The organism is Leisingera sp. ANG-Vp (assembly GCF_000813725.1).
Lineage (GTDB): Bacteria > Pseudomonadota > Alphaproteobacteria > Rhodobacterales > Rhodobacteraceae > Leisingera.
Genome location: NZ_JWLD01000053.1, coordinates 1 through 41,811, shown reverse-complemented (window position 1 = coordinate 41,811; position 41,811 = coordinate 1). Strand labels below are relative to the sequence as shown.

Sequence of the window (41,811 nt, the reverse complement as noted above, 5' to 3'; positions counted from 1 at the left end):
CCGCTGTCCTTATGGCGGTTCATTTCCCGGATCACGCCCAAATCGGTCTTGGGGCCATCCAGCAGGTCGGACGGTGTCCGGCCGACGGCCTCAATTCCGGCATAGCCGGTGGCACGGGTGAACGCGTCATTGACCCAGAGGATACGCCGCTGCGCATCAGTAAGTATGATGCTGTCTGAGGCGTGTTTGGCGACCAGCGACAGGCGGTGAAGCTCTTCCTGCTGTTTCTGCAGTTCGGCATGCGCCCGTTCGAGGGCCTGCTTGCCTTGTTTAAGTTCGCTGTTGCGTTCGGACAGTTTCTGGTTGGCGCGGATCAGTTCCTCGCGCAGATGGACATCTTCGGACACATTCCAGTTGACGCCTATCATCCAGTCACGTCCCTGAGTGTCTTTGAATGGGCTGGCCAGCGCCCGGATGTGTTTAACGGTTCCGTTGTCCAGCACGATACGGAACTCCGCGGCAAAATTCGTCTTGCCCTGTTCCGCCGCCGTCAGCGCCTGCATGACCCGGTCGCGGTCCTGCGGGTGCAGCCTGGCGCTCCAGTCGTTTCCGGTCAGAGGGCCGTTTTCCTTGGGTGCGTCATAAAGTTCATGCATCCGGCTGTCCCAGCTGACGCTCAGGTTCTCCGTACAGCATTCCCAGATCCCGACCCGCGAGGTCTTGACCGCAATTTCCAGCCGCCGCGAGACCGCTTCCAGCTCCGTTTCCCGCCGGCGCAGTTTGCCGATCGCTATCTGGCGGGCCGCAGACAGCCTGCCGGCCAGGAAGGTCGGGAAGACGATCAGCATCCCGGCACCCAGCAGTGCCAGCCGCAATGGCCACAGATTGCCGGGCTGCTCCTGCCAGCCGCCCTGGGGCCGGGCGGCCAGTTGCCAGGCGCCAGCCGGCAGGTTGATGTCCAGCAGCACCTGATCGCCGGCCAGCGTGCCGGCAGCACCGAAAAACTGCCGCCCCGCCGCGCCGGTGCCGTCCTGGCCGGTCAGAGCAAGTTCAAGCCCATTGCTGCTGCCTTCCAGGCCGGTGGCGGCATAGAGTGTCTTGGTCTCGACAACCGCGGACAGGATGCCCCAAAAACGCCGCTCAGTCCCGGCCCCGGTGAAGATTGGCAGCCGGTAGATGAACCCCGACCCGCCCTGCACCAGCTTTACCGGGCCGGCCAGCACCATTTCGCCGCTGTCGCGCACCCGGTAGGCCGCTTCGCGCTGTGCGTCATTTTTATTGTAGTCCAGCCCGAGGGCCGATTCATTTCCGGCAATGGGGTGGATCAGTGAAATCACCAGGCCCGGAGCTGCAGCAATGTGGCGAATGGCAGTTTGGCCTTCGAGCACCTGTCCTGCCAGCCTGCTGAACTGGTCTTGCTGCATATCAGGCTCGATGGCCAGCACCGCTGCAAGCCCGCGCAGGCGCTGGTAGTCGCCGTTCAATTGCCCTTCCAGGCGGGACTTGATCAGCCCGGCTTTGCGCTGGACCTCGGCACGTTCTGATTGGTGGTGGATAGTTGCGTTCTGCCGTTCGGCAAAGTAGCCCGCAGCGCAAACAACGGCCAGAGCAAGCAGCGCGGGCAGATGCGTCCGGTTGCCGAGCGCCCGCAGCCAGGTTCCGGGTAGTTTGAACACGGCCATCTAGTCACCTTTGCCTTTGCGTGAAACACCGCCGGGAGGCTGGGGGCACGGCATGCCAAGCCCCGTGTTCTGTCCTAAAACCTCTTTAAAGTCCGATTGGCGGGAATTCTCAACTCTTTCCCTCACTGGCCCTGCCTGGCGGGCGGGGGGCTGGCAGGACTAGAAGTCCTGCCATTTCGCCAATGCGGCGGACCCGTCTGAGGCTGGAAGGGCGGCGGGTTCATCCGCCTCCAGATCATCCCAGCCGGACCCGTGCGCGGAAGGCAGCTCCGGTTCGGCCGCCTGAGGCGGTGCAGCCATCTCCTCCCCGACGTTGAACTGAGCAACCAGTCCCGCCAGTTTGGAGGCGTCACCATTCAGCAGCTGGCCCGCAGCAGTCATCTGTTCCACCATAGCGGCGTTTTGCTGGGTTACCTGATCCAGCTGCATGACGCCGGTGTTGATCTCTCCAATGCCGGTGGACTGCTCGGCGGCGCCTTCGGCAATACCCGAGACCAGCCCTGAAATATGGGTGACCTGCGTGACGATGCTGTTCAGCGCTTCGCCGGCCTTGCCGACCAGATCGACACCTTTCTCCACCTGCTCGCCGGAGTTGGAGATCAGGGTTTTGATTTCCATCGCCGCATCCGAGGAGCGCTGCGCCAGCGCCCGCACTTCCGAGGCCACCACTGCAAAGCCGCGGCCTGCTTCCCCCGCGCGGGCAGCCTCGACCCCGGCGTTGAGCGCCAGCAGGTTGGTTTGGAAGGCGATGTCGTCGATCACGGTGATGATCTGCGAGATATGTGCCGAGGATTGCTCGATCTCGGTCATTGCGGCGACGGCGTTCTGAACAACTTCACCGCTGGTTTTTGCCTCGTCGCGGGCTTCGTTCATGGCGTTTTCCACCCCGCGCGCGCCATCGGCTGCTGCCTTGACGCTGGCGGTCATCTGATCCAGCGCCGCTGCGGTCTGCTCCAGCGTTGCCGCCTGGCTTTCGGTGCGCTGCGACAGGTCGTCCGAGGCCTGGCTGATCTCATGGGTGCCGCTGCGGATACTGGTGGTGGCTTCCACCACCTCGCGCACGGTTGCGTTCAGCGTATCGACCGTCTGATTGAAGTCGAGGCGCAGGCCTTTGTAGGCTTCGGGGAACGGAGTTTCGATTGTGCTCGAGAAATCGCCCTTCGCCAGATGCGTGAGCCCGTTGCGCAGCTCGTTCACAACCAGATCCTGTTCCCGCTGTGCTTCGGCCCGCTCTTCTTCGGCAATCTGCGCGTTTTGCAGGTCGGTTTTGAAGCCTTCAAGAATGCCCGCGATATTGCCGAATTCATCTCCGGTGCCGTTGCCGGCAACCGGATGATTGTAGTCCTTGGCGGCGATATGCTCGACGCTGTCGGACAGGGCTGAAACTTTGCGGGCAATGCTGCGGGCTGCGATCCAGGACAGCAGCGCCACGGCCAGGGCCACGCCAACAGCCTGCAGCATGGCAGCGTTGGACAGGCTGTTTTGTGCGGCCAGCGCTTCGGCGCTGTCCACTTCCAGAACGATGCCCCAGGTCCGGTCTTCCAGGCCGATGCCTGCGGCCATTGCTTCAACCGGCTGGCCGGAGAGGCCGGGAGTGCCGGAAAAACTGCTTTCGCCGCCGGAGATGGCCGCTGCGATCTGCTGCAAGTCCGGCAGCTGCGACAGGATCTGATGGCCGCCTTCGCGATCGGAAGCGGTCAGGGCAATGCCATCGCCGCGCACCAAATAAGCCTGACCGGTTTCGCCAAGCAAAGAAGAATGCGAAAGGATGCCGGCAATGTCGCCGACCGGTACCCGCAGCACCAAAGCGCCCATGATCGCGCCGCGCTTGAAGATCGGTGAGGAAATAAACATGGCGGCGGCACCGCCATCGGCCTCATAGGCCGCCATCTGCGACAGGAACACATTGCCCTGTTCCAGCTCAAGCGCCGTTTGGAAAGCCTGGCCCAGGCCGCTGTCTTTATAAGGGCCGTCGAGGTAATTCAGAGCAAAATCTTCATTCTTGTGGACTGAATAGACCATGTTGCCCTGCACATCCAAAAGATAGGCGTCCAGGAAACCCTGTTCCTCCAGGAATGTGACAAAGCCGGTGTGGTTCATCTTGTGACGTATCGACCAGGCGGATTTGTCTTTGGCATCCAGCAGCTTGTACCGCTCGCCTGCAGGATTCGGGTTGCCGTCGGCATAAGTCGCGCGCAAGTAACCCGCGGGATCGTCGCCCAGCGAGTAGAAGCCGTTGGAAAAATCGCGCAAGGCCGTCTCAACCGCTTTGCTGGCGACCAAGGTGCGGGTTTGCGAACGCAGGGTTCCGACCCAGTTCTCCAGTGCCTCCTTACGCTCTTCCAGCAATGTGGCATAAGCCGCTTCGCGATTGGCTTTCAGCGCCTGCCCGGCCTCCCAGGCAAAGAAAAAGCCGGAAGCAAGGGTGAGAAGAATTGTCGGAGCAGCGATGGAGAGGGGCAGTTTGCGGCCTAATCGCATGTTGCCCCAGAATTTAAACAGTCGAGTCATTGCAGCGTAGTTCCCATCAACATTTCAGTCTGCCGGTCAGCCTGCGATGGCCATCGGCGGTGCCAGCTGGGTGGCGCTAGATGGGAGACGACAGTCAGGCGGATTCATTTCAGCCGCGTTAAAATATGCTCCAGAACCCCGGATTTGCGTCATTTGCCGGGCTGTAAGCCGCATTTAGGCCGGTTCATTTTTGTTTGTGGCGTTGCGGCGGAGGGGCGAATCATCCGGCTCCGCTATGATTCTCCTGTCCGGAGCGGCAGCGGGCGGGCCGCAGTGCCCGGAGCGGGACCGCAGTGGGGCAGCGCTCCCGCCGCGCGGGCAGACGCTCTGCTGCTGCAGCGAGGCGGCTGTCCGCCTGGGACGGCAATTTTCCCTTATTTTCCTGCAACTCTTGCCCTCAAAGGACGCAGGCACGGGCAGAAAGCGCGTCAAACAGCAGTGCTAGTCAGCTGCAGGTCTTTGAAATCGTTTGTTTTTTGGAAGATGGTGCTGCTGGAGAGAATTGAACTCTCGACCTCTCCCTTACCAAGGGAGTGCTCTACCTCTGAGCTACAGCAGCGCCGGTGAGGGGGCTTTTAGGCATAAACGCGGAGGGGCGCAAGAGCATTCTGGACGGTTTTTTCGCACTAAGTTACAGAAGTCTTATGGCAGAGAAGAAAACACCGAAAAACGACGGCTCAGCGGCCTCCCGCGAAGACCGGCTGAAGGCGGCGCTCAAGGCTAACATGGCCCGGCGCAAGGCACAGGCCAAGGCGCGGGCGGATAAGCAGGACCAGGATACGGGCAAAAGCGGAGAGTAACGGCAGATGGATTCGATTCTGGTAACTGGCAATGGCCCGCTGAACGGGCAGATTCCGATCGCAGGGGCCAAAAACGCCTGCCTCACCCTGATGCCGGCGACGCTTTTGAGCGAAGAACCGCTGACGCTGACCAATGCGCCGCGGCTGAGCGACATCAAAACCATGACGCTGCTGCTGCAGTCGCTGGGCGCCGAGGTTTCCAGCCTGCAGGACGGCCAGGTGCTCGCAATGTCGAGCCATGACCTGACCAGCCACGTCGCCGACTATGATATCGTGCGCAAGATGCGTGCCTCCAACCTGGTGCTGGGCCCGATGCTGGCGCGGCTGGGGCAGGCGGTGGTCTCGCTGCCCGGCGGCTGCGCCATCGGCGCCCGTCCGATGGACCTGCATATTCATGGGCTCGAGGCGCTGGGCGCCGAGATCGAGCTGAAAGACGGCTACCTGCACGCCAAGGCGCCGAACGGCCTCAAAGGGGCAGTGATCGAGCTGAGCTTTGCTTCCGTTGGCGCCACCGAGAACATCATGATGGCTGCAACGCTGGCCAAGGGCACCACGGTCATCAAAAACGCTGCCCGCGAGCCGGAGATCGTCGACCTGGCCGATTGCCTGCGCAAGATGGGTGCGCAGATCGAGGGCGACGGCTCCCCCGACATCACCATTCAGGGCGTCGACCGTCTGCATGGCGCGACCCACCAGGTGGTGACCGACCGGATCGAGCTTGGCACCTACATGCTGGCGCCGGCGATCTGCGGCGGCGAAGTGGAGCTGCTGGGCGGCCGGATCTCGCTGGTGGGATCCTTCTGCGAGAAACTGGATGCTGCAGGCATTCAGGTGACGGAGACGGATAAGGGGCTGAAGGTTGCCCGCAAGAACGGCCGTGTCTCGGCAGTGGATGTGGTGACCGAACCCTTCCCGGGGTTCCCGACGGACCTGCAAGCGCAGATGATGGCACTGATGTGCACCGCCGAGGGCACGTCGGTTCTGGAGGAGAAGATCTTCGAGAACCGCTTCATGCATGCGCCGGAACTGGTGCGCATGGGAGCGCAGATCGAGGTGCATGGCGGCACGGCGACGGTGACCGGCGTGGAAAAACTCAAGGGCGCGCCTGTGATGGCCACCGACCTGCGGGCCTCGGTCTCGCTGATTCTGGCGGGTCTTGCAGCTGAGGGCGAAACCACGGTCAGCCGGGTCTACCACCTGGACCGCGGCTATGAGCATGTGGTGCGCAAACTCTCCGGCGTCGGCGCCAAAATCGAACGGATCAAGGAACAGTGATGGCGGATGCAAGCTTTGACGACGGCCGTGAGGTTCCGCTGAACCTGGGCGCCATGGAGGAGGAGGACCTCAAGGTCGTCTCCTCGCTGCTGCAGGACGCGGTGTTTCCGGTCACCGAAATGAGCTGGCGCGCTTCCGAGCGCCGCTTTGCCCTTTTGCTCAACCGGTTCCGCTGGGAAGACCGCGACGCTGCAGAACGCCGCGGCCGGGCCTATGAGCGGGTGCAGTCGCTTCTGGTGGTGAACAATGTGCTGGGGGTTTCCTCCCAAGGGGTGGACCGCAAGGACAAGGATCTGATTCTTTCGCTGCTCTCGGTCAGTTTCGAGCCCGGTGAAGACGGCACCGGCCATGTGCTGCTGACCCTGGCAGGCGACGGGGCCCTGCGTTTGTCGGTCGAAGCGCTGGAAGTTTCCCTGCGCGATGTCACCCGCCCCTATCGCGCCCCATCTGGCCAGGCGCCGGACCACGGGGACTGACCGGTGCAGAACAAGCGCGGCATTTCGCAGGCCTTCGCGCCTGTTGCAGTGCCGCAGCTGCAGATCCGCCCGGCCACCGTCTTTGACGTTTTTGACATGAGCCGCATCCTGACGGCCTCGATCCGGGAGCTCTGCCATGCCGACCACCTGGGCGATGCCGCACGGATCGCAGATTGGACGGCGGATAAGTCCCCGGATCAGATCCGGAAATGGGTCGGCGGCCCCGGCCGCTACTGGCTGGCAATCCAAAACGGGGCAGCAGCCGGTGTGTGCGGCATAGCGCCTGATGGGGCCATTTCTCTCCTCTATACCTGCCCGCCGGCTGCCGGATTGGGGGCAGGCTCGGCAATGCTGAGCCATCTGGAAACGCAGCTGCAGGAAGCTGGCTGCCGCGAGGGGCGGCTGAATGCCACCCGCACGGCGCTTGAATTCTATCGCGCAAGAGGATGGCGTCCTCTGGACGAGCCCGAGGCCTGCTGCGGCGTGTCCTGTATCCCGATGCGCAAAGGCTTCGGCTGAAGCCGGACTGCTGCTTCTTTCTGGTTTCAAATACGCCCGGGGTGAATTGGCCGCAGGCCAAGAGGGGCGGCGCCCCTCGCTTGCGTCCATTTGCACCGCCTGGCGCCATAATTCTTGAGGCTCCGCCCCCATGCCGCTATGCGGGGGCCAAAGGAGATCCCGATGCCGCAGTTTCTGAACACCGCCGATTCCGATTTCGAGCAGTCCTTCACCGCGCTCCTGGGCGCCAAGCGCGAGGACAGCCCGGATGTGGATGCCATTGTCGCCGGGATCATCGATGATGTGCGCAGCCGTGGAGATGCGGCACTGGTGGAGCTGACCGCAAAATTCGACCGGCTGGAGCTGCAGCCCTCGGGGCTGCGTTTCACTGATGCCGAGGTGGATGCAGCCATCGCGGCGGTCTCTGCCGAAGAACGCGAAGCGCTGGAACTGGCAGCGGAGCGCATCCGCGCCTATCACGCGCGCCAGATGCCGGAGAATGCGCAATGGACAGACGAGAGCGGTGCGACCCTGGGCTGGCGCTGGTCGGCCGTCTCTGCGGCAGGGCTCTATGTGCCGGGCGGGCTGGCCTCTTATCCGTCGTCAGTGCTGATGAACGCCATTCCAGCCAAGGTGGCAGGTGTGGAGCGGCTGGCGATCACCGTGCCTGCGCCGGACGGGCAGATCAATCCGCTGGTGCTGCTGGCGGCAAGGCTGTCGGGTGTTGATGAGATTTACCGGGTCGGCGGCGCACAGGCCGTGGCGGCGCTGGCCTATGGCACCGAGAGCATTGCCCCGGTGGACAAGATCACCGGTCCGGGCAACGCCTTTGTCGCGGCAGCCAAGCGCCGGGTCTTCGGAAAGGTCGGCATCGACATGATTGCCGGGCCTTCGGAAATCCTGGTGATTGCGGACAAGGACAACAATCCGGACTGGATCGCGCTGGACCTGATGAGCCAGGCCGAGCACGACGAAAGCGCCCAGTCGATTCTGATCACCGATGATGAGGCTTTTGGCCAGGCGGTGGCCGAAGCTGTGGAAAAACGCCTGCAAACGCTGGAGCGCCGCGCCATTGCCGGCGCCTCCTGGCGCGATTTCGGCGCAGTGATCACTGTGCGCGATCTGGATGAGGCGGCCGTGCTGTCCAACCGGGTGGCCCCTGAGCATCTGGAGCTTTGCGTCGCGGATCCTGTGGCTTTGAGCGGGAAAACGGTCCATGCCGGCGCCATCTTCCTGGGCCAGTACACGCCCGAGGCCATTGGCGACTATGTCGGCGGCCCCAACCACGTGCTGCCAACGGCCCGTTCAGCCCGGTTTTCCTCTGGTCTCTCGGTGATGGATTTCCTCAAACGCACCACGCTGAGCCAGATGACGCCGGACTCGCTGCGGGCCATTGGCCCGGCGGCAGAGGTGCTGGCAAACAGCGAAAGCCTGGAAGCGCACGGGCTGTCGGTCACAGCCCGGCTGGACGCGCTGAACGGGTGAGGCAGAAAGGGGCGCTGCCCCTCTGCGCGTGCCGCGCATTCACCCCGGGGTATTTCGGACTAGAAAGAAGCAGCAGGCCGTTCAGTAATGAGCGGTGTAGCCGCCATCAACGGCCAGCACTTGCCCGGTGATGTAAGAGGCTGCAGGCGAGGCCAGGAAGAGGATGGCGGGAGCCAGTTCTTCCGGCTCGCCCCAGCGGCCGAGGCAGGTTGCGTTTTGCAGCTTTTCCGCAATGGCCGGGTCTGCCGCCGCAGCCATGTTCGGGGCGGTCTTGAAGAAGCCCGGCGCAATCGCATTCACGGTGATACCCTTGGGGCCAAGCTCGGCCGCCAGCGCCTTGGTCATGCCGTTGATACCCGCCTTGGCGGTGGTATAGGCGGCGTCGCCGGACTGGGCGATGAGGCCGGCAATAGACGAGATGTTGATGATCCGCCCGCTGCCCTTGGCCTCCATCTGCGCTGCAGCCAATTGCGACAGGCGGAAGGGGGCGACCAGATCGACCTCCCACAGGGATTGCAGATCGGAACGGCTGAACTCGGGCAGGGTGCGGCGGTCGCGCTGGCCGACGTTATTGACCAGGATATCGAGCCCGCCTGCCGCGGCAAGGCCTGCAAAGGCGGAAAGGGCGGCCTCCTCATCCGCCACGTCCAAGACCAGCGGGCGGGCAGTTCCGGGCAGCCGCGCCAGAGCTTGCTCCACCCGGTCCTGGCTGCGCCCGTTGACCCAGACTTCGGCTCCGGCTTCCGCCAGCAGGCGGGCTGCGGCAAAACCCAAACCATCGGTTGACCCGGTCACCAGCGCGCGCCGGCCTTTGAGCGAAAACTGTTCAAGTGCTGTCATCATCCCGTCTCCTGCTGCAGGCAGGCTGAGGGCGCCGGTGCGGCCTGTCAACCACTGCCGCAAACGGCCTGTGCTTTGACGCCTCCTGCTGCATTGCCCCAGGCGCAGCGGTGCGATACTCATGGCCGGACGCCCTTGCGCATTTCAGAGACAAAGACCCATGAGCCGCATCAGCCAGATTGAATTGGACGACCGCAACCTGCCGCCGCCGACGCCGGAAATCGAGCAGGAGCGCAAGGTGGCGATCTACGATCTGATCGAAGAAAACAGCTTTACGCTGCCGTCCCGCGACGGGCGCGAGCTGCCTGCAGGCCCGTACCATCTGGGACTGGCGATCCGCGACAAGCGGCTGGTCTTCGACATCAACACCGAAGGCGGTGAGAAGGCGGCGGAGTTCCATCTGTCGCTGTCGCCGTTCCGGCAGGTGGTGAAGGACTATTATCAGATCTGCGAGAGCTACTTCAGCGCAGTGAAGACCATGCCGCCCAGCCAGATCGAGACCATCGATATGGCGCGGCGCGGCATCCACAACGAGGGCAGCCGGGTGCTGCAGGAACGGCTGGAGGGCAAGGCCGAGGTCGACACCGACACCGCCCGCCGCCTGTTCACCCTCATCTGCGTCTTGCATTTCGGGGGCTGACGCGTGGAGGAGCTGCCGCAGTCCGTTCTGTTCTGTTGCGACCACAATTCGGTCCGCTCTCCGATGGCCGAGGGCATTATGAAAAAATTCTATGGCACCGGCACCTACGTGCAGTCCGCCGGTGTCAAGAACGACATGGAAATCGACGGCTTTTCGATCTCGGTCTGCCAGGAAATCGGGGTGGAGCTGTCGCGCCACCGCTCGCGCTCGTTTGACGAGATGGAGCGCTGGGGCGATGACCTGTCGTCCTTTGACCTGGTGGTGGCCCTGTCGCCCGCCAGCCAGCGCCGGGCGCTGGAACTCACCCGTTTTTTCCACCTCGATGTCGAATATTGGCCGATTATGGACCCTACCGGGCTCGGCGAGACACGCGATGCCAAGCTAGACAGCTACAGGCAAAGCCGTGACCAAATCATCCAGCACCTGATCAAGCGCTGGGGCGAACCGACGGAGAGATCATGACCGAGACCATTCAGCGTTATTTCGCAGCCTTCAATGCAGGCGACACCGATGCCATGCTGGACTGCCTGGACGAGCAGATTGCCCACCACGTGAACGAGGGGCAGATCCGCGTGGGCAAAGAGAAATTTGCCGATTTCTGCGCCCATATGAGCCGCTGCTACAAGGAAGAGCTGACCGATATGGTGATTTTCTCGGCAGAGAACGGCACCCGTGCCGCGGCCGAGTTCATCGTGAACGGCACCTACCTGCAGACCGACGAAGGCCTGCCGGACGCCAAGGGCCAGACCTACCGCCTGCCGGGCGGGTCGTTCTTTGAGCTGAAGGACGGCAAGATTTCCCGCGTGACCACCTATTACAACCTGGCGGATTGGATCGCCCAGGTCTCCAAGTAATGGCAATCCGGGTTGAGGCCATGACCGGCGCGGCGCTGGAAGCCGCGCTGGACGATGTGGCGCGCCTGCGCATCGCGGTGTTCCGGGCCTGGCCGTATCTCTATGATGGCGACCTAGGGTATGAGCGGGAATACCTGCAAAGCTACCGCGACAGCGAACGCGCTGTTGTTGTCGGCGCTTTTGATGGAGACAGGCTGGTTGGCGCCTCCACAGGAGCGCCGCTGGCCGAACACGCCGATGACTTTGCGGCAGCGTTTAAAGACACCGGGGTTGACCTGGGCGAGGTGTTTTATTGCGCCGAGTCCGTGCTGCTGCCGGAATACCGCGGCCATGGCGTCGGCCACGGCTTTTTTGATGCCCGCGAAGCCCACGCCCGCAAGCACGGGTTTGCAAAAACCGCCTTCTGCGGTGTGCAGCGCCCGGCGGACCATCCGCTGCGCCCGGACAGCTACGCGCCGCTGGATCCGTTCTGGCGCAAGCGCGGCTATGAACCGCTGGAAGGCGCCATTGCGCAATTCTCCTGGAAAGATGTGGATCAGGCTGAAGAGACGCAGAAGCCGCTGCAATTCTGGATCCGCGATCTGTAAGGCAAACAGGCGCTCAAGCGAGCGCCTGTTTTTATGAGCGTCACACGCCTTCGGGGCGGGCGGTCTGCAGCTCTTCCAGCGCGATTTTCTGCTGGGTGTCGTAGAGCTTCACGGAATCCCGGGCATCGTCAAAGGTGCGCTTGGCCGCGGTCACTGCCCGGCCGGCAGCAACATATTCTTTCTTGTTGTAATCTTCCTGTTTGAACTGCTTGTAGTTCTCGGCCAGTTCCTTGAACAGCTTGGGCAGGGCGCCTTTCACGTTCTTTGCGTGCGCGTCGATCTTGAATGACTTGGTCAGGTCGCGGATGCCCTTGTCGGCCTGCGCCTCGATTTTGGACTGGTCCGAGCCTTCCTTGTTGTAAGCGGTCTTCCAGGCTTTCTGGATTGCTTCCAGCTTGTCCAAGGCGGCGTTCACATCCTTGGAGATATCGAGGCAGGCAGCCTCGATCTTCCTGGCGCGCACCTCGGCTGCCTTGATCTCCTTGAGGATCAGCTTGCGGGTGGCTTCATGCTCTTTCTTGAGCTTGGCCAGATGCTTGTCGGTCTCTTCGTTTTCTTTTTCGACCTTCAGCTGCTGCGCCATCTGCTTCTGTTTGATCTTGTCCGCATTGCGGGCCAGTTCGGCGGCGGCATTCTCGCGTTTCTCGATCAGCTTGCCATAGGCGAGGCACAGATCCTTGCTGTGCGACTGCAGCTTGCCGCATTTTCCGCGCGCTTTCAGCATCGCATTGGCGAGCATACTGAAGGCCTGGACGATCTCCGGCATCTTGTCCAGATCCGCCTTGGCCGGGTCGCCGGACGCGGGCACGCCCATCTTCTCAAGCAGATCCATGTATTTGCCCACGCCGCTGCCCTTGCAGGCGCCGGCCCGGTATTCACGCCAGAATTTGGTCCGGAAGCCTTTCTTGGGAAGGTCGGCAATAACGCCTTTCAGGTTCTTGTCGTCAAGTTTGGTCGCCAAGGGAGTGGTCCTTATTGAAAAATGAATTGAGTGGATGCGCTCGAGAATGGCTATAGAACCGGTCTTTACCAAGATGAAACGCGGCGAGCCGGGGATTCCGTTGCAAAATTGCGATGCGGCGTTCCTAGGAGATGGCCAGGCGGCTGAAGCCCTGCAGCGGGCGCAGGTCGGCAGCCGTCTTGCGCCAGGGCGCGTTGCAGGGCAAAGCTGCATTGCGAGCTGATTAGGAGAGATGAGCCCATGAAAATCGCCACTGCCGCTTATCCACTCGATTGGCTCGACAGCTGGGCCCAGTATGAAGACAAGCTTGCTGCCTGGGTGGCCGAGGCTGCTGGCAACGGCGCGGACCTGCTGGTGTTCCCGGAATACGGCGCGATGGAGCTTTCGACTTTGGATGGCGCCAAGGTGGCCGGCGATCTGGAGCGGTCGATCCATTCGGTGTCTGAGAAAATGGAGGATGCCGCGGCTTTGCACCTGAAGCTGGCTGCTGAGTACGGCGTGCATATCCTGGGCGCTTCGGCTCCGGTGAACAGCGGGCTGGCACGGCCGGTGAACCGGGCGGAATTCTATACGCCGTCTGGCGGCCGCGATCATCAGGACAAGCAGATCATGACCCGGTTCGAGCGCGAGGAATGGGATATCACCGGAGGCGGGCCGCTCAAGATCTTCGATACAGCGCTGGGCAGAATCGGGGTGCTGATCTGCTATGACAGCGAGTTCCCGTTGCTGGGCCGGGCGCTGGCCGAGGCGGATGTGATTCTCGTCCCTTCCTGCACCGAGGCGCTGGCGGGCTACTGGCGGGTGCGCATCGGCGCCATGAGCCGGGCACTGGAAAACCAGTGCGTCACGGCAATGGCCTCGATCGTGGGCGCCAATGAATGGTCTGAAGCGGTGGACTTGAATACTGGCATGGGTGGCATTTTCGGCCCGCCTGACAAGGGCTTCCCCGGAACGGGCGTGCTCGCCGAAGGGGAATTGAACCAGCCGGGCTGGACCTATGCGGAAGCGGATCTGGACACAATTGCCCATGTTCGGGCCGATGGCGGGGTGCTGAACCGGCTTCATTGGGAGGAGCAAATGCCGCGGGTAAAATCGGTCACAAAAGCCGCGTTATCCTGATTGAGCCCTTGAAATATTGGGAAAATGCCCCCATTTAAGCGCACGTCCCGCAGTTTGCCGGGATAACGTAACTATGGAGACAACATGGCCAAGGAAGATACGCTCGAATTTCCCGGTGTCGTGAAGGAACTCCTGCCTAATGCGACGTTTCGGGTCGAGCTGGAAAACGGCCATGAAATCATCGCACACACGGCAGGCAAGATGCGCAAGAACCGCATCCGTGTTCTGGCTGGCGACCGGGTCCAGGTGGAAATGACACCTTATGACCTGACCAAGGGCCGGATCAACTACCGCTTCAAGTAAGCTGTTGGTCTGACTGAATAAACAAAGCCCGGCACCGCGCCGGGCTTTTGTTTTTGAAGCGGCCTTGCGGCCGTTCCCTGCGGCGGGGATATTTGGGGCAAGAGGAATAGCCTTGGGCTGCTTCCGTATTGCCGGATGAGGCCTTATGCAGGGCGCGAAGAGGTAAGAGGGCCAAGGCATGGCATTCATTCTGGGATCGGGCAGCCCGCGGCGGCTGCAGCTTTTGGCGCAGCTTGGGGTGCATCCCGACACGGTGCGCCCGCCGGAAATCGACGAGACACCGCTGAAAGGCGAGCTGCCGCGGGCCTATTGCGCCCGGGTGACGCGGGAAAAAACGCAGGCAATCCCCGCGGGGGCAGAAGATGTTGTTCTCTGTGCTGACACCACGGTTGCTTTGGGCCGCCGCATTCTTGGCAAGCCGCGCGATGCGGGCGAAGCAGCCGAGTTCCTACTGGCGCTGTCGGGGCGCCGCCACCGGGTCATCACCGCTGTTGCCGTGCGCCGCGGTGAACAAGTCTGGGAGAAGGACGTGGTCAGCCAGGTGAAGATGAAGAACCTCTCGGACGAAGAGCTGAACGCCTACCTTGCCTCGGGCGATTGGGAAGGCAAGGCCGGCGCCTACGCTATTCAGGGCCCAGCCGGAGCGTTCATCCCCTGGATCAGCGGCTCCTTCACCGGGATCGTCGGGCTGCCGCTGTCCGAGACTGCCAATCTTTTGCGCGCCGCCGGGCTGCCGCTGTATCAGGAGGCCGCCGCATGAAGGGCCGCACCATCATTCTCGATCACATCCAGGACCGCGAAGCCGCCGCCTTGATGGTGGATGGCAAGCTTGAGGACTTTCTGATTGAAAGCGACGCGCCCGCTCCCGGCACCGTCTACCGCGCCCGTGCCGACCGGCCGGTGAAAGGGCAGGGGGGCATGTTCCTGACCACGCCTGACGGCCCGGCCTTCCTGCGCCAGGTCAAGGGGCTGGCGCCTGGGCAGATGATTCTGGTGCAAGTCTCCGGTTTTGCCGAACCAGGCAAGGCGATCCCGGTGACCCAGAAGCTTTTGTTCAAGAGCCGCTATGCCATCGTAACGCCGGAAGCGCCGGGGCTGAATATCTCCCGCAGCATCCGCGACGAGGATGAGCGCGACCGCCTGCTAGAGATCGCACATGAGGAAATGGGCGGCTCGGGTTACGGGCTGATCCTGCGGTCGGCCTGCGCCGGAGCGGACAGCGGGGAGATCGCCGAGGATGTCGCTGCCATGGCGGCCTTGGCGGCGCAGGTGATGCAGGATGAGGGCACGGAGTCCGAGGTTCTGGCTGAAGGCGACGGCCCGCATCTGCTGGCCTGGCGCGACTGGGTGGAGCCTGCGGATGTGGAGCGCGAACCCGGCGGGTTTGAACGCTTGGGGGTGCTGGATGCGCTCGACGTGGCGCAGGGCATCCGTGAACCGCTTCCGGGCGGCGGTTTCCTGTTCATCGAGCCGACGCGGGCACTGGTGGCGGTGGACGTCAATACGGGTTCCGACACCTCGCTGGCGGCAGGCGTGAAGACCAATATGGCCTTGGCCAAGATACTGCCGCGCGCCTTGCGCGTCCGCGGCCTGGGCGGCCAGATTGTGCTGGATCTGGCGCCGATGCCGAAGAAGGACCGCCGCGGCTTCGAAACCGCGCTGCGGGCGGCGTTCCGGGCGGACAGCGAAGAGACGGTGCTGGCCGGCTGGACCAATCTCGGGAACTACGAATTGCAGCGCAAGCGCGGCCGTATCCCGCTTCGGGAGGTCTTGAAATGAGCTGCCCGATCTGCGGCGGAGAATCGCAACAGAGCTATCGCCCTTTCTGTTCCAAACGCTGTGCCGATATCGATCTTGGGAAGTGGTTGAACGGTGCGTATGCTGTGCCGAGCCAGGACCCGGAAGACATTGAAAACGCAGTGGAAGAAGTTGAACGCGCGCTGGCGTCGGAAGAAAATCCGCGCCAAACCCGTCATTAGTGATTTTCTTTGAAAAACCCTCTGGACACCGCCGCGCCCAGAGCATAGAAGGCCCCCACCCAAGGCGAACAGCCTTCCCGTGCCCGGGTAGCTCAGGGGTAGAGCAGTGGATTGAAAATCCTCGTGTCGGTGGTTCGATTCCGCCCCCGGGCACCACTTCCTAAGCCTAAGCCTAAGCCTAAGCCTAAGCCTAAGCCGTTGTGCCGCATCAGCTTTTGCAATGTGCTAGGCGAGGCGTAGTACGTTTGGGAATGCATTTCTTTCCGGCATGTCTTCGTGAAAGAGGGCATCGACTGCTTCACCCGGCGTGCCCCAGCAGATTTCAACAGGGAATGATTGCTTCTTGCGCCAACGGAAGCGCTGCCGGGCCGTGTTGCCGAACTTCGAAGGCTGGGTGAATGGCAGCCTTCGCCGGTTGCTGCATGCACAATGTTTTCTGAATTTTCCCATGTTTCGAATGCGGCCAATCTGGATATTGGAGGTCTGACGAATCCGGACAGCCATGCCGTAGAAGCTTGCAGAGAAAAATTGGCGTCCGGGTATGATCCAAGTTTTCAATGGTGCCGTATCCGCTTTATGGTGACAGTAAATTTGGACAGTCCGCCCGGCAGGGAAACACTGCGCGGGATTTCCCCAAGGGGCACAGCAGCAGTGTCAAACGGCAAAGCGTTTTCTCAGCTGACGATCTGGATGCTTGCAGTCCGCGATCAGCGGGACCGGGCCGCCTTTAGTGCGCTGTTCGACCATCTGGCGCCGCGGCTGAAAGGATTTGTGATCCGCTCCGGCGCCAGCTCTGCGCTGGCAGAGGAGATCGTGCAGGACGTCATGCTTACCATCTGGCGCAAGGCGTCCCAGTTTGATCCGCACAGGGCGCAGGCTTCGGCCTGGATTTATCAGATCGCCCGAAACCGCCATATTGATATTGTCCGGAAGGAACACCGCCCGGTTCCGGATGAACTGGGCGAGGATCCCGGGCTGGAACCGGATGCCAGCCAGATCCTGGGGCTGGAGCAGGAAGCCGAACAGCTGAAGCTGGCAATCCAGCAGCTGCAGCCGGATCAGAAAGAGATGATCGAAAAGGCCTATCTCGGCGAGCTGACCCATCAGGAGATCAGCAGCCGGACCGGCCTGCCGCTTGGTACCGTCAAATCGCGAATCCGCCTCGGCCTGGGGCGGTTGCGCAAAGAACTAAAAGGATTGCGCTGAAATGCCTGCAATCACCCATCATATCCCCGATGCAATGATCGCCGCCTATGCAGCCGGTAGTCTTCCGCATGCCTTTGCCATGGTGGTGGCCAGCCACCTGTCCTATTGCCGCGACTGCCAAGCTGCGCTTGGCGCCCATCAAAGCGCCGGCGGCGCCCTGCTGGAAACGGCGCAAAGCGAAGAACTGTCGCCCGGAATGAAGGCCAGCGTTATGGCGATGCTGGATGAGCCCGCAATGCCGGAGCCGGTCTATGACGCCAGAGGGATTTACCCTGGCCCTGTGATGCAGGCCCTGAAGGGCGGCGCCCCGCGCTGGCGGACCCTGGGCATGGGCGTGAAGCAGAACATTCTGTACGAAGGCGACGGCGGTTCGGCCCGGCTGCTGTATATTCCGGCAGGGCAGGCGGTGCCCGATCACAGTCACAACGGCCTGGAGCTGACGCTGGTGCTTCAAGGGAGTTTCAGCGACGAGACGGGCCGGTTCGGCGTCGGGGATGTCGAGATCGGCGATGAGGATCTGGAGCATACGCCGGTGGCAGATGCCGGCGACCCCTGTATTTGCTTGGCGGCCACTGATGCTCCTCTGCGGTTCAACGCGTTGATGCCGCGCCTTCTGCAGCCGCTGTTCAGGATCTGAAACTGACCTTATCTGCCGCGGTAGATCAGCAAGTCGGGCAGCAGGTGCAGCAGTTTGATCATCCAGGAAAACGGGCGCGGGAAATCTGTTCGGAAGCGGTGCGATTTCAGCGCTGCCAGAACCTGCCTTGCCGCCAATTCCGGAGTCATCATCTGCGGCATGGCAAAGCTGTTCTTGTCCGTCAGCCGGGTCTTGATAAACCCCGGGTTGATGATGCGAACCGTTACGCCGGACCCATTCAGATCATGCCGCATGGTTTCTGCCAGGCTGATCAGCGCGGCCTTGCTTGCGCCATAGCCGATGGCGGCGGGCAACCCGCGGTATCCGGCCAGCGACCCGATCAATGCGATTTCTCCTCGGCCTTCTTTGACGAAGTCTGGCAGCACCTGCCCCAGAACCCTGAGGGCGCCGTTGTAGTTCACGTCGCTCATCTTCAGTGCTGCGCCGGTGTCCCAGACCTGGGTGCGCATCGGCTCATAGGCTCCGGCATTGTAGATGACCGCATCCACGGTGCCCGCCAGCTGCGCCGCCTGCGCGACCGAGGCCGTATCCGTTACATCCATTGGCAGCGGCTGTGCCCGGGCCAGCTCGCCGGCCAGCGCTTGCAGCGCGCCTTCTGAGCGGGCTGACAGGATCAGCCGGGCGCCCTCCCGGTCCAGCTGCCGGGCGATCTCGCGCCCCAGCCCGTGGCTTGCGCCGACCAGCCAGACAGTCTTGCCGCGAAAGCTGTTCATGCCTTGCGGCCTGAATAGGTAGAGCTGTCGGAGACGAGCGGTTCAGGCGGCGCGGGCTTCTTGAGAAATGGTGCCCGCTTTACCCAGAGTTTCAGCGCTTGCCAGTAAATCAGCGCCACCACCCGGAGCGCCCCTAAGGGTCTGCGCAGGGCGGCCCCCGCCAGTGAGGCCGTGGAGGCCGGGCGGCGCAGCCCGTTCAGCGTTGCCAGCACGCCTTGGCCGCCGTTCCTGTAGGAAATCCGGATGTTGAAGGCGCTGTCCGTCATCCCGAAATGAAAATGGTAGCTGCCGGCGACCTGCTGAAACGGAGACACATGCATCAGCTTTTCAGCGCCGATCACCTCGTCCTGGCGGATTGGCCGGTAGTCCGGGTGCGCTGCAAAGTAGCAATGGCGGTGGCCGAAGGTGTTGTTCACCTCGGCGATGAAAGCTCTTGGTGTTCCGTCCCTGACAGCGATCCAGAAGCTTACCGGGTTGAAATGAAACCACAGAAAGCTCGGCTGGGTCAGCAGCAGCAGTTGTGCACCTTCAATAGGAAAGCCGCGCTGCCGCAATTGATCGCGGAACCAGCGAACACCGCTGCCTGCCCCGCGCGGGCCGCCGTGGTGGCGGTCGTGGATGGAGAACAGATTGAACCGGTTACGCGATAGCAAGGGCGGCGCACCTTCGGTCAAATCGGTCAGGAAATAGTCCACACCGTACCGGAAGGCGTTTTTCAAACCGCCCCTGCGGGCGTGAAAGGTTTGGGCGGGCACATGCTCAATCATACGGCTTCTACGCGCGCGGGAGCGCTTCGGATCACATAACAGGAAAATATTCCTTCCGCAGTGATCCGGCCCCCAGTGTGCTCCGTAACACCTTCAAACAACAGGAAGGAAAGCTGCTTATGCTGGATCAGACGCAGGGCCCGCGGCGTAAAATCGCGATCATCGGAGGCGGTATCTCCGGCCTGTCCGCAGCCTACTTCCTGGCAGCCAACCATGACATCACACTGTTTGAGGCCGCCCCCCGGCTTGGCGGCCATGCCCGCACGGTTCTGGCAGGCAGGAACGGGGATCAGCCCGTCGATACCGGCTTCATCGTCTTCAACTATGCAACTTACCCCTATCTCACCAGGCTGTTCCGCGAACTGGATGTGCCGGTGATGAAAAGCGAGATGAGTTTTTGCGCCAGCATCGACAATGGCAGGTTGGAATACGGGCTGAACAATCTGCGCATGCTCACAGCGCAGAAGAGCAACCTGATCCGGCCGCAATTCCACAAGATGATCGCCGACATCATCCGGTTCGGCAAACAAGCCGAAGCGGCGGCCGGAGACGACGAGAAAACCATCGGCGAGCTGGTGGATGAACTGGGCCTGGGCAATTGGTTCCGCAACAATTACCTGATGCCGATGTGCGGGGCGATCTGGTCCACGCCGGTCAGCGATGTGGAAGCGTTTCCGGCAAAATCGCTGGTGCAGTTCTTCCGCAATCACGCGCTGCTGGCCGGTATTGGCAAGCACCAGTGGTGGACGGTCCAGGGCGGCAGCATCGAATACGTCCGCCGTTTGGAGGCTGCGCTGATTGCCCGCGGATGCCTGATCCGGACCGGGACGCCCGTCCGCAAGGTTGTCCGCCGCGGATCTGGCGTTGCACTGCACATGAAAGGGCAGGAACCGGGCTCCTTTGACGAGGTGATCTTTGCCTGCCATTCGGATCAGGCGCTTGCCATTCTGGGCACTGATGCAACCCCGGCCGAAGCAGCAGCGCTTGGCGCTATCCGATACCAGCCGAACACGGCGGTGCTGCATTGCGATGAGGGGCAGATGCCCCGGAGGCGCAATTGCTGGTCCAGCTGGGCCTACCGCAGCCAGGACGGCGGCGTCGGGGTGACCTACTGGATGAACCGGCTGCAGAACATTCCCGAGAGCGATCCGCTGTTCGTCACACTGAACCCGTCCCGCCCCATCCCGGCAGGGAAGATCTATGACCGGGTTGAGTTTGCCCATCCGGTCTTTGACCGCGCCGCGCTGCGGGCGCAGCGGCAGATCCGGGCAATGCAGGGGCAGAACCGCACCTGGTTTGCCGGTGCTTATAACCGGCATGGTTTTCATGAAGACGGCATCGCCAGCGCCATGCGGATTGTCCGCATGATGAATTCACTCACCGCATACCCGGCGAAAGGAACAGAACATGGCATTCACAGACAAAGCCCTGCAGTCAGAATTCCTCTCAGCCTGCGCGCGTCTGCGTGAAGGGCGGCTGACGCTGCGGACACCGGATGGTGCGCGCTATGAATTCGGCGACCGGGGGGCAGAGGCGGAAATGCAGATCCATGACTGGGCCGCGGTCTCTGCCATGGCGGCGCATGGTCAGGTCGGTCTGGGCGAGGCATATGTGCAGGGCCTCTGGGACACGCCGTCGGTCGAAGGGCTGATGCAGCTTGCCATGCTGAACCGGGACCATCTCGGCAGCTATGACCAGGCCAGCCCGCTGAACCGGGCGAAGTTCCGTATCGTCGACACCCTGCTGCGCGCGAACTCCAAACGCGGTGCCCGTAAGAACATCCGCGCGCACTATGATGTGGGCAACGAATTCTACCAGCTTTGGCTGGACGACGGGATGACCTATTCCTCCGGCTTGTTTGGTGACGGTTGCGGCGATCTTGCCAAGGCACAGGCCCGCAAGAATGACCGCATCCTGTCACGGCTGGGAACGGGCGAGCGGGTGCTGGAAATCGGCTGCGGCTGGGGCGGATTTGCCGAACAGGCCAGCGCTGAAGGCCGTGACGTGACCGGTGTCACCATTTCCCGCAACCAGCACAGCTATGCCGAAAGCCGCCTGGACGGGCGCGCGGACATCCAGCTGCGCGATTACCGCGATATCGAAGGGAAATTCGACAACATCGTCTCGATCGAGATGATCGAAGCGGTGGGCGAACGCTACTGGCCCAACTATTTTGCCAAGCTCAAAAGCAATCTGGCTGAGGGCGGGCGGGTGGTGCTGCAGGCTATCACTGTGCGCGATGAATTCTTCCAGACTTACCGCAGGTCCTCGGACTACATCCGCCAGTATGTCTTTCCCGGAGGCATGCTGCTGAGCGATCAAGTGATCACGCAGCAGGCCGGTGCCGCCGGGCTGCAGGTCCGTGACAGCTTTGCCTTTGGTCAGGACTACGGAAAGACCTGCCGCATCTGGGCGCAGCGCCTTGCGGATCAGAAACGCCGGATCTCGGGGCTGGGCTACGGCGAAGCCTTCTTCCGCAACTGGCAGTACTACCTTGAGATTTGCGCCGCTTCCTTTGCCATCGGGCACACCAATGTGGTGCAAGTGGAGCTGGCCCATGCTTAGGCTGATTGCCATCCTTTGCCTGCTGGCGCCGCCCGTTTCGGCCAGCCAGCTGCAATCGCTGCTGCCAGGAGCGGAGCAGCGCGGCACCGCGGTGTTCAGGCTGCTTGGCCTGCCGGTCTATCAGGCCAGGCTGTTCACCAAGGGGGCGGCGCCGCTTGACTGGTCGCAGGATTTCGGAATCGAACTGATTTATCAGCGCCGGATCAGCCAGGCTGACCTGACCGGGGCCACCCTGCGCGAGATGCGCCGCATGGGCAGCCCGGTACCGCCGGAAGCGATGCTTGCCGCCTGCTTTCAAAATGTGGCGCCCGGCGACCGTTATCTGGCTGTCAGCCGGGGCGCGGATCAGATCGACTTCCTGCGCAACGGACGCAAAACCTGCAGTCTTCGGTATCCGCAAATCAAACGGAACTTCATGTCCATCTTTCTGGGTGAGAATTCCCGGTCGGCCAGCTTTACCCGCGGCCTGTTGGGATGACAGTCCTGTACCCCCGTGTCAGCCTGTATGCGATGATGCTCGCCTCAGCTGGTATTCCGCTCTACATCCACTTGCCGCAGTTTGCTTCGGTGGAGTTGGGGCTCGGATTGGGCACGCTCGGCGCGATCCTGCTGGCCATCCGCCTGGTTGATCTGGTTCAGGATCCGCTGATTGGCTGGATGGCCGACCGCTGGCCCCGCGCCCAACTTAGCCTTGCCATGCTGGCGGCCGGCGGGCTGGCGATCGGTTTTCCACTGCTGTTCTCGCTGGGCCCGGGGCCGCAGGCCGCGGGCCGGCTGGTTCTGGTCCTGATCGTCCTGTTCACTGCCTACAGCCTTGGCATGATACTGCTCTATGGCCGCAGCGCCACGCTGGCCAAACGGCCCGAGCCTCGGGAGCTGCTCACCCTGGCGGCCTACCGCGAGGCAGGATTGCTGGCAGGCGTCATTTTCGCAGCAATCGCTCCCGCCGTTCTGGCGGCACTGGGGGCAACGGGCCAGGGCTATGGCGCCTTTGGCATGGTTCTTGGCCTGTTTGCGTTGATGACAGCGTTGCTGACCCGACCCATTTGGACCCGCCCGGCACGCATGGGGCAGTGTCTGTCCGTTCGGTCTCTGGCGAACGCCGGGGCCATCAGGCTTCTGATCCTGGCGGTGCTCAACAGCCTGCCAGTTGCGCTGACGTCCACCTTGTTCCTGTTTTTTGCCGGGGACCGGCTGCAGCTTGCAGACTATGCAGGCGGGCTGCTGGTGCTGTTTTTTCTCTGCGCAGGTTTCAGCGTGCCGCTGTGGACGCGCATCAGTCAGAGGATCAGCCCCAAGCCAACCCTGCTGCTTGCGATGCCGCTGGCAATCGCAAGCTTTGCCGGCGCGGCCTTTCTCGGCGCTGGCAGCCTGGCGGGGTTTGCCCTGATCTGTGCGGCCTCCGGGGCAGCACTTGGGGCCGACATGGTGCTGCTGCCCGCCATGTTCAGCATTGCCCTCACCAAGGCCGACCTCAATGCTGCCGCCGCCTTTGGCATCTGGTCCTTTGCAGGCAAGCTGGCTTTGGCGCTGGCCGCTGCCCTGGCCCTGCCGCTGCTGGAGCAGCAAGGCTTTCGTCCCGGCGGACCGAACAACGCGCAGGCGCTGGGTGCCCTCACCCTGGCCTATGCGGTGCTGCCCTGTGCTCTGAAAACCGCTGCTTTTGCCTTTGTCCTCACGCTTCCACCGGAGAGACCTGTGCCATGAAACTGCTTACTGCCCTGCTGCTGATCGCGCTTGTTGCGATGATTGCAAAAACCTACCTGCTGAGTTTCCGGTTCCAGTCGCCGGAAGACTATGCCGGGACAGGCCCGGAGTTCATCCTGAACAAGCACCTGTCCGGCGAGTTCCTCTCCGAAGGGCTGATCTTTGGTCCCGATGGCAAGATGGCCAACAGCTTTACCGCAAAGATGGTGGGGGAATGGAATGGCAGCACCGGCACCTTGTCCGAGGAGTTTACTTATTCCAACGGCGTGGCGCAAAACCGGAAGTGGTATCTGACGCTTGGCCCGGACAATACCTTTACTGCCACGGCCGACGACCTGATTGGAGAGGCGAAGGGCACCGTATCTGGATCCACGGTACAGCTGGAGTATGAGATCATTTTGCCCGAAAGTGCTGGCGGGCATGTGCTGAAGGCAACCGACTGGATGTATCTCACCTCCAGCGGCGTCATCATGAACAAATCAGAGATGCGCAAGTTTGGCCTCAAAGCCGCTGAGCTCATTGCGACCATGCGGCCCGTGCCATGAGATAGAACCTCGGGTTATCAAATGTGCAGAGCTTGCCCCAATGCGTGCAGGCAGGCTTCGTGCAGGGCTTCCGATTGAGTCGGATGGGCGTGGATTGTCGCGCCGATGTCTTCGAGGCATGCGCCCATTTCAATCGCCAGGGCGAAAGAGGCGGACAGTTCCGACACTCCGGCACCCACGGCCTGAATGCCTTCTACTGCGTGATCGCTGTCGCGCCAGACGACACGGACAAAACCGTCTTCGCGCTCAGATGCCAGTGCCCGTCCGTTGGCTTGCAATGGGAAGCTGGCAGATGAGGTGCCGGCGATCTCACCCGGCGCGGCACCGCAGGACACCACTTCGGGGTCCGTAAAGCATACCGCGGGGATCGCCCGCTTGTCCCACTCAACAGCATGGCCTGCGATATGCTCTGCCACCATTTCCCCCTGTGCCATGGCGCGATGGGCCAGCATCGGTTCGCCGGTCACGTCGCCAATAGCGTAGATGCCGCGCATCGATGACTGGCAGTAGCTGTCAATCTTGATAAACGGACCGTCCTGAGTCAGCGCAAGCTCCTCAATGCCAATCCCGGCGGTGCGGGGACGGCGGCCAACGGTGACCAGCACTTTTTCGGCGGCCACGGGGCCCTGGTCTGTCTGCAGGCTGCCGTCCGCATATCCTTGAGCTTTGGCACCAGCCAGCACTGTCACACCCAGAGCGTCCAGCCGGGCTTCGACGGGGCGTGTCAGTTCCCTGTCATAGAGCGGCAGGATACGGTCTTCGGCCTCTGCCACCGTGACCTGCGCGCCGAGCTTGGCAAAGGCGGTGCCAAGCTCCAGCCCGATGTAGCCGCCACCGACGACTGCCAGGCTTTCGGGCACCTGCGTTAGTTTCATGGCTTCGCTGGAGGTGAGGATGGGGCCGCCGAACGGCAGGTCCGGCAGTTCAACCGGGGCAGAGCCAGACGCAATCACAATGTATTCCGCCCGGATGATCTGGCCGTCACCGCTGCCGTTAATCGAGACCGTCTTGCCGTCCAGAAACCGCGCACGGCCAGTGACAAAGCGCACCTTGGCCTTTTTCATCAGGGCTGAAACGCCGGAGTTCAGACGCCGCACGATGCCATCTTTCCAGGCGATTGTCTTGGCAAAGTCAAGTGACGGCGTCCCGGTGCATATTCCTAGTGGCCCGTGCGGGGCACGGGCGATTTTGTGAAATTCATCTGCAGCGTGGATCAATGCCTTGGAAGGGATGCAGCCCTCATTCAGGCAGGTGCCGCCGGGCTTGCCCTCGTCGACCACAACCGTGTCGATGCCCAGCTGGCCTGCGCGAATGGCGCAGACATAGCCACCGGGGCCTGCGCCGATAATCAGTAGTTTACAGCTAATATCCGACATTCAGCCCTCGACAAACAGCATGGCAGGAGTTTCCAGCAGGGTTTTCAGCTTTTGGACAAAGACCGCGGCATCCCAGCCGTCGATCACCCTGTGATCAAAGGAGCAGGAGATGTTCATCATCTGCCGGGGCTGGAACTGCTGGCCGTCCCAGACTGGCCGGATCTGCATCTTGTTGATGCCGACGATGGCGACTTCAGGGTAGTTGATGATCGGCGTTGTGGCGATAGCGCCCAGCGGTCCAAGCGAGGTGATGGTGATTGTGCCGCCGCTCAGCTCGGCCCGTTTGATCGAACCCTCGCGGGCAGCCTCTGCCAGGCGCGCGATTTCAGCGGCATTGTCCCACAGGCTGCCGGCCTCGGCGTGCTGCACGACCGGCACGCTCAGCCCCTGCGGTGTTTGCGTGGCGATGCCCACATGCACGCCGCCGTGCCGGTGGATCACCCCGGCCTCGTCGTCGAAGCGCGCGTTCAGTCCGGGCTGCTCGCGTACGGATTCAACGATGGCGCGTATCAGGAAGGGCAGCAGCGTCAGCTTGGGCCGCGTTTCCGCGTGCTTGGCATTCAGTGCTTCGCGCAGGTCTTCCAGCGCGCTCATCTCCACTTCTTCAACGATGGTGATATGCGGTATTCGCTGCTTCGCCAGTGCCATTTGCTCGGCAATCCGGCGGCGCATACCGATTACGCGCACTTCTTCGATGCCGGTGTTCTGAGCGCGGATGACCCCGCCCTGCTGGATGCCGCCGGAGGCGATCCAATTGTCGAGGTCAGCGTGGCTGATGCGCCCGGCGGGGCCGGTGCCGGGCACCTGGCGCAAATCGACGCCTTCTTCGCGCGCCCGTGCCCGGACTGACGGGGAGGCCAAGGGCTTGGTGCCGTTGCTGCGGGGCACAGGGGCGGCAGCAGGTGGTTTTACGGGTGCCTCCGCGGTTGCGGGCTCTGGTTCCGCTGGCGGCGCTGCCGGTTTCCCGGTGTCCGCTTGCACTTCGCTTTCATTGCCTGCGCCGTCAACCTCAAGGCGCACCAGGACAGAGCCGACCGGAAGCATCTGTCCGATTTCTCCGCCCAGCTCCACAACCTTGCCTTCGGCAGCAGAGGGGACTTCGACCGCAGCCTTGTCAGTCATCACCGCTGCCAGAATGTCGTCTTCCTTGACGATGTCGCCTGGTTTTACGTGCCATTCGATCAGTTCAGCTTCGGCGACGCCTTCGCCTATATCGGGCAGGCGGATTGCGAAAATACCCATGGATCAGTCCTCCATGACTTTCTTGAGCGCCTCGCCGACCCGGCCTGGCCCCGGGAAATACTCCCATTCCTGTGCGTGCGGATAAGGCGTGTCCCAGCCGGTCACCCGGATGACCGGTGCTTCAAGGTGGTAAAAACAGGTTTCCTGCACCAGCGACATCAGCTCTGCTCCAAAGCCGGAGGTGCGCGTCGCCTCATGCACAATGACGCACCGGCCGGTTTTCCTCACCGACTCTGTGATGGCCTCAAGATCCAGCGGCAGAAGGCTGCGCAAGTCGATCACTTCGGCATCAACCCCGGTTTCCTTTGCAGCGGCCTCGGCGACATACACCATTGTGCCATAGGCCAGAACTGTAACATCTGCCCCCTCGCGCCGGATTGCCGCTTTGCCCAGAGGCACAATGGTATCCCCGTCCGGGACATCCCCAAGAGGATGGTTTTTCCAGCTTTCAACAGGTTTGTCGTGATGGCCGTCGAACGGCCCGTTATAGAGCCGCTTGGGCTCGAAAAAGATCACCGGATCGGGATCGGCAATTGCCGCCAGCAGCAGCCCCTTAGCATCGTGCGGGTTTGACGGCATGGCCACTTTCAGCCCGGACACATGGGTAAACAGCGCCTCAGGGCTCTGGCTATGGGTCTGGCCGCCGAAAATGCCGCCGCCGGTCGGCATGCGGATTACAATAGGGCAGGTGAAATCGGCGTTGGACCGGTGCCGCAGCCGGGCAGCCTCTGAGACGATCTGGTCATAAGCCGGATAGACATAATCTGCGAACTGAATTTCGATCACGGGTTTCAGCCCGTAGGCGGCCATGCCGATGGCAGTGCCCACGATGCCGGATTCATTGATTGGCGCATCAAAGCAGCGGGATTTGCCATATTTCTCCTGCAGCCCGGCAGTGCAGCGGAAGACGCCGCCGAAAAACCCGACATCCTCGCCGAAGACAACAACCCGGTCATCTGCCGCCATCGCTACGTCATGCGCTTCGCGGATGGCTTCGATCATGGTCATCTGTGCCATTTCAGAACCCAGCCTCCTGACGCTGACGGATCAGATGCGGCGGCATGGTCTCATAAACTCCTTCGAACATATCGCGCGGGCTGGGCGTCTTGCCGGCTGTCAGCGTGCCAACCGCCTCGGCCTGCTTCTGGGCGGCAACAACCGTATCCAGAACCTCAGCCTCTGCCTGCTTGTGGCGGTCCTCGCTCCATTCGCCGATGGTGATCAGGTGCTGCTTCAGCCGTTCAATCGGATCCCCCAGCGGCCAGGCTGCAGCCTCGCGCCGGGAGCGGTAGGCGGAGGGGTCATCGCTGGTCGAATGCCCGCCGGCGCGGTAGGTCACATGTTCGATCAGAGTCGGGCCATGCCCGCGCCGGGCCCGCTCGCAGGCCCATTTCGCCACTGCATGAACGGCCAGGTAGTCGTTGCCGTCGACCCGGACCGACGCAATGCCGAAACCATGGCCGCGGGCGGCAAACGTGCCGACACCGCCGCGGGCAATGCCTTGAAAGGTGGATATGGCCCATTGGTTGTTGACGATGTTCAGGACCACGGGTGCCTTGTAGGTCGAGGCAAACACCATGGCTGCGTGGAAATCGTTTTCGGCCGTGGAGCCGTCGCCGATCCAGCCGGCCGAAATCTTCGTATCGCCGGATATTGCCGAGGCCATGGCCCAGCCGACCGACTGCACAAACTGTGTGCCCAGATTGCCGGAAATGGTGAAGAAGCCGTGTTCCTTGGAGGAATACATGATCGGCAGCTGACGCCCGTGCAGCGGATCTTCGGCGTTGGAATAGATCTGGTTCATCATCGTGACCATCGGATAACCGCTTGCAATCAGCAGCCCGGCCTGACGGTAGGTGGGGAAGTTCATGTCGCCCGGCTGCAGGGCGCGGCTGAATGCGCAGCTGACGGCCTCCTCGCCCAGATGCTGCATATAGAAGCTGGTCTTGCCCTGCCGCTGAGCGTTGAGCATCCGCGCATCGAACGTACGCAGCAGCTGCATGTGGCGCAGCCCATGCCGCAGTTCGTCCGGGCCGAGCGCGCCGGCCCAGTCGCCGACCGCCTCACCCTCTTTGTTGAGCACCCGCACAATGGAGAAGGCCATATCGCGGATCGTGTCCGGGTCCACATCAACGGGCGGGCGGGCCACCGCGCCTGCCCGGGGGATCTCAAAATCGGAGAAATCGGGCGTAGTACCCGGACGGCAGCCTGGCTCTGGCACGTTCAGGGAAAGCGGGCTGATGTCATTGGTCATACTGCACCTTTCTGGCTTTTCGCGGCCTTGGAAGTTACTCCGGCTGACCGGTCCTTTCGGCCTTGGCAGGCCGGATCTGCAGTCGTGGCGGCGGCCAATCTGATGCCGCCTGTATGTACCACATAGCCCGGCTATCCATGGATACCACGATGACGTAAGCGCCTGGTTACTGTAAGTGATTCAATCTTAAGGTGTGCTTGATGCCGCTGGCAATACGGCACCAGCACGAAGAGCTCCTGAAACTCAGCGACGGCTTCTGCGTGCCAGACCGTTTGCCGCCAAGCCAAACCAGCTGTCTTGCTGTGTCTTGACAGTAAGCACACGTGCACGGAGCGCCTCTCGTCTTTTGCGTAGGCGGGAGGCGGCTGTCTTGCCGGTACTCATTCTGTGGTGCAGTTGTTCAGGCTATTCCGGCTGCTCCATATGCCGGAGGGCCAGCTGGATGGCGACGATCATCGCATCCCGGCGTGCCGCTTGATCGCTGACCGGTACGCCATGCGAGACAGCGTTCAGGCCTTCCACCAGCATCTGCGTGGTTTCTGCCGTCAGCTGCGGCGTGCCAAGATCCTCCCACCAGCCGTTAAATGTGTCCGCGAAATGGTCGCAGAAGGCGGCGAGCCCGCCGGGGCCGGCGCCAAGCCCGAACAGCGCGGTCGGCCCCATAGCTGCCCACCGCAAACCCGGGCCTGCCGACATCGCCTTGTCGACATCGCCAACGCTGGCGACACCGCTTGCGACCAGGTGAATCGCCTCGCGCCAAACCGCCGCCTGCAGCCGGTTGGCCACATGGCCTGGCACTTCTTTGTTCACGCGGATGGTGACTTTGCCGAGGTCTTGGTAGAAGGCTTCGGCCGCCTCGACGGCCTGAGTGCCGGTTTTGCTGTTGCCCATGATCTCGACCAGCGGGATCAGATGCGGCGGGTTGAACGGATGGCCAAGAACAAAGCGCGCAGGGTTTTCCCAGCCGTTCTGCATCTGCCCCAGTGTCAGGCCGGAGGCCGAGCTTGCGACAACCGCTTGCGGGTCTAGTGCGGTTTCGATCTCTGCAAACAGCGCGTGTTTGACAGGCAGCCGTTCCGGCACGTTTTCCTGAATGAAGCCGGCGCCTTGCACCGCTTCCGCTGCCGTCTTGTGGAATGTCACCTGGTCCGGACGGCCGTGCTTTGCCAGCCCCAGTTCCGTCAAAGCGGGCCAGGCCTGTTCGACATAGGACTTCACACGCTCTTCAGCGCCATCCGCGGGATCATAGACCGCAACCGAGCGGCCGGAGGCCAGGAACAGTGCGGTCCAGCTGGCGCCGATCACGCCTGCGCCAAGGACGGCGGTATGGGAAATGCCAGTCATCTAGAAAAGCCCCGTGTTGATGGGTGAAGCTGCAGTCAGGCCGCCATCGACTGTGAACAGCTGGCCGGTGGCAAAGGCGGCCTCGTCCGAAGCCAGCCAGACCGCCATGGCGGCGATGTCGGCAGGCTTGCCGAAGCGCCCCGCGGCATGGCGGGACAGGGCGTCTTTGCGGGCGGCCTGCGGGTCTTCGGACAGATCGAAGCCAGCCTCCAGCATGCCGGTTTCAATCCAGCCCGGGCAGATCGCATTGCAGCGGATCCGCGGGCCGTGGTCGACCGCGATTGAGCGGGTCAGCCCGTGCACAAAGGCCTTGGAGGCATTGTAGAGAGCCATAGTGGGGTCAGCCGCCTGCCCGGAGGTCGAGCCGACATTGATGATCGAGCCGCCCTGGGACAGGCGCGGAATGAATGCCCGGCAGCAGTTGAAGACCCCGCGGCAATTGGTGCCGATCACAGTGTCCCAATCTGCATCTGTGCTGTCCGGGACGGTTTTCTCCACCTGCACTCCGGCGTTATTTACCAGGATTTCCAGCCCGCCGAGATCCTCAGCCAATTCATTGACAGCTGCGGCGTCGGTGACATCCAGAGTGAACCAGGCGGTACGCTTGTCCAGATCGTCGGGCCGCTTGCCGCGCCCGCAGACCATGACAGCGGCGCCTTCGTTGCGGAAGGCTTCGGCGATGCCCCGGCCGATCCCCTGGCGGCCGCCGGTCACCAGCGCTCTCTTCCCTGCCAGCCGCATCAGTGGGCCACCACCGCATGGCGCACGGATGTACAGACATCCAGCGCATGGACGCGCATATCGCAGCCAGTGTCTTTCATCGAGGCCCAGGGCATTTTAGCAGCGGGCATGCCAGGGGGGTGACCCAGGTCATGCCGTAGCGCAGTTGGGACGTCATTTTCATGGCAGTCAAAATGTCCTTTGTCCAAACCGAGGAAGCCAGGCCGTAGCAATTGGCATAGGCGATCTTGAGCGCTTGTCCGCCTTCTGTGAAGCGGGAGATCGTGACCGCCGGACAAAAAATCTCGTTGCAGGCAGTTTTTGCATCAATGCTGACGTTTGCAATCACGGCGGGCTGCTTGAAGAGACCGGTTCCGCCTCCGGGTTGCTGCCTCATCTGAGCTCGGCACTGCCTCGGGCTTGGTCGGTATCCCAAGCAATCCGGTCGCGCTGCAGCAAATGACGTGTCCAATTTCGAAGCCCTCTGCCTCGGGGCGCCGGTCTGGACTTCCGCAACTTGATCGGCGGCCGCTGCCACCAGCAGGCATTAGGTCCTCCCCGGACTTTTGCCGGCTATGCCAGGGGCGTTGAGGCTGCGGCAAGCTGGTACAGTCTCTGCTCCCGCACTTCCGGAAAGGTTGTAAAATAGAATGCGCTGCCGGGTATTGCAGTCCGGCGGTTTTGATTGGATATGTTGTGCCCAATTTGAGTTGGATTTTCGGGAAAAGATCCGGCCCCGGCCTGCCTGCAGGCAAAGGGGCAGGCTGAATCGGACGCACTGGCGGTTCCCGCAATTTGATCCACGGCTTTCTGGCCCAAGGGGCCGTAAAAATTTGTATGTATCGGAGTTGTTCGTTGGATAACAAAGTCGACCCTTCCCTTTTTCCGCATCTGGCCGCCGGCCTGGCCTTGGATCCTGTGGATGAAGCGCTGCCCGGCGGCGGGCTGCAGCGGCTGGAGCTGGCTATTCAGCGGGCCAGTGAGGGCCTGACGCGCTGGCAGGCGGGATGTTTTGAACAAGTGAGCAATGTGCCGCTGACCGGAGCTGAGATCACGCTTCTTTTGCTGATTGGCAGCGGCGGGCGCGCGAAGACTATCAAGGAACTGGCCCGTTCCACCAACCGTATTGATATTCCCAATATTCAGTATTCGCTGCGCAAGCTGGCTTCGGCCGGGTTGACGTCCAAACAGGGTGCGGGGCGCTCGGGCGTCACTTACAGCCTGACTGCAGATGGAGAGCAGGTGTCGCAACAGATGCGCGGTGTGCGGCAGCGGTTGCTGGTGCAGATGCTCGACGGGCGCTCTGAACTGGCCAGGCAACTGGATCGCGCCGCGGAATCGCTGGAGGAACTGGCCGAACTCTACAGCACCGCAACCCGCTTGGCGGAGGCCAAAAGCGAGGCTTGACGGCCCTGGGAAAATTGGCCCCATTGCACGGGCCGGCAGCGGCGGCGTAAACTCCGCGCATGATCGAACTCAAGGACCTTCAGCTGCTGACTGCGCTGGCGCGGCATCAGCATTTCGCAAAGGCGGCCGCGGATTGCGGCATGTCGCAGCCTGCTTTTTCGATGCGGATCCGCAATCTGGAGGAGCGGCTGGGCCTGTCCATCGTGCGCCGCGCCAACCGGTTTCAGGGCCTGACTGAGGAGGGCATGATGATCGTGCGCCGGGCGCGCTCGATCCTGGATGATGCCAAGGCGCTGGAGCAGGAAATTGCCGCCTCGCGCGGTGAGGTGACCGGAAATCTGGTGCTGGGGGTGGTGCCGACCGCCACCGCCTGGGCGGCGCAGCTGGTAGATCAGGTGCGCCAGGCCTATCCGCGGATTCTGGCTCAGGTCGAAGTCACCACCTCGCTGGCTATCCAGCAGCGGCTCTATGATGGTACAATTGATGCTGGAATTACCTATGCCGACAGCATGGGCCGGGAACTGGTGACGGTGCAGCCGCTTTATGAGGAGAGCTATGTTCTGCTGGCACCCGAGGAGATGGTGGCAGGCCGCGGCGATGCAATCAGCTGGGCGGAGGCGGCGGAACTGCCGCTGAGCCTGCTGGACCAGCAGATGCAGAACCGGCGCATTCTGGACCGGATCTTTGCCGACCTGGGGCTGAAGCCCGAGATCGTCTCCGAATCCAACGGTTTCATGGCCTCGATGGTGATGGCGCGTGAGGGGTCTGTGGCAACGATTCTGCCGAGGGCGCTGATGCAGGCGCTGGGCGGGCTGGGCGGAACCCGGGTTTTGTCGCTGGTCGAGCCCGAGCAATCGCGGCCGATTTGCATTGCCACCTTGGACCGGACGCCGGAATTGACCACGGTTCAGGCCTTGAAAGAGGTGGTTGCGACGTTTGTAGACCGCGGGATGCCGCAAATGGCGTGATAAGCGATCCTTATCGTGCAATCGGTTTTCTAGATTTGACGATATTCATTCTTGATGGCATTCCGGGATGAAAGACGTGCTGACTGGAGGACCCCATGGCACCATTGGATGATAGCAAGGGCGTATGGAAGTCCGGCCGCGGCAAGGGGCGCAAAACCCCGAAAGGCCGCCAGGTCGATGACTCTGCGCTGAGCGAGGTTCAGGAGCTGCTGGGTGACCGCCCGCGCAACCGGGACCTTCTGATCGAATTCCTGCACCTGATTCAGGACAAATACGGCTGCCTGAGCGCGGCGCATATCCGGGCTCTGGCCGAGGAAATGCGCACCGGCCAGGCGGAGATATATGAGGTGGCCACTTTCTATGCCCACTTCGACGTGGTGAAAGAAGGCGAGACCCCGCCGCCGGCGCTGACCATCCGGGTCTGCGACTCGCTGTCCTGCGAACTGGCGGGTGCCCAGCAGCTGCAGAAGGCGCTGGAAGACGGTCTGGATGCCTCCCAGGTCCGCGTGCTGCGTGCGCCCTGCATGGGCCGCTGCGACACTGCCCCGGTTCTGGAAATCGGCCACAACCACATCGACCACGCGACCGTGGAGAAAGTGGAAGCGGCGATTGCGGCAGACGACACCCATGCACACGTGCCCGAGTATGAAACCTTCGCAGCCTACGAGGCCGAAGGCGGCTATGCCACGCTGAAAGACCTGCGTGCGGGTGGCGACTGGGAAGCGGTTCAGGCGAAAGTCAAAGAAGCCGGCCTGCGCGGCCTGGGCGGCGCTGGCTTCCCGTCCGGCACCAAATGGGGCTTTGTCCGTGCCAACGAAGGTCCGCGCTACCTGGCCGTGAACGGTGACGAAGGCGAGCCTGGCACTTTCAAGGACCGTTACTACCTTGAACGCACCCCGCATGTCTTCCTGGAAGGCATGCTGATGGCGGCTTGGGCCGTCGAGGCCGAGAAAGCCTTCATCTACATGCGCGACGAATATCCGGCAGTGCTGGAAATTCTGCGCCGCGAGATCAAGGCGCTGGAAGACGCGGGCATCGTCGAGCAAGGCTATATCGATCTGCGCCGCGGGGCAGGGGCCTACATCTGCGGTGAAGAAAGCGCGATGATCGAGTCGATCGAAGGCAAGCGCGGCGAGCCGCGCCACCGTCCGCCGTTTGTGGCGCAGGTGGGTGTCTTTGGCCGCCCGACCCTCGTCCACAACGTCGAGACCCTCTACTGGGTCTGCAAGATCAACCGCGAAGGTCCGGAATGCCTGAATTCGGTTGAAAAGAACGGCCGCAAGGGCCTGCGCAGCTACTCGGTGTCCGGCCGCGTGAAGAACCCGGGCGTGCACCTGCTGCCCGCCGGTTCCACCATCACCGATATCATCGAAGCCTGCGGCGGTATGCTGGACGGCCACGCCTTCAAGGCGTATCAGCCGGGCGGCCCCTCCTCGGGTCTGCTGCCTGCATCGATGAATGACGTGCCGCTCGACTTCGACACGCTGCAGCCGCATGGCACCTTCATCGGGTCCGCTGCCGTGGTGGTCCTGTCCGATCAGGACTCGGCCCGCGATGCGGCGCTGAACATGTTGCGCTTCTTCGAAGACGAAAGCTGCGGCCAGTGCACCCCCTGCCGGGTGGGCTGCGAAAAAGCCGTCAAGCTGATGAGCGAGAAGAAGTGGGATCAGGGCCTGCTGGAAGAGCTGAGCACCGCAATGGTCGATGCGTCGATCTGCGGCCTGGGCCAGGCTGCGCCGAACCCGATCCGCCTGACCATGAAGCACTTCCCCGAGGAGGTTTGAGCCATGAGCGAACAAGTCACATTCACACTCGATGGCGAACAGGTCACGGCGGAAAAAGGCCTGACCATCTGGGAAGTCGCCAACGGCCGCGGGCTGAAGATCCCGCACCTGTGCCACAAGCCGCAGCCGGGCTACCGCCCGGACGGCAACTGCCGTGCCTGCATGGTCGAGATCGAAGGCGAGCGCACGCTGGCCGCCTCCTGTATCCGTGAACCCGCTGAGGGCATGGTTGTCACCACCAACAATGCGCGCGCCGAAAACGCCCGCAAGATGGTGATGGAGCTGCTGGTGGCTGACCAGCCCAAGAAGGAAGAGGCGCACGACAAGTCCTCCCACATGTGGGACATGGCCGAGCTGAACGGCGTCACAGAGAGCCGCTTCCCGAAGCTGGAAGAAGGCCGCATTCCGCTGCTGGACGATAGCCATGTCGCCATGAAGGTGAACCTGGACGCCTGTATCTCCTGCGGGCTGTGCGTGCGTGCGTGCCGTGAGATCCAGGTGAACGACGTGATCGGCATGGCCGGCCGCGGCCACGACGCCTATCCGACCTTCGACATCGCCGACCCGATGGGCCAGTCCACCTGCGTTGCGTGCGGTGAATGTGTGCAGGCCTGCCCGACCGGCGCGCTGATGCCCGCCACCGTGCTGGATGAAAACCAGGTTGGCGACAGCAAGGACTACGATTCCGAGACCGAAAGCGTCTGCCCGTTCTGCGGCGTCGGCTGCAAGGTCTCGCTCAAGGTCAAGGACGGCAAGGTCAAGCATGTGGAGGGCATTAACGGACCGGCCAACGAAGGCCGCCTGTGTGTGAAGGGCCGCTTCGGCTTTGACTACATCCACCACCCGCACCGCCTGACCAAACCGCTGATCCGCCGCGACGACGCGCCGGCCAAAGGCTTGAATGTCGATCCGGGCAACCTGTCGACCCACTTCCGCGAAGCATCCTGGGAAGAGGCGATGGATCTGGCCGCCAAGGGCCTGATCAAGCTGCGGGATGAGAACCCGAAATCGGTTGCAGGCTTCGGCTCGGCGAAATGCACCAACGAAGAGGCCTATCTCTTCCAGAAGTTCATCCGCCAGGGCTTCAAGCACAACAACGTCGACCACTGCACCCGTCTGTGCCACGCCTCTTCGGTTGCAGCGCTGATCGAAAACGTGGGCTCCGGTGCTGTGACCGCGACCTTCAACGAGATCGAAAACGCGGATGTGGCGATTGTTATCGGCTCCAACCCGATCGAGAACCACCCAGTGGCTGCGACTTACTTCAAGCAGTTTACCAAGCGCGGCGGCAAGCTCATTGTGATGGATCCGCGCGGCGTCGGCCTGCGCCGGTTCGCGACTGAGATGGTGCAGTTCCGCCCCGGCGCAGACGTGTCGATGCTGAACGCGATCATGAGCGTGATTGTTGAGGAAGGCCTGTACGACCAGGAATACATCGACAAATACACCGAGAACTGGGAAGCAGAAAAACAGCATCTGGCGCAGTTCACGCCTGAGAAGATGTCTGAAATCTGCGGCGTCTCGCCTGAACAGCTGCGCAGCGTCGCGCGCACCTTTGCAAAGGGCAAAGCGGGCCTGATCTTCTGGGGCATGGGCGTCTCCCAGCACATTCACGGCACCGACAACTCGCGCTGCCTGATCTCGCTGGCCCTGATGACCGGCAACGTCGGCAAACCGGGTGCAGGCCTGCACCCGCTGCGCGGCCAGAACAATGTGCAGGGCGCGTCCGACGCGGGCCTCATCCCGATGTTCCTGCCGGATTATCAGACCGTGACTTCGGATGATGTCCGCAAGAGCTTCACTGACGTCTGGGGCGGCGGCGACTTCTCGAGTGAGAAGGGCCTGACCGTGACCGAGATCGTCGATCAGGCCTATGCCGGCAACATCAAGGGCATGTACATCCAGGGTGAAAACCCGGCGATGTCCGATCCGGATGCCGATCACGCGCGCGACGCCTTTGCCAAGCTGGAGCTGATGATCGTTCAGGACATCTTCCTGACCGAGACGGCGAACTATGCCGACATCATCCTGCCGGCCTCCGCGCTTTATGAGAAGAACGGCACCGTGTCCAACACCAACCGTCAGGTGCAGCGTGTGCGTCCCGCCGTGACGCCTCCGGGCGAGGCGCGCGAAGACTGGCAGGTGACTGTCGAGCTGGCGCAGCGCATTGGCCTGCCTTGGGACTACAAGGATGTCAGCGAAGTCTTTGCCGAGATGAAGCTGAACATGAAGTCGCTGAACAACATCACCTGGGAGCGTCTGGAGACCGAGACCATCACCTATCCGTCGCTGCATGAGACCGACCCCGGTCAGGCGATTGTGTTTGGTGACGGCTTCCCGCGTCCCGAGGGCCGGGCCCGCTTTACCCCGGCATCGGTGATCCCGCCGGATGAGGCGCCGGATGCGGACTACCCGATGATCATGACCACCGGCCGCCAGCTGGAGCATTGGCACACCGGGTCGATGACCCGCCGGTCCAAAGTCCTGGATGCGGTGGAGCCGGAAGCGAACTGCTCGCTCAACCCGCGCACTCTGAAACTGATGGGGATCGAACCGGGCGAGATGATCCGCCTGTCGACCCGCCGCGGCTCGATTGAGATCATGGCACGTGCTGACCGGGCGATTGCCGAGGACATGGTGTTTGTGCCGTTTGCCTATGTGGAGGCCGCAGCGAACATCCTGACCAACCCGGCGCTGGACCCCTACGGCAAGATCCCCGAGTTCAAGTTCTCGGCGGTGAAGGTCGAAAAGATCGAGAGCCAGATCGCCGCGGAGTAAGGCCGTCAGGTTCAGATACAACAGAGCGGGCGCGGAACCATCGGTTCCGCGCCCGTGCTTTTGGTGGCGCCGCGCTGGCGCGCGGCGCGGCGGTGGCCGCCACTGGCGTTCGGTATCTGGATTGGTCCCGTGGAGGTGTGTCGCTTCGGGCAATGCCCGAAGCGATCCGCGCCGCGCCCATTGGGCGCGGCGCCCGGCCCAACGGCTGCGCGGGCATCTTTGATGCCTGCCTAGCGGGCGGGAGTGCCTTCTTCAGCGATGGCGGGCCAGAAACCGGTCAAGGTCCCGCGTGGCGGGCGGTTTGCCTGAGAACACTTCGATATAGCCCGGCATCAGCGAGATCCGGTAGCGTTTGCTCTCGGTGACCTGCATCGAGATATAGCCAATTTGGGTGTAGATCATTGCCTTGGCCCGGACCAGGGCGTCCTGCTGCTCATACCCGAAGCGCAGAAACATTCCCGTCATCGCCTGTTCGCGCCGGATGTCGGCGGCATCCAGCCGGGCTTGCAAAGCGGTGTCGGTGCGCGCCCAGTTGCGGACCGCCAGATCCAGCCGGGCGTCAAACAGCTCGGGATCAATCCAGCAGTCGAACAGGTTGAACAGCGCTTCTGCGATGCTTTCCGCATAGGCTTCGGTGCGCGCCACCAGGTTGCCGGTGTTCTTGTCTTCCCAGCGGCGGACCATTGCCTCCAGCAGTTCTTCCCGGTCCTTGAAGTGCCAGTAGAAACTGGTGCGCGATACCCCGAGGCGCTTGGCCAGAGGCATCACCTTCACGGCTTCCACTCCGCTGGCGGTCAGCACGTCGTAAGCGGCTGCAAGCCAATCCTCTTCCCTGAGGCGCGTACGGGAGATGTCCGGGGTGTCCATGCCTCACCCATAACAGGGGATTAGAGGGCGGGCAACATTTCCTGACAGGTGTGAATGTAAACTTGACACATGTGTCAAGTTGGTGTCCGATACTCTCGCCCCAGACAATTCTCCAGGAGATTCCCGCATGTCCAAGGACCCGCTGCTGCAGCCCTACCAGCTGAAGCATCTGACGCTGCGCAACCGGATCATGACGACCAGCCATGAGCCGGCTTATCCGGAAGATGGCATGCCGAAGGAGCGGTACGCAGCCTATCATGCGGAACGGGCAAAGGCGGGTGTGGCTCTGACAATGACAGCGGGGTCCGCAGCGGTCAGCAAGGACAGCCCGCCGGTCTTCAACAATATTCTAGCCTACAAGGACGAGGTGGTGCCCTGGATCCGCAATCTGACGGAGAGGGTGCATGAGCATGGGGCAGCCGTGATGATCCAGCTCACGCACCTGGGGCGCCGGACCGGCTGGAACAAGGGGGACTGGCTGCCTGCAGTCTCCTCCACCCGCCACCGTGAGCCGGCCCACCGTGCGTTCCCCAAGCTGGCCGAGGACTGGGATATCGCCCGTATTACTTCCGACTTTGCCGATGCTGCCGAGCGGATGAAAGAGGGAGGCATGGACGGGGTGGAGCTGATGACCCACGGCCACCTGCTGGACCAGTTCATTTCGCCGCTGACAAATGACCTGGACGGGCCTTTCGGGGCCGGCAGTCTGGACAGCCGGATGAAGCTGACATGCAGCATCCTTGATGCGATGCGGCAGCGGGTTGGCGATGAGTTTGTGATCGGTGTCCGCTTTGGCGCCGATGAGGCGCAGAACGGCGGGATTACCCCTGAAATGGGGCTGGAAATGGCCCGCGTGCTGAAAGCTTCCGGCCAGGTGGACTTCTTCAATGTGAACCGGGGCCGCATTCACACCGATCCGGCAATGACAGACATGATACCGGTCCAGGGCATGCGCAGCGCTCCGCATCTGGATCTGGCTGCGGCGGTGCGTGCCGATACCGGCATGCCAGTCTTTCATGCCGCCAGAATTCCTGATGTGGCAACTGCCCGCCACGCTGTTGCCTCGGGGCAGCTGGATATGGTCGGCATGACGCGCGCGCATATGGCCGATCCGCATATTGTGCGGAAGATTGCGGAAGGGCGCGAAGACGATATCCGCCCCTGTGTCGGGGCCACATACTGCCTGGACCGGATCTATCAGGCGGGTGAGGCTCTGTGTATTCACAATGCCGCCACCGGCCGCGAATTGACCATGCCGCACGGGATTGCCCGGGCATCTGCCCGCCGGAAAATTGTCATTGTTGGGGCCGGTCCCGGCGGACTGGAAGCTGCACGGGTTGCGGCGGAACGGGGCCATGATGTCACTGTCTTCGAGGCTGCAGGCGAGCCGGGCGGCCAAGTGCGCCTCACGGCCCAGAACCCGCGCCGGGCCGAAATGATCGGCATCATTGACTGGCGCATGTCGCAATGCGCCGCACGCGATGTCCAATTCAGATTCAACACATGGGCCGAGGCCGGCGATGTGATGGCGCTTGAGCCGGACGTTGTGATCGTGGCCACCGGAGGAATGGCCAACACGGAATTGTTCGAAACCCGCGGCGAGCCGGACGGCGTTATCTCAGCCTGGGACCTTATTTCGGGCGATGTGAAGCCGTCTGACCACGTGCTGGTCTATGATGAAAGCGGGGATCACCCGGGGCTGATGGCCGCGGAAGCCGCAGCCAATGCGGGGGCCAAGGTCGAGGTTATGACACCGGACCGGACATTTGCACCCGAGGTGATGGCAATGAACCTGGTGCCTTACATGCGGGCTCTGCAGGATAAGGAGGTGACTTTCACCGTTGCCCGGCGCCTGCTCGGTGTCAGCCGCACCGGCAACCGGCTGACGGTCACCGTCGGCACGGACTACGGCAGCTCAACCCGCCAGGCTGAGTATGACCAGGTTGTGGTAAACTACGGCACCATGCCGCTTGACGATCTCTATTTCGCCCTCAAGGACCACTCGCTGAACCGGGGGGAAGTGGATTACGAGGCGCTGATTGACGGCCGGCCGCAGGAAATTGCTACAAACCCTGAGGGACGGTTTCAGCTGTTTCGGATCGGCGATGCCGTTTCCGCGCGTAACACCCATGCAGCCATCTATGACGCGCTGCGCTTGATGAAGGACATCTGACATGAACCTGGGATTTATCGGATGCGGCACTATAGCCTCGGCGGTGGTGCGCGGTCTCGCCGGGCGGGGGCACCGGATCACCTTGTCTGAACGCAGCCGGACGCATTCCGCAGCACTGGCGGCCGAATTCAAGGAAGTTTCCGTGGCTTCAAACCAGGGCGTGCTGGACGCAAGCGATGTGGTCTTTCTGGGTTTGATGGCTGAAGCCGCAGAAGAGATACTCGGGGGCCTCGAATTCCGGGAAGGGCAGCAGGTTGTGTCTTTCATGGCCGGAGCTGGCCTGGGCCGGATCTCCGACCTGGCCGCGCCGGCACGCGCGGCCGCCGTTATGATTCCGTTCCCGGGTATTGCGCAGGGCGGTTCTCCGGTAATGGCGCTTGGCGATATTGAATTGCTTGAACGGATCTTTGCTCCGCAGAATACCGTCTTTGCACTGAAGGATGACGCCGAGCTGGAGGCCTATCTCTGTGCCCAGGCAGTGCTGTCGCCGGTTACCCGCATGGTTGGCGATGCAGCGCAGTGGCTGGGGGACCGGGTGTCGGATGGCGCCCAGGGAGAGGATTTTCTGCGGATGCTGATCGCAACCAGTCTTCAGGCCTCAGGCTGCTCTGACCTGATTGAGGCCCTGAATACGCCAGGCGGCTTTAATCAGCGCCTGCGTCTGCACATGGAGACTGCAGGGATGAGTGACGAGCTTGCAGCGGGCCTGGACAGGTTGAAGCAGGGTTAGGCAATCACCGCCCCGTGTTTTGAGATTGCCGTGTCATTGAAAGGCGCCGGGCTTTCC

At 62.3% G+C, this 41,811-nt stretch carries 42 protein-coding genes and 2 tRNA genes; 28 read left to right on the top strand and 16 right to left on the bottom strand.

Annotation, left to right across the window (positions count from 1 at the left end):
- From RA20_RS17490 to RA20_RS17480, 3 genes are all read right to left on the bottom strand, one after another.
- Positions 1–1,622 (bottom strand): CHASE domain-containing protein (locus RA20_RS17490; RefSeq protein ID WP_152618539.1); only part of this gene is annotated, 1,622 nt, incomplete at its 3' end.
- A 159-nt stretch (positions 1,623–1,781) separates the two neighbouring features.
- Positions 1,782–4,133, bottom strand: a complete 2,352-nt coding sequence (locus RA20_RS17485) for a methyl-accepting chemotaxis protein (RefSeq protein WP_152618538.1) — start codon at positions 4,131–4,133, stop codon at positions 1,782–1,784.
- A gap of 484 nt (positions 4,134–4,617) precedes the next feature.
- A tRNA-Thr gene (locus tag RA20_RS17480) sits at positions 4,618–4,692 on the bottom strand.
- A gap of 85 nt (positions 4,693–4,777) precedes the next feature.
- Between RA20_RS17480 and RA20_RS25830 the strand changes: the two genes are divergently transcribed.
- The 5 genes from RA20_RS25830 (at position 4,778) to hisD (ending at position 8,667) form a co-directional block, all read left to right on the top strand.
- Positions 4,778–4,933, top strand: a complete 156-nt coding sequence (locus RA20_RS25830) for a hypothetical protein (RefSeq protein WP_008556790.1) — start codon at positions 4,778–4,780, stop codon at positions 4,931–4,933.
- Positions 4,934–4,939: 6 nt separating this feature from the next.
- Complete coding sequence (gene murA, locus RA20_RS17475) at positions 4,940–6,208, top strand: UDP-N-acetylglucosamine 1-carboxyvinyltransferase (protein WP_039131644.1); 1,269 nt, start codon at positions 4,940–4,942, stop codon at positions 6,206–6,208.
- On the top strand, positions 6,208–6,684 hold the full coding sequence (locus RA20_RS17470) for a DUF2948 family protein (RefSeq protein ID WP_039131642.1): 477 nt from the start codon (positions 6,208–6,210) through the stop codon (positions 6,682–6,684). Before murA ends, RA20_RS17470 begins: the two co-directional genes overlap by 1 nt.
- A gap of 3 nt (positions 6,685–6,687) precedes the next feature.
- The gene (locus tag RA20_RS17465; protein ID WP_039131640.1) at positions 6,688–7,203 is read left to right on the top strand and encodes a GNAT family N-acetyltransferase; all 516 of its coding nucleotides are present in this window, start codon (positions 6,688–6,690) and stop codon (positions 7,201–7,203) included.
- A 162-nt stretch (positions 7,204–7,365) separates the two neighbouring features.
- Positions 7,366–8,667 (top strand): histidinol dehydrogenase, encoded by a 1,302-nt coding sequence (hisD, locus tag RA20_RS17460; protein WP_039131638.1) that lies wholly within the window; start codon positions 7,366–7,368, stop codon positions 8,665–8,667.
- An 81-nt stretch (positions 8,668–8,748) separates the two neighbouring features.
- Here hisD and RA20_RS17455 read toward each other — a convergent pair whose 3' ends face one another.
- Positions 8,749–9,507 carry an SDR family oxidoreductase gene (locus RA20_RS17455; RefSeq protein ID WP_039131649.1) on the bottom strand — a complete coding sequence of 253 codons (759 nt, stop codon included), beginning with the start codon at positions 9,505–9,507 and terminating at the stop codon, positions 8,749–8,751.
- 160 nt (positions 9,508–9,667) lie between these two features.
- On the opposite strand from RA20_RS17455, the gene RA20_RS17450 reads away from it, so the two are divergent.
- The 4 genes from RA20_RS17450 to RA20_RS17435 are packed head-to-tail and all read left to right on the top strand — an operon-like array spanning position 9,668 to position 11,588.
- On the top strand, positions 9,668–10,147 hold the full coding sequence (locus RA20_RS17450) for a UPF0262 family protein (protein WP_039131635.1): 480 nt from the start codon (positions 9,668–9,670) through the stop codon (positions 10,145–10,147).
- A gap of 3 nt (positions 10,148–10,150) precedes the next feature.
- Positions 10,151–10,609 carry an arsenate-mycothiol transferase ArsC gene (locus tag RA20_RS17445; RefSeq protein WP_039131633.1) on the top strand — a complete coding sequence of 153 codons (459 nt, stop codon included), beginning with the start codon at positions 10,151–10,153 and terminating at the stop codon, positions 10,607–10,609.
- Positions 10,606–11,001: a ketosteroid isomerase-related protein gene (locus RA20_RS17440; protein ID WP_039131630.1), complete on the top strand. Its 396-nt coding sequence runs from the start codon at positions 10,606–10,608 to the stop codon at positions 10,999–11,001. The genes RA20_RS17445 and RA20_RS17440 overlap by 4 nt, the downstream gene beginning before the upstream one ends.
- Positions 11,001–11,588 (top strand): GNAT family N-acetyltransferase, encoded by a 588-nt coding sequence (locus RA20_RS17435; protein ID WP_039131628.1) that lies wholly within the window; start codon positions 11,001–11,003, stop codon positions 11,586–11,588. Before RA20_RS17440 ends, RA20_RS17435 begins: the two co-directional genes overlap by 1 nt.
- A gap of 40 nt (positions 11,589–11,628) precedes the next feature.
- Here the strand turns inward: RA20_RS17435 and RA20_RS17430 are convergent, their stop codons facing one another.
- Positions 11,629–12,549: a hypothetical protein gene (locus RA20_RS17430; protein WP_039131625.1), complete on the bottom strand. Its 921-nt coding sequence runs from the start codon at positions 12,547–12,549 to the stop codon at positions 11,629–11,631.
- Positions 12,550–12,789: 240 nt separating this feature from the next.
- On the opposite strand from RA20_RS17430, the gene RA20_RS17425 reads away from it, so the two are divergent.
- The 6 genes from RA20_RS17425 to RA20_RS17400 all read left to right on the top strand — a co-directional run bounded on the left by RA20_RS17425 (position 12,790) and on the right by RA20_RS17400 (position 16,106).
- Complete coding sequence (locus RA20_RS17425; RefSeq protein WP_039131622.1) at positions 12,790–13,668, top strand: carbon-nitrogen hydrolase family protein; 879 nt, start codon at positions 12,790–12,792, stop codon at positions 13,666–13,668.
- A gap of 84 nt (positions 13,669–13,752) precedes the next feature.
- A complete protein-coding gene (gene infA, locus RA20_RS17420; RefSeq protein ID WP_005620785.1) occupies positions 13,753–13,971 on the top strand; it encodes a translation initiation factor IF-1 in 219 nt (72 codons plus the stop codon).
- Positions 13,972–14,149: 178 nt separating this feature from the next.
- Complete coding sequence (locus RA20_RS17415) at positions 14,150–14,731, top strand: Maf family protein (protein ID WP_039131608.1); 582 nt, start codon at positions 14,150–14,152, stop codon at positions 14,729–14,731.
- Positions 14,728–15,750, top strand: coding sequence for a ribonuclease E/G (locus RA20_RS17410; protein ID WP_039131606.1), 1,023 nt, complete (start codon positions 14,728–14,730; stop codon positions 15,748–15,750). Before RA20_RS17415 ends, RA20_RS17410 begins: the two co-directional genes overlap by 4 nt.
- The gene (locus RA20_RS17405) at positions 15,747–15,950 is read left to right on the top strand and encodes a DNA gyrase inhibitor YacG (protein WP_039131603.1); all 204 of its coding nucleotides are present in this window, start codon (positions 15,747–15,749) and stop codon (positions 15,948–15,950) included. The genes RA20_RS17410 and RA20_RS17405 overlap by 4 nt, the downstream gene beginning before the upstream one ends.
- A gap of 81 nt (positions 15,951–16,031) precedes the next feature.
- Positions 16,032–16,106: transfer RNA gene (locus tag RA20_RS17400), tRNA-Phe, on the top strand.
- Between the two features lie 69 nt (positions 16,107–16,175).
- Here the strand turns inward: RA20_RS17400 and RA20_RS25445 are convergent.
- On the bottom strand, positions 16,176–16,508 hold the full coding sequence (locus tag RA20_RS25445; protein WP_152618537.1) for a hypothetical protein: 333 nt from the start codon (positions 16,506–16,508) through the stop codon (positions 16,176–16,178).
- A gap of 18 nt (positions 16,509–16,526) precedes the next feature.
- On the opposite strand from RA20_RS25445, the gene RA20_RS17395 reads away from it, so the two are divergent.
- Positions 16,527–17,156, top strand: coding sequence for a sigma-70 family RNA polymerase sigma factor (locus tag RA20_RS17395; protein ID WP_052249049.1), 630 nt, complete (start codon positions 16,527–16,529; stop codon positions 17,154–17,156).
- 1 nt (position 17,157) lies between these two features.
- Entirely contained in the window at positions 17,158–17,793 is a 636-nt protein-coding gene (locus RA20_RS17390; RefSeq protein ID WP_039131598.1) for a ChrR family anti-sigma-E factor, read from the top strand.
- Positions 17,794–17,801: 8 nt separating this feature from the next.
- Here RA20_RS17390 and RA20_RS17385 read toward each other — a convergent pair whose 3' ends face one another.
- A complete protein-coding gene (locus RA20_RS17385) occupies positions 17,802–18,527 on the bottom strand; it encodes an SDR family NAD(P)-dependent oxidoreductase (protein WP_039131596.1) in 726 nt (241 codons plus the stop codon).
- Positions 18,524–19,294 carry a DUF1365 domain-containing protein gene (locus RA20_RS17380; protein WP_039131595.1) on the bottom strand — a complete coding sequence of 257 codons (771 nt, stop codon included), beginning with the start codon at positions 19,292–19,294 and terminating at the stop codon, positions 18,524–18,526. Before RA20_RS17380 ends, RA20_RS17385 begins: the two co-directional genes overlap by 4 nt.
- A 119-nt stretch (positions 19,295–19,413) precedes the next feature.
- On the opposite strand from RA20_RS17380, the gene RA20_RS17375 reads away from it, so the two are divergent.
- Genes RA20_RS17375 through RA20_RS17355 form a run of 5 tightly spaced genes read left to right on the top strand, consistent with a single transcriptional unit; the run spans position 19,414 to position 24,111 of the window.
- Positions 19,414–20,763 carry an NAD(P)/FAD-dependent oxidoreductase gene (locus RA20_RS17375; protein ID WP_039131591.1) on the top strand — a complete coding sequence of 450 codons (1,350 nt, stop codon included), beginning with the start codon at positions 19,414–19,416 and terminating at the stop codon, positions 20,761–20,763.
- Entirely contained in the window at positions 20,702–21,859 is a 1,158-nt protein-coding gene (locus RA20_RS17370; protein WP_039131590.1) for an SAM-dependent methyltransferase, read from the top strand. The genes RA20_RS17375 and RA20_RS17370 overlap by 62 nt, the downstream gene beginning before the upstream one ends.
- Positions 21,852–22,337 (top strand): hypothetical protein, encoded by a 486-nt coding sequence (locus RA20_RS17365; RefSeq protein WP_039131588.1) that lies wholly within the window; start codon positions 21,852–21,854, stop codon positions 22,335–22,337. Before RA20_RS17370 ends, RA20_RS17365 begins: the two co-directional genes overlap by 8 nt.
- Entirely contained in the window at positions 22,334–23,566 is a 1,233-nt protein-coding gene (locus tag RA20_RS17360; protein WP_039131585.1) for an MFS transporter, read from the top strand. Before RA20_RS17365 ends, RA20_RS17360 begins: the two co-directional genes overlap by 4 nt.
- Complete coding sequence (locus RA20_RS17355) at positions 23,563–24,111, top strand: DUF3833 family protein (RefSeq protein ID WP_039131583.1); 549 nt, start codon at positions 23,563–23,565, stop codon at positions 24,109–24,111. Before RA20_RS17360 ends, RA20_RS17355 begins: the two co-directional genes overlap by 4 nt.
- A 17-nt stretch (positions 24,112–24,128) precedes the next feature.
- On the opposite strand, the gene lpdA is transcribed toward RA20_RS17355, so the two are convergent.
- From lpdA to RA20_RS24760, 7 genes are all read right to left on the bottom strand, one after another.
- Positions 24,129–25,487 carry a dihydrolipoyl dehydrogenase gene (gene lpdA / locus RA20_RS17350; RefSeq protein ID WP_039131580.1) on the bottom strand — a complete coding sequence of 453 codons (1,359 nt, stop codon included), beginning with the start codon at positions 25,485–25,487 and terminating at the stop codon, positions 24,129–24,131.
- The gene (locus RA20_RS17345) at positions 25,488–26,729 is read right to left on the bottom strand and encodes a dihydrolipoamide acetyltransferase family protein (protein ID WP_039131578.1); all 1,242 of its coding nucleotides are present in this window, start codon (positions 26,727–26,729) and stop codon (positions 25,488–25,490) included.
- A 3-nt stretch (positions 26,730–26,732) separates the two neighbouring features.
- Positions 26,733–27,746, bottom strand: a complete 1,014-nt coding sequence (locus RA20_RS17340) for an alpha-ketoacid dehydrogenase subunit beta (protein WP_039131575.1) — start codon at positions 27,744–27,746, stop codon at positions 26,733–26,735.
- A 1-nt stretch (position 27,747) separates the two neighbouring features.
- Complete coding sequence (locus RA20_RS17335; RefSeq protein ID WP_039131573.1) at positions 27,748–28,983, bottom strand: 3-methyl-2-oxobutanoate dehydrogenase (2-methylpropanoyl-transferring) subunit alpha; 1,236 nt, start codon at positions 28,981–28,983, stop codon at positions 27,748–27,750.
- Between the two features lie 405 nt (positions 28,984–29,388).
- Positions 29,389–30,327: a 3-hydroxyacyl-CoA dehydrogenase NAD-binding domain-containing protein gene (locus tag RA20_RS17330; protein ID WP_039131570.1), complete on the bottom strand. Its 939-nt coding sequence runs from the start codon at positions 30,325–30,327 to the stop codon at positions 29,389–29,391.
- Positions 30,328–31,068 (bottom strand): SDR family NAD(P)-dependent oxidoreductase, encoded by a 741-nt coding sequence (locus RA20_RS17325; RefSeq protein WP_039131568.1) that lies wholly within the window; start codon positions 31,066–31,068, stop codon positions 30,328–30,330. It abuts the gene before it with no gap.
- A 76-nt stretch (positions 31,069–31,144) separates the two neighbouring features.
- Positions 31,145–31,444: an aldehyde dehydrogenase family protein gene (locus RA20_RS24760; protein WP_052249048.1), complete on the bottom strand. Its 300-nt coding sequence runs from the start codon at positions 31,442–31,444 to the stop codon at positions 31,145–31,147.
- Positions 31,445–31,842: 398 nt separating this feature from the next.
- Between RA20_RS24760 and RA20_RS17315 the strand changes: the two genes are divergently transcribed.
- The 4 genes from RA20_RS17315 (at position 31,843) to fdhF (ending at position 37,984) form a co-directional block, all read left to right on the top strand.
- Positions 31,843–32,454, top strand: a complete 612-nt coding sequence (locus RA20_RS17315) for a winged helix DNA-binding protein (RefSeq protein WP_241482278.1) — start codon at positions 31,843–31,845, stop codon at positions 32,452–32,454.
- Positions 32,455–32,513: 59 nt separating this feature from the next.
- Entirely contained in the window at positions 32,514–33,422 is a 909-nt protein-coding gene (locus tag RA20_RS17310) for a LysR family transcriptional regulator (protein ID WP_039131566.1), read from the top strand.
- 95 nt (positions 33,423–33,517) lie between these two features.
- A complete protein-coding gene (locus RA20_RS17305) occupies positions 33,518–35,206 on the top strand; it encodes an NAD(P)H-dependent oxidoreductase subunit E (RefSeq protein ID WP_039131563.1) in 1,689 nt (562 codons plus the stop codon).
- Between the two features lie 3 nt (positions 35,207–35,209).
- On the top strand, positions 35,210–37,984 hold the full coding sequence (fdhF, locus tag RA20_RS17300) for a formate dehydrogenase subunit alpha (protein ID WP_039131561.1): 2,775 nt from the start codon (positions 35,210–35,212) through the stop codon (positions 37,982–37,984).
- A 252-nt stretch (positions 37,985–38,236) separates the two neighbouring features.
- Here the strand turns inward: fdhF and RA20_RS17295 are convergent, their stop codons facing one another.
- Positions 38,237–38,851: a TetR/AcrR family transcriptional regulator gene (locus RA20_RS17295; RefSeq protein ID WP_039131559.1), complete on the bottom strand. Its 615-nt coding sequence runs from the start codon at positions 38,849–38,851 to the stop codon at positions 38,237–38,239.
- 127 nt (positions 38,852–38,978) lie between these two features.
- Here RA20_RS17295 and RA20_RS17290 point away from each other — a divergent pair, with 127 nt between their 5' ends.
- Both RA20_RS17290 and RA20_RS17285 read left to right on the top strand, forming a co-directional pair.
- A complete protein-coding gene (locus RA20_RS17290; protein ID WP_039131556.1) occupies positions 38,979–41,024 on the top strand; it encodes an NADH:flavin oxidoreductase in 2,046 nt (681 codons plus the stop codon).
- Position 41,025: 1 nt separating this feature from the next.
- Positions 41,026–41,754: an NAD(P)-binding domain-containing protein gene (locus RA20_RS17285; protein ID WP_039131554.1), complete on the top strand. Its 729-nt coding sequence runs from the start codon at positions 41,026–41,028 to the stop codon at positions 41,752–41,754.
- Positions 41,755–41,811 lie beyond the last annotated feature (57 nt).

What these genes read in the sequence shown, in the direction of transcription:
- RA20_RS17285 (WP_039131554.1), top strand. Translation starts at nt 41,026, where the DNA reads ATGAACCTGGGATTTATCGGATGCGGCACTATAGCCTCGGCGGTGGTG.
- RA20_RS17305 (WP_039131563.1), top strand. Translation starts at nt 33,518, where the DNA reads ATGGCACCATTGGATGATAGCAAGGGCGTATGGAAGTCCGGCCGCGGC.
- RA20_RS17330 (WP_039131570.1), bottom strand. Translation starts at nt 30,327, where the DNA reads ATGACTGGCATTTCCCATACCGCCGTCCTTGGCGCAGGCGTGATCGGC.
- lpdA (WP_039131580.1), bottom strand. Translation starts at nt 25,487, where the DNA reads ATGTCGGATATTAGCTGTAAACTACTGATTATCGGCGCAGGCCCCGGT.
- RA20_RS24760 (WP_052249048.1), bottom strand. Translation starts at nt 31,444, where the DNA reads ATGAGGCAGCAACCCGGAGGCGGAACCGGTCTCTTCAAGCAGCCCGCC.
- RA20_RS17485 (WP_152618538.1), bottom strand. Translation starts at nt 4,133, where the DNA reads ATGACTCGACTGTTTAAATTCTGGGGCAACATGCGATTAGGCCGCAAA.
- RA20_RS17360 (WP_039131585.1), top strand. Translation starts at nt 22,334, where the DNA reads ATGACAGTCCTGTACCCCCGTGTCAGCCTGTATGCGATGATGCTCGCC.
- RA20_RS17450 (WP_039131635.1), top strand. Translation starts at nt 9,668, where the DNA reads ATGAGCCGCATCAGCCAGATTGAATTGGACGACCGCAACCTGCCGCCG.
- RA20_RS17370 (WP_039131590.1), top strand. Translation starts at nt 20,702, where the DNA reads ATGGCATTCACAGACAAAGCCCTGCAGTCAGAATTCCTCTCAGCCTGC.
- RA20_RS17335 (WP_039131573.1), bottom strand. Translation starts at nt 28,983, where the DNA reads ATGACCAATGACATCAGCCCGCTTTCCCTGAACGTGCCAGAGCCAGGC.
- infA (WP_005620785.1), top strand. Translation starts at nt 13,753, where the DNA reads ATGGCCAAGGAAGATACGCTCGAATTTCCCGGTGTCGTGAAGGAACTC.
- RA20_RS17355 (WP_039131583.1), top strand. Translation starts at nt 23,563, where the DNA reads ATGAAACTGCTTACTGCCCTGCTGCTGATCGCGCTTGTTGCGATGATT.
- RA20_RS17290 (WP_039131556.1), top strand. Translation starts at nt 38,979, where the DNA reads ATGTCCAAGGACCCGCTGCTGCAGCCCTACCAGCTGAAGCATCTGACG.
- RA20_RS17395 (WP_052249049.1), top strand. Translation starts at nt 16,527, where the DNA reads ATGGTGACAGTAAATTTGGACAGTCCGCCCGGCAGGGAAACACTGCGC.
- RA20_RS17410 (WP_039131606.1), top strand. Translation starts at nt 14,728, where the DNA reads ATGAAGGGCCGCACCATCATTCTCGATCACATCCAGGACCGCGAAGCC.
- RA20_RS25830 (WP_008556790.1), top strand. Translation starts at nt 4,778, where the DNA reads ATGGCAGAGAAGAAAACACCGAAAAACGACGGCTCAGCGGCCTCCCGC.
- RA20_RS17340 (WP_039131575.1), bottom strand. Translation starts at nt 27,746, where the DNA reads ATGGCACAGATGACCATGATCGAAGCCATCCGCGAAGCGCATGACGTA.
- RA20_RS17310 (WP_039131566.1), top strand. Translation starts at nt 32,514, where the DNA reads ATGATCGAACTCAAGGACCTTCAGCTGCTGACTGCGCTGGCGCGGCAT.
- RA20_RS17295 (WP_039131559.1), bottom strand. Translation starts at nt 38,851, where the DNA reads ATGGACACCCCGGACATCTCCCGTACGCGCCTCAGGGAAGAGGATTGG.
- murA (WP_039131644.1), top strand. Translation starts at nt 4,940, where the DNA reads ATGGATTCGATTCTGGTAACTGGCAATGGCCCGCTGAACGGGCAGATT.
- RA20_RS17375 (WP_039131591.1), top strand. Translation starts at nt 19,414, where the DNA reads ATGCTGGATCAGACGCAGGGCCCGCGGCGTAAAATCGCGATCATCGGA.
- RA20_RS17415 (WP_039131608.1), top strand. Translation starts at nt 14,150, where the DNA reads ATGGCATTCATTCTGGGATCGGGCAGCCCGCGGCGGCTGCAGCTTTTG.
- RA20_RS17440 (WP_039131630.1), top strand. Translation starts at nt 10,606, where the DNA reads ATGACCGAGACCATTCAGCGTTATTTCGCAGCCTTCAATGCAGGCGAC.
- RA20_RS17345 (WP_039131578.1), bottom strand. Translation starts at nt 26,729, where the DNA reads ATGGGTATTTTCGCAATCCGCCTGCCCGATATAGGCGAAGGCGTCGCC.
- RA20_RS17365 (WP_039131588.1), top strand. Translation starts at nt 21,852, where the DNA reads ATGCTTAGGCTGATTGCCATCCTTTGCCTGCTGGCGCCGCCCGTTTCG.
- RA20_RS17385 (WP_039131596.1), bottom strand. Translation starts at nt 18,527, where the DNA reads ATGAACAGCTTTCGCGGCAAGACTGTCTGGCTGGTCGGCGCAAGCCAC.
- RA20_RS17405 (WP_039131603.1), top strand. Translation starts at nt 15,747, where the DNA reads ATGAGCTGCCCGATCTGCGGCGGAGAATCGCAACAGAGCTATCGCCCT.
- hisD (WP_039131638.1), top strand. Translation starts at nt 7,366, where the DNA reads ATGCCGCAGTTTCTGAACACCGCCGATTCCGATTTCGAGCAGTCCTTC.
- RA20_RS17470 (WP_039131642.1), top strand. Translation starts at nt 6,208, where the DNA reads ATGGCGGATGCAAGCTTTGACGACGGCCGTGAGGTTCCGCTGAACCTG.
- RA20_RS17390 (WP_039131598.1), top strand. Translation starts at nt 17,158, where the DNA reads ATGCCTGCAATCACCCATCATATCCCCGATGCAATGATCGCCGCCTAT.
- RA20_RS17425 (WP_039131622.1), top strand. Translation starts at nt 12,790, where the DNA reads ATGAAAATCGCCACTGCCGCTTATCCACTCGATTGGCTCGACAGCTGG.
- RA20_RS17325 (WP_039131568.1), bottom strand. Translation starts at nt 31,068, where the DNA reads ATGCGGCTGGCAGGGAAGAGAGCGCTGGTGACCGGCGGCCGCCAGGGG.
- RA20_RS17435 (WP_039131628.1), top strand. Translation starts at nt 11,001, where the DNA reads ATGGCAATCCGGGTTGAGGCCATGACCGGCGCGGCGCTGGAAGCCGCG.
- RA20_RS17380 (WP_039131595.1), bottom strand. Translation starts at nt 19,294, where the DNA reads ATGATTGAGCATGTGCCCGCCCAAACCTTTCACGCCCGCAGGGGCGGT.
- RA20_RS17455 (WP_039131649.1), bottom strand. Translation starts at nt 9,507, where the DNA reads ATGACAGCACTTGAACAGTTTTCGCTCAAAGGCCGGCGCGCGCTGGTG.
- fdhF (WP_039131561.1), top strand. Translation starts at nt 35,210, where the DNA reads ATGAGCGAACAAGTCACATTCACACTCGATGGCGAACAGGTCACGGCG.